Origin of the sequence: Halocynthiibacter sp. C4 (assembly GCF_028823805.1) — a bacterium.
Taxonomy (GTDB): domain Bacteria; phylum Pseudomonadota; class Alphaproteobacteria; order Rhodobacterales; family Rhodobacteraceae; genus Falsihalocynthiibacter; species Falsihalocynthiibacter halioticoli.
Genome location: NZ_JAPEIE010000001.1, coordinates 169,286 through 225,034 on the forward strand (window position 1 = coordinate 169,286; position 55,749 = coordinate 225,034).

At 53.9% G+C, this 55,749-nt stretch carries 59 protein-coding genes and 1 tRNA gene (2 of these 60 only partly in view); 30 read left to right on the forward strand and 30 right to left on the reverse strand.

Features of this window, described 5'->3' with window-relative positions:
* The 17 genes from secY to OU789_RS00935 form a co-directional block, all read left to right on the forward strand.
* On the forward strand, nucleotides 1–607 hold the end of the coding sequence (gene secY / locus OU789_RS00855) for a preprotein translocase subunit SecY (protein WP_274652458.1). 752 nt of this gene lie to the left of the window's left edge; only the last 607 of its 1,359 coding nucleotides appear in the window; its start codon lies beyond the left edge, outside the window; its stop codon occupies nucleotides 605–607.
* Nucleotides 604–1,263 (forward strand): adenylate kinase, encoded by a 660-nt coding sequence (locus OU789_RS00860; protein ID WP_274652460.1) that lies wholly within the window; start codon nucleotides 604–606, stop codon nucleotides 1,261–1,263. The genes secY and OU789_RS00860 overlap by 4 nt, the downstream gene beginning before the upstream one ends.
* A gap of 191 nt (nucleotides 1,264–1,454) precedes the next feature.
* A complete protein-coding gene (gene rpsM / locus OU789_RS00865; RefSeq protein WP_263954384.1) occupies nucleotides 1,455–1,823 on the forward strand; it encodes a 30S ribosomal protein S13 in 369 nt (122 codons plus the stop codon).
* 15 nt (nucleotides 1,824–1,838) lie between these two features.
* Nucleotides 1,839–2,228, forward strand: a complete 390-nt coding sequence (rpsK, locus tag OU789_RS00870) for a 30S ribosomal protein S11 (RefSeq protein ID WP_263954383.1) — start codon at nucleotides 1,839–1,841, stop codon at nucleotides 2,226–2,228.
* 111 nt (nucleotides 2,229–2,339) lie between these two features.
* Nucleotides 2,340–3,356, forward strand: a complete 1,017-nt coding sequence (locus OU789_RS00875) for a DNA-directed RNA polymerase subunit alpha (RefSeq protein WP_263954382.1) — start codon at nucleotides 2,340–2,342, stop codon at nucleotides 3,354–3,356.
* A 139-nt stretch (nucleotides 3,357–3,495) separates the two neighbouring features.
* Complete coding sequence (rplQ, locus tag OU789_RS00880) at nucleotides 3,496–3,915, forward strand: 50S ribosomal protein L17 (protein WP_263954381.1); 420 nt, start codon at nucleotides 3,496–3,498, stop codon at nucleotides 3,913–3,915.
* Between the two features lie 424 nt (nucleotides 3,916–4,339).
* Nucleotides 4,340–4,951 carry an autoinducer binding domain-containing protein gene (locus OU789_RS00885; protein WP_263954380.1) on the forward strand — a complete coding sequence of 204 codons (612 nt, stop codon included), beginning with the start codon at nucleotides 4,340–4,342 and terminating at the stop codon, nucleotides 4,949–4,951.
* A gap of 61 nt (nucleotides 4,952–5,012) precedes the next feature.
* Nucleotides 5,013–5,600: an acyl-homoserine-lactone synthase gene (locus OU789_RS00890; RefSeq protein ID WP_263954379.1), complete on the forward strand. Its 588-nt coding sequence runs from the start codon at nucleotides 5,013–5,015 to the stop codon at nucleotides 5,598–5,600.
* A gap of 106 nt (nucleotides 5,601–5,706) precedes the next feature.
* Complete coding sequence (locus OU789_RS00895) at nucleotides 5,707–7,023, forward strand: replication-associated recombination protein A (protein ID WP_274652466.1); 1,317 nt, start codon at nucleotides 5,707–5,709, stop codon at nucleotides 7,021–7,023.
* Between the two features lie 31 nt (nucleotides 7,024–7,054).
* Nucleotides 7,055–7,426, forward strand: coding sequence for a fluoride efflux transporter CrcB (gene crcB, locus OU789_RS00900; RefSeq protein ID WP_274652468.1), 372 nt, complete (start codon nucleotides 7,055–7,057; stop codon nucleotides 7,424–7,426).
* Nucleotides 7,423–8,457 carry an RluA family pseudouridine synthase gene (locus tag OU789_RS00905; protein WP_263954376.1) on the forward strand — a complete coding sequence of 345 codons (1,035 nt, stop codon included), beginning with the start codon at nucleotides 7,423–7,425 and terminating at the stop codon, nucleotides 8,455–8,457. Before crcB ends, OU789_RS00905 begins: the two co-directional genes overlap by 4 nt.
* Nucleotides 8,458–8,464: 7 nt before the next feature.
* On the forward strand, nucleotides 8,465–9,109 hold the full coding sequence (locus OU789_RS00910) for an HAD-IA family hydrolase (RefSeq protein WP_274652470.1): 645 nt from the start codon (nucleotides 8,465–8,467) through the stop codon (nucleotides 9,107–9,109).
* Nucleotides 9,110–9,147: 38 nt separating this feature from the next.
* Complete coding sequence (locus OU789_RS00915; protein ID WP_274652472.1) at nucleotides 9,148–9,870, forward strand: ATP12 family chaperone protein; 723 nt, start codon at nucleotides 9,148–9,150, stop codon at nucleotides 9,868–9,870.
* Nucleotides 9,871–10,076: 206 nt separating this feature from the next.
* Nucleotides 10,077–11,093, forward strand: a complete 1,017-nt coding sequence (locus OU789_RS00920) for an amino acid ABC transporter substrate-binding protein (RefSeq protein ID WP_263954373.1) — start codon at nucleotides 10,077–10,079, stop codon at nucleotides 11,091–11,093.
* Nucleotides 11,094–11,222: 129 nt separating this feature from the next.
* The gene (locus OU789_RS00925; RefSeq protein WP_274652475.1) at nucleotides 11,223–12,479 is read left to right on the forward strand and encodes an amino acid ABC transporter permease; all 1,257 of its coding nucleotides are present in this window, start codon (nucleotides 11,223–11,225) and stop codon (nucleotides 12,477–12,479) included.
* Nucleotide 12,480: 1 nt separating this feature from the next.
* Nucleotides 12,481–13,878, forward strand: coding sequence for an amino acid ABC transporter permease (locus OU789_RS00930; protein WP_274652477.1), 1,398 nt, complete (start codon nucleotides 12,481–12,483; stop codon nucleotides 13,876–13,878).
* A gap of 12 nt (nucleotides 13,879–13,890) precedes the next feature.
* Nucleotides 13,891–14,682 (forward strand): amino acid ABC transporter ATP-binding protein, encoded by a 792-nt coding sequence (locus OU789_RS00935; RefSeq protein WP_274652479.1) that lies wholly within the window; start codon nucleotides 13,891–13,893, stop codon nucleotides 14,680–14,682.
* Nucleotides 14,683–14,734: 52 nt separating this feature from the next.
* Here the strand turns inward: OU789_RS00935 and OU789_RS00940 are convergent, their stop codons facing one another.
* The 11 genes from OU789_RS00940 to rpmH all read right to left on the reverse strand — a co-directional run bounded on the left by OU789_RS00940 (nucleotide 14,735) and on the right by rpmH (nucleotide 23,691).
* Entirely contained in the window at nucleotides 14,735–15,226 is a 492-nt protein-coding gene (locus tag OU789_RS00940) for a SixA phosphatase family protein (protein ID WP_274652481.1), read from the reverse strand.
* Nucleotides 15,223–16,023: a sterol desaturase family protein gene (locus OU789_RS00945; protein ID WP_274652483.1), complete on the reverse strand. Its 801-nt coding sequence runs from the start codon at nucleotides 16,021–16,023 to the stop codon at nucleotides 15,223–15,225. Before OU789_RS00945 ends, OU789_RS00940 begins: the two co-directional genes overlap by 4 nt.
* A gap of 43 nt (nucleotides 16,024–16,066) precedes the next feature.
* Entirely contained in the window at nucleotides 16,067–16,933 is an 867-nt protein-coding gene (gene argB / locus OU789_RS00950) for an acetylglutamate kinase (protein WP_263954368.1), read from the reverse strand.
* Between the two features lie 68 nt (nucleotides 16,934–17,001).
* Nucleotides 17,002–17,652: a ribosome biogenesis GTP-binding protein YihA/YsxC gene (yihA, locus tag OU789_RS00955; protein ID WP_274654481.1), complete on the reverse strand. Its 651-nt coding sequence runs from the start codon at nucleotides 17,650–17,652 to the stop codon at nucleotides 17,002–17,004.
* Complete coding sequence (locus OU789_RS00960; RefSeq protein ID WP_274652485.1) at nucleotides 17,652–18,407, reverse strand: MOSC domain-containing protein; 756 nt, start codon at nucleotides 18,405–18,407, stop codon at nucleotides 17,652–17,654. Before OU789_RS00960 ends, yihA begins: the two co-directional genes overlap by 1 nt.
* Nucleotides 18,404–20,206 (reverse strand): membrane protein insertase YidC, encoded by a 1,803-nt coding sequence (gene yidC / locus OU789_RS00965; RefSeq protein WP_274652487.1) that lies wholly within the window; start codon nucleotides 20,204–20,206, stop codon nucleotides 18,404–18,406. The genes OU789_RS00960 and yidC overlap by 4 nt, the downstream gene beginning before the upstream one ends.
* A 100-nt stretch (nucleotides 20,207–20,306) precedes the next feature.
* Nucleotides 20,307–21,848: a putative bifunctional diguanylate cyclase/phosphodiesterase gene (locus OU789_RS00970; protein WP_274652489.1), complete on the reverse strand. Its 1,542-nt coding sequence runs from the start codon at nucleotides 21,846–21,848 to the stop codon at nucleotides 20,307–20,309.
* A 68-nt stretch (nucleotides 21,849–21,916) separates the two neighbouring features.
* Nucleotides 21,917–22,807, reverse strand: a complete 891-nt coding sequence (gene ttcA, locus OU789_RS00975) for a tRNA 2-thiocytidine(32) synthetase TtcA (RefSeq protein ID WP_274652491.1) — start codon at nucleotides 22,805–22,807, stop codon at nucleotides 21,917–21,919.
* A complete protein-coding gene (yidD, locus tag OU789_RS00980; protein WP_274652493.1) occupies nucleotides 22,801–23,046 on the reverse strand; it encodes a membrane protein insertion efficiency factor YidD in 246 nt (81 codons plus the stop codon). Before yidD ends, ttcA begins: the two co-directional genes overlap by 7 nt.
* Complete coding sequence (gene rnpA / locus OU789_RS00985; RefSeq protein ID WP_274652495.1) at nucleotides 23,046–23,417, reverse strand: ribonuclease P protein component; 372 nt, start codon at nucleotides 23,415–23,417, stop codon at nucleotides 23,046–23,048. The genes yidD and rnpA overlap by 1 nt, the downstream gene beginning before the upstream one ends.
* A gap of 139 nt (nucleotides 23,418–23,556) precedes the next feature.
* Nucleotides 23,557–23,691 (reverse strand): 50S ribosomal protein L34, encoded by a 135-nt coding sequence (rpmH, locus tag OU789_RS00990; protein ID WP_104020418.1) that lies wholly within the window; start codon nucleotides 23,689–23,691, stop codon nucleotides 23,557–23,559.
* 323 nt (nucleotides 23,692–24,014) lie between these two features.
* Here rpmH and OU789_RS00995 point away from each other — a divergent pair, with 323 nt between their 5' ends.
* The 4 genes from OU789_RS00995 (at nucleotide 24,015) to OU789_RS01010 (ending at nucleotide 27,752) form a co-directional block, all read left to right on the forward strand.
* The gene (locus OU789_RS00995) at nucleotides 24,015–24,740 is read left to right on the forward strand and encodes a TVP38/TMEM64 family protein (RefSeq protein WP_274652503.1); all 726 of its coding nucleotides are present in this window, start codon (nucleotides 24,015–24,017) and stop codon (nucleotides 24,738–24,740) included.
* Nucleotides 24,737–26,155, forward strand: coding sequence for a dihydrolipoyl dehydrogenase family protein (locus OU789_RS01000; protein ID WP_274652505.1), 1,419 nt, complete (start codon nucleotides 24,737–24,739; stop codon nucleotides 26,153–26,155). Before OU789_RS00995 ends, OU789_RS01000 begins: the two co-directional genes overlap by 4 nt.
* A 22-nt stretch (nucleotides 26,156–26,177) precedes the next feature.
* The gene (locus OU789_RS01005; RefSeq protein ID WP_263954357.1) at nucleotides 26,178–27,578 is read left to right on the forward strand and encodes a sensor histidine kinase; all 1,401 of its coding nucleotides are present in this window, start codon (nucleotides 26,178–26,180) and stop codon (nucleotides 27,576–27,578) included.
* A gap of 97 nt (nucleotides 27,579–27,675) precedes the next feature.
* A tRNA-Arg gene (locus OU789_RS01010) sits at nucleotides 27,676–27,752 on the forward strand.
* A gap of 134 nt (nucleotides 27,753–27,886) precedes the next feature.
* On the opposite strand, the gene OU789_RS01015 is transcribed toward OU789_RS01010, so the two are convergent.
* The gene (locus OU789_RS01015; protein WP_274652508.1) at nucleotides 27,887–28,870 is read right to left on the reverse strand and encodes a LacI family DNA-binding transcriptional regulator; all 984 of its coding nucleotides are present in this window, start codon (nucleotides 28,868–28,870) and stop codon (nucleotides 27,887–27,889) included.
* A 138-nt stretch (nucleotides 28,871–29,008) separates the two neighbouring features.
* Between OU789_RS01015 and OU789_RS01020 the strand changes: the two genes are divergently transcribed.
* The 7 genes from OU789_RS01020 (at nucleotide 29,009) to nhaA (ending at nucleotide 37,058) form a co-directional block, all read left to right on the forward strand.
* A complete protein-coding gene (locus tag OU789_RS01020; protein ID WP_274652510.1) occupies nucleotides 29,009–30,022 on the forward strand; it encodes a phosphotransferase family protein in 1,014 nt (337 codons plus the stop codon).
* Nucleotides 30,019–31,335, forward strand: coding sequence for a phosphopyruvate hydratase (eno, locus tag OU789_RS01025; RefSeq protein ID WP_274652512.1), 1,317 nt, complete (start codon nucleotides 30,019–30,021; stop codon nucleotides 31,333–31,335). The genes OU789_RS01020 and eno overlap by 4 nt, the downstream gene beginning before the upstream one ends.
* The gene (locus OU789_RS01030) at nucleotides 31,332–32,180 is read left to right on the forward strand and encodes a fumarylacetoacetate hydrolase family protein (protein WP_274652514.1); all 849 of its coding nucleotides are present in this window, start codon (nucleotides 31,332–31,334) and stop codon (nucleotides 32,178–32,180) included. Before eno ends, OU789_RS01030 begins: the two co-directional genes overlap by 4 nt.
* Nucleotides 32,181–32,204: 24 nt before the next feature.
* A complete protein-coding gene (locus OU789_RS01035) occupies nucleotides 32,205–32,957 on the forward strand; it encodes an SDR family oxidoreductase (RefSeq protein WP_274652516.1) in 753 nt (250 codons plus the stop codon).
* Nucleotides 32,958–32,991: 34 nt separating this feature from the next.
* A complete protein-coding gene (locus tag OU789_RS01040; RefSeq protein WP_274652518.1) occupies nucleotides 32,992–33,744 on the forward strand; it encodes an SDR family NAD(P)-dependent oxidoreductase in 753 nt (250 codons plus the stop codon).
* A gap of 176 nt (nucleotides 33,745–33,920) precedes the next feature.
* Nucleotides 33,921–35,570: an alpha/beta hydrolase gene (locus OU789_RS01045; RefSeq protein ID WP_274652520.1), complete on the forward strand. Its 1,650-nt coding sequence runs from the start codon at nucleotides 33,921–33,923 to the stop codon at nucleotides 35,568–35,570.
* 114 nt (nucleotides 35,571–35,684) lie between these two features.
* Entirely contained in the window at nucleotides 35,685–37,058 is a 1,374-nt protein-coding gene (gene nhaA, locus OU789_RS01050; RefSeq protein ID WP_274652522.1) for a Na+/H+ antiporter NhaA, read from the forward strand.
* A 45-nt stretch (nucleotides 37,059–37,103) separates the two neighbouring features.
* On the opposite strand, the gene OU789_RS01055 is transcribed toward nhaA, so the two are convergent.
* From OU789_RS01055 to OU789_RS01105, 11 genes are all read right to left on the reverse strand, one after another.
* Nucleotides 37,104–37,976 carry a dimethyl sulfoxide reductase anchor subunit family protein gene (locus OU789_RS01055; RefSeq protein WP_274652524.1) on the reverse strand — a complete coding sequence of 291 codons (873 nt, stop codon included), beginning with the start codon at nucleotides 37,974–37,976 and terminating at the stop codon, nucleotides 37,104–37,106.
* Nucleotides 37,976–38,719 carry a 4Fe-4S dicluster domain-containing protein gene (locus OU789_RS01060; protein WP_274652526.1) on the reverse strand — a complete coding sequence of 248 codons (744 nt, stop codon included), beginning with the start codon at nucleotides 38,717–38,719 and terminating at the stop codon, nucleotides 37,976–37,978. The genes OU789_RS01055 and OU789_RS01060 overlap by 1 nt, the downstream gene beginning before the upstream one ends.
* Nucleotides 38,716–41,526 (reverse strand): molybdopterin oxidoreductase family protein, encoded by a 2,811-nt coding sequence (locus OU789_RS01065; RefSeq protein ID WP_274652528.1) that lies wholly within the window; start codon nucleotides 41,524–41,526, stop codon nucleotides 38,716–38,718. Before OU789_RS01065 ends, OU789_RS01060 begins: the two co-directional genes overlap by 4 nt.
* Before the next feature lie 181 nt (nucleotides 41,527–41,707).
* Entirely contained in the window at nucleotides 41,708–42,853 is a 1,146-nt protein-coding gene (locus OU789_RS01070) for an iron-containing alcohol dehydrogenase (protein WP_274652530.1), read from the reverse strand.
* A gap of 4 nt (nucleotides 42,854–42,857) precedes the next feature.
* Nucleotides 42,858–44,240, reverse strand: a complete 1,383-nt coding sequence (locus OU789_RS01075) for an aldehyde dehydrogenase family protein (protein ID WP_274652532.1) — start codon at nucleotides 44,238–44,240, stop codon at nucleotides 42,858–42,860.
* 3 nt (nucleotides 44,241–44,243) lie between these two features.
* A complete protein-coding gene (locus OU789_RS01080; protein ID WP_274652534.1) occupies nucleotides 44,244–45,596 on the reverse strand; it encodes a glutamine synthetase family protein in 1,353 nt (450 codons plus the stop codon).
* Nucleotides 45,597–45,652: 56 nt separating this feature from the next.
* Complete coding sequence (locus tag OU789_RS01085; protein ID WP_274652536.1) at nucleotides 45,653–46,687, reverse strand: C4-dicarboxylate ABC transporter; 1,035 nt, start codon at nucleotides 46,685–46,687, stop codon at nucleotides 45,653–45,655.
* 40 nt (nucleotides 46,688–46,727) lie between these two features.
* Nucleotides 46,728–47,450, reverse strand: coding sequence for a DUF4336 domain-containing protein (locus OU789_RS01090; RefSeq protein ID WP_274652538.1), 723 nt, complete (start codon nucleotides 47,448–47,450; stop codon nucleotides 46,728–46,730).
* Nucleotides 47,440–48,762: a TRAP transporter large permease gene (locus tag OU789_RS01095; RefSeq protein WP_274652540.1), complete on the reverse strand. Its 1,323-nt coding sequence runs from the start codon at nucleotides 48,760–48,762 to the stop codon at nucleotides 47,440–47,442. The genes OU789_RS01090 and OU789_RS01095 overlap by 11 nt, the downstream gene beginning before the upstream one ends.
* On the reverse strand, nucleotides 48,762–49,268 hold the full coding sequence (locus OU789_RS01100; protein WP_274652542.1) for a TRAP transporter small permease subunit: 507 nt from the start codon (nucleotides 49,266–49,268) through the stop codon (nucleotides 48,762–48,764). The genes OU789_RS01095 and OU789_RS01100 overlap by 1 nt, the downstream gene beginning before the upstream one ends.
* Nucleotides 49,265–50,032 carry an N-formylglutamate amidohydrolase gene (locus OU789_RS01105; RefSeq protein ID WP_274652544.1) on the reverse strand — a complete coding sequence of 256 codons (768 nt, stop codon included), beginning with the start codon at nucleotides 50,030–50,032 and terminating at the stop codon, nucleotides 49,265–49,267. The genes OU789_RS01100 and OU789_RS01105 overlap by 4 nt, the downstream gene beginning before the upstream one ends.
* A gap of 128 nt (nucleotides 50,033–50,160) precedes the next feature.
* Here OU789_RS01105 and OU789_RS01110 point away from each other — a divergent pair, with 128 nt between their 5' ends.
* Entirely contained in the window at nucleotides 50,161–51,033 is an 873-nt protein-coding gene (locus OU789_RS01110; RefSeq protein WP_446719150.1) for a MurR/RpiR family transcriptional regulator, read from the forward strand.
* Between the two features lie 9 nt (nucleotides 51,034–51,042).
* Here OU789_RS01110 and OU789_RS01115 read toward each other — a convergent pair whose 3' ends face one another.
* Nucleotides 51,043–51,855 (reverse strand): division plane positioning ATPase MipZ, encoded by an 813-nt coding sequence (locus OU789_RS01115; RefSeq protein WP_263954332.1) that lies wholly within the window; start codon nucleotides 51,853–51,855, stop codon nucleotides 51,043–51,045.
* 172 nt (nucleotides 51,856–52,027) lie between these two features.
* On the opposite strand from OU789_RS01115, the gene OU789_RS01120 reads away from it, so the two are divergent.
* On the forward strand, nucleotides 52,028–52,288 hold the full coding sequence (locus OU789_RS01120; RefSeq protein WP_274652550.1) for a hypothetical protein: 261 nt from the start codon (nucleotides 52,028–52,030) through the stop codon (nucleotides 52,286–52,288).
* Between the two features lie 67 nt (nucleotides 52,289–52,355).
* Here the strand turns inward: OU789_RS01120 and rpmE are convergent, their stop codons facing one another.
* From rpmE to bluB, 6 genes are all read right to left on the reverse strand, one after another.
* Complete coding sequence (rpmE, locus tag OU789_RS01125) at nucleotides 52,356–52,577, reverse strand: 50S ribosomal protein L31 (protein WP_263954330.1); 222 nt, start codon at nucleotides 52,575–52,577, stop codon at nucleotides 52,356–52,358.
* Between the two features lie 11 nt (nucleotides 52,578–52,588).
* Nucleotides 52,589–52,966, reverse strand: a complete 378-nt coding sequence (gene rplS, locus OU789_RS01130) for a 50S ribosomal protein L19 (protein WP_263954456.1) — start codon at nucleotides 52,964–52,966, stop codon at nucleotides 52,589–52,591.
* A gap of 358 nt (nucleotides 52,967–53,324) precedes the next feature.
* A complete protein-coding gene (locus tag OU789_RS01135) occupies nucleotides 53,325–53,741 on the reverse strand; it encodes an MAPEG family protein (protein ID WP_274652552.1) in 417 nt (138 codons plus the stop codon).
* Nucleotides 53,742–53,827: 86 nt separating this feature from the next.
* Nucleotides 53,828–54,637 carry a tRNA (guanosine(37)-N1)-methyltransferase TrmD gene (trmD, locus tag OU789_RS01140; protein ID WP_274652554.1) on the reverse strand — a complete coding sequence of 270 codons (810 nt, stop codon included), beginning with the start codon at nucleotides 54,635–54,637 and terminating at the stop codon, nucleotides 53,828–53,830.
* A 12-nt stretch (nucleotides 54,638–54,649) separates the two neighbouring features.
* Nucleotides 54,650–55,180 carry a ribosome maturation factor RimM gene (rimM, locus tag OU789_RS01145; RefSeq protein WP_274652556.1) on the reverse strand — a complete coding sequence of 177 codons (531 nt, stop codon included), beginning with the start codon at nucleotides 55,178–55,180 and terminating at the stop codon, nucleotides 54,650–54,652.
* A gap of 8 nt (nucleotides 55,181–55,188) precedes the next feature.
* Nucleotides 55,189–55,749, reverse strand: the 3' portion of a protein-coding gene (gene bluB, locus OU789_RS01150) for a 5,6-dimethylbenzimidazole synthase (protein ID WP_274652558.1). Its footprint extends 69 nt past the window's final position; only the last 561 of its 630 coding nucleotides appear in the window; its start codon lies off the right edge, out of view — the gene reads right to left on this strand; its stop codon occupies nucleotides 55,189–55,191.

A 55,749-nucleotide genomic window follows, 5' to 3' on the forward strand; every position in this document is an offset into this window, starting at 1 on the left:
TCAGGTTGGTATGAAAATGTACGAAGGCAGCAATAGCCACCTTCCAATCAAAGTTAACCCAGCTGGTGTTATCCCTGCGATCTTTGCTTCGGCACTTCTTCTGTTGCCGACAACTCTCGCAACGTTCTCCGGCGGCACAACTGGTCCGGTCATGTCGACGATCCTCGCCTACTTCGGGCCGGGGCAGCCACTTTACTTGCTGTTCTTCGTTTCGATGATCGTCTTCTTTGCGTATTTCTATACACGCAACGTTGCCTTCAAGACCGAAGAAGTTGCTGAGAACCTGAAAAACCAAGGTGGTTACATTCCAGCGATTCGCCCGGGTAAGAAAACAGAAGAGTATCTCGACTATATCGTGACCCGTTTGCTGGTTATCGGTTCGGCCTACCTTGCGGCAGTTTGTCTCTTGCCTGAGATTTTGCGTTCACAATTGTCGATCCCGTTCTATTTTGGGGGCACCTCGGTTCTGATCGTTGTTTCTGTAACAATGGATACGATCCAGCAGGTTCAATCTCATATGCTGGCCCACCAGTATGAGGGCTTGATCGAGAAATCACGGTTGCGCGGCAAAAAGCGTGGCGGGAGAAAAGGGACGGCGAGACGATGAACATTATCCTGTTGGGACCACCCGGTGCCGGGAAAGGAACGCAAGCAAGAATTCTGGTTGAAGAGCGCGACATGGTTCAGCTCTCAACCGGCGATATGCTCCGCGCCGCCCGTACCTCTGGAACTGAAATGGGTAAGAAGGTTGCGGCTGTTATGGATGCAGGCAACCTCGTCACCGACGAGATCGTTATCGGCCTGATCGAAGAGCAACTTACCTCGACCGAAAGCAAGGGGGGGTTCATCTTTGATGGCTTCCCGCGCACATTGGCCCAAGCTGATGCGCTTAGCCAATTGCTCGAGCGCCTTGGTCAGACACTTGGTGCAGTTGTTGAGATGCGTGTAGATGACGACGCGCTCGTTGCTCGGATCACTGGGCGCTACACATGTGCAAACTGCGGCGAAGGGTTCCATGACGAACTGAAGAAGCCGAAGGTTGAAGGCGTCTGCGATAACTGTGGCGGAACCGAGATGAAGCGCCGTGCTGATGACAACGAGGAATCGCTGAAAACACGGCTTATGGCCTATTATCGCGATACCTCTCCGCTCATCGGCTATTACTATGCCAAAGGTGATTTGGCACCGGTAAATGGCCTCGGCGAGATCGACGAAGTAGCGGATGCAATCCGTGGCGTTCTCAAGCAGACAAAGGCCGCTTGACCTTATTGGGAAAAGAGCTTAAGTCGAGCCTTCCTAGACAAGAATCAGTTTTTGCCTTGGGGAACGCGACCCCGCAGCATTGAATTGTCTAATCAGAGATTCAGCGTAGCCCGCAGGCATCATGCCTTCGGGCTTATGTTGTGAAAAAAGGTTCTGGAGTTACGGAACCGCAACGAAAAGGAATATACAACGTGGCACGTATCGCCGGCGTAAACATCCCGACCCACAAGCGGGTCCCGATCGCCCTCACTTATATCACCGGAATCGGTAACACTTCCGCCAAAGAAATTTGCGAAGCAGTTGGCATCGACGCCTCCCGCCGCGTAAACGAGCTTTCGGACAGCGAAGTTCTGAACATCCGCGAGCACATCGACGCAAACTACAACGTCGAAGGTGACCTGCGTCGTGAGACTCAGATGAACATCAAGCGTCTGATGGACCTTGGCTGCTACCGCGGTCTGCGTCATCGCCGCAACCTTCCTGTGCGCGGTCAGCGTACACACACAAACGCTCGTACACGCAAAGGCCCTGCAAAGGCCATTGCCGGTAAGAAGAAATAAGGGAGGGTTGATCTAATGGCACGTGAAAAGGTTCGCGCGAAGAAAAAAGAGCGCAAGAACATTGCATCTGGTGTTGCCCATGTGAACAGCTCGTTCAACAACACCAAGATCCTCATCTCCGACGTACAAGGCAACGCCATTTCCTGGTCGTCCGCTGGTACTATGGGTTTCAAAGGGTCGCGTAAATCGACTCCTTACGCTGCTCAGATGGCTGCTGAGGACGCAGGTAAGAAAGCACAAGAACACGGCGTGAAAACGCTTGAGGTTGAAGTGCAAGGCCCAGGTGGCGGACGCGAAAGCGCCCTGCGCGCTCTGGCCGCGATTGGCTTTAACATCACGTCTATTCGTGACGTGACGCCGATGGCACACAACGGCTGCCGCCCACCAAAGCGCCGCCGCGTATAATTTCAAACTTGCTCGGGCTTGTCTGAACGGACAGGCCCGAGTTCGTCATTTTGATCCTCGGGTGTTTCCAGCTTAGGGACATGGGCTAGAAACAAGAATGGAGGCGACAGCATGATCCACAAGAACTGGCAGGAACTGATTAAACCAACGCAACTTGACGTTAAGCCGGGCAATGAGCCAGCACGTCAAGCCACTGTGATTGCCGAACCGCTTGAGCGCGGCTTTGGTCTCACATTGGGTAACGCTCTGCGCCGCGTTTTGATGAGCTCGCTTCAGGGCGCAGCTATCACAAGCGTGCAGATTGACAACGTCCTGCATGAATTCTCCTCGATCTCCGGCGTTCGCGAAGACGTCACCGATGTGGTTCTGAACCTCAAAGGTGTAGCGATCCGTATGGAAGTCGAAGGTCCGAAGCGCGTTTCGATCTCGGCTAAAGGCCCACAAATCGTAACAGCTGGCGATATTTCCGAGAGCGCAGGCATCGAGGTTCTGAACAAGGATCACGTTATTTGTCACCTCGACGATGGCGCAGACCTGTTCATGGAACTGACTGTTGAAACCGGCAAAGGCTATGTTTCCGCAGACAAGAACCGCCCAGAAGATGCTCCGATCGGCCTTATGCCTATCGACGCGATCTTCTCGCCAGTAAAGCGCGTTTCCTATGACGTGCAGCCTACACGCGAAGGTCAGGTTCTCGACTATGACAAGCTCACACTGAAGCTTGAAACAGACGGTTCGATCCCTCCAGAGGACGCTGTAGCATTCGCTGCGCGTATTCTTCAGGACCAGCTTGCAACCTTCGTCAACTTCGACGAGCCAGAATCTGCAAGCCGTCAGGAAGAAGACGATGGTCTCGAGTTCAACCCGCTTCTGCTCAAGAAAGTGGACGAGCTGGAACTGTCTGTACGTTCGGCAAACTGCCTCAAGAACGACAACATCGTTTATATCGGCGATCTGATCCAGAAAACCGAAGCAGAAATGCTCCGTACACCAAACTTCGGCCGGAAATCTTTGAACGAGATCAAAGAAGTTCTTTCCGGCATGGGTCTGCACCTAGGTATGGATGTCGAGGATTGGCCACCGGATAACATCGAAGATCTGGCCAAGAAATTCGAAGACCAGTTTTAAGAATATCGGGGGGTGGGCAAAAGCCTGCCCCTCGGTCCGAATGCCCGCCTATGCGGGGAACATCAGGGCATATGCCCCAAGGAGAGTGGCTGACACGCATCGGCTGCCAGACAAAGTAAAACGCTAAAGGAGATACACAATGCGTCACGCTAGAGGTTACCGCCGCCTGAACCGTACACACGAGCACCGTAAGGCGCTCTTTGCGAACATGGCTGGCTCGCTCATTGAACATGAGCAGATCAAAACAACACTTCCAAAAGCCAAAGAACTTAAGCGAATCATCGAGAAGCTGGTGACGCTAGGTAAACGTGGTGATTTGCACGCTCGCCGCCAGGCAGCAGCCCGTTTGAAGCAGGATGCATATGTTGCAAAATTGTTCGACGTGCTTGGTCCACGCTACAAAGATCGTCAGGGCGGATACGTTCGCGTTCTGAAAGCTGGCTTCCGTTATGGCGACATGGCACCGATGGCAATCATCGAGTTTGTTGACCGCGATGTTGAAGCAAAAGGCAAAGGCGACAAAGAGCGCGTTGCAGCAGAAGAAGCCGCAGCAGAGTAAGCTTTTCTAAAATTCAGAGCCGCGTGATCAACCTCACGCGGCTTTTGTTTTTCTTGCCTGTAGAGTCACGAAAGCCCCGTAAAAATACGGGGCTTTCGCTTTTCAACACACAATGTTGAACTAACTACTGTACCAACTATTACTCACGAACAAGCAAAACTTATTAATTTACAGGCTTGAGGCTTTCATTCCCTATTGGAAAGAATGACTCGTTTACTCCGCTCAATAACAAGCCAACATTTTCTAGACACGGTGCAATTGCACCCAAGAGGAATATTGGCCGTGATCAGCGCCTTCCGGCAGGGACATCAATCAAACAAGGGCATTGTTAACCTTTGAAATCATGATGTTGGCGCAAATCAAAATATTGATCGTAGGTACACTTTAAGGTTGACTGAGATTTCTGCAACTTGTCTAAAAAGACATGTCCAGTAAGATAGGCCTCGATTTAGAACTACATACCTTAGGGTTGCTCGCGCCAGCGGGTTACTTCGTAGGGCTGCATATTAGGTTCGCCTCTCCGCTTATGTCGTTCCAGACATACGATAAGCGGTGGACTGATTATTACACAGAGCAAGGCTATGCTCTGAGGGACCCCACAATCGCATGGGGCTTTAGTACGGAAGGCGCTAGTAGGTGGCGCGATTTCGGCTTTCCCGACCCGTTCGGAATCCTGGAGCAGGCAAAAGAATACGGCCTGAACTATGGGTTAACAGTTTCTTGCGGTCCGATCAGTTCTCGGACGATTGCGAGTTTTGCACACTCTGACCGCGAGTTCACAGATAGCGAGATCGAAGAGATCGAGCTAATCGTACGACGGCTTCACGCACTAACGGAGCCGCCGGAGAGCCTAACCAAGGCTCAAATCGAAGCCCTGCGATATATAGCAGATGGCGATCGGCATGCGGCGGCAGCTGCAAAATTGAATATCTCGGAGAGTGCCCTCAAGGCACGATTAACTGCGGCCCGGCAAAAATTGCTCGCCCGGACCACCGCAGAGGCAATTCAACGCGCAAAGGATTATAGGCTGCTATAGCAAAGACGGTCGTCGTTTGATCATGGGGCTTGGTACTAAATCAAGCTGGGGGATATTAACCATGCAGACGACTACACTATCTTTCGAAAACATGCACAATCACGGCGAACTATTCGCAAATCTGTTTAGAGCTCGCAAACAGTCGTTCATTGTGCAGAAGAATTGGGACCTCCCTGAGGCCCTTGGAATGGAGTACGACCAATATGACACTCCGGCGAGTCGCTGGATTGCCATTCACGAGTACGGCGAGGTTTACGCCGGTATTCGTCTGACACCAACTACCGCGCGCTGCGGTATCTATAGTTACATGATTCGGGACGCGCAGCGCGGCCTTCTCGGAACGATTCCGCAGGACTTGCTTTATGATGAAGCGCCTGTGGATGAAAATACGTGGGAAAGCACGCGAGTTTTCGTATCGCACAACACGCCACAACGGATTCGCCGTCGCGTTCATGCCTACATGGTTATGGCGATGCTGAAGTCTGCGCGTGAGTTGGGGGCAACCAACTTGATCGCACTCACCGCTGCAAACTGGCCGCGCTGGTTTGGGCGTTGCGGTTTGGATGCTGAAGCTGCTGGTCGTTCGATGTTTATCGGCGATGGCGACTTCCAGTGCGTCAAGATCGACCTGACACCAAAACTCCACTAGGCGTTGCCGGAGACAGGTTAGAAGACCCCAGAAAGAGGGAACCTTGCGCTTTGCAAGGCTCCCCTTTTTCGTTTCCAATTCTCAGGCGGGGGCATAGGTTTGGCTCATGTCTGATTTATTTGATTCTCCAGAAGCCGCAGACGCTTCGAAAAACGCACCGCGCCCTTTGGCGGATCGGTTGCGACCATCCACACTTAAAGATGTAATCGGACAGGAACAGGTTCTCGGAAGCGAGAGCCCGTTGGGCGTTATGCTTGCCTCAAACAGCTTGGGATCGATCATTTTTTGGGGCCCGCCAGGTGTTGGCAAGACGACGATTGCCCGTTTGTTGGCGGATGAAACCGAGTTGGAGTTCGTCCAGATCAGCGCGATCTTCACCGGCATGCCCGAACTCCGAAAAGTGTTTGAGTCCGCGAAGCTTCGCCGCAAGAATGGTCGGGGCACTTTGTTGTTTGTTGACGAGATTCATCGGTTCAACAAGGCACAGCAAGACGGCTTCCTGCCCCATATGGAAGACGGCACAATCCTTCTCGTTGGGGCCACCACAGAAAACCCCAGTTTTGAATTGAACGCCGCGGTGCTTAGCCGAGCGCAAGTTATGGTTCTGACGCGATTGTCCAAAGAGGATCTAGAGCGCTTGATGGAACGGGCCGAGCGGGAACTGGGATACGAATTACCTCTTGATGAGAGTGCGCGAGATGCCCTGCTTGAAATGGCGGATGGCGACGGTCGGGCGCTATTGAATTTGATCGAACAAGTCGCTGCATGGAAAACGGATGCACCGCTGGATAGCAAAGCACTTGCGCAGCGGCTTATGCGGCGCGCAGCGGTCTATGACAAAGGTGGCGACGAGCATTACAATCTAATTTCCGCGCTTCATAAGTCGGTGCGAGGCTCTGATCCTGATGCGGCGCTGTACTGGTTTGCACGGATGCTAAAGGGTGGGGAAGACCCGCGATACCTTGCCCGCCGTATAACGCGCATGGCTGTCGAAGACATCGGCTTGGCCGATCCAGCCGCACAGGCGCATTGCTTGCATGCATGGCAGGTTTATGAGCGGCTTGGCAGTCCCGAAGGGGAGTTGGCGCTGGCGCAGGCCGTGGCGTACCTCGCGCTGGCCCCAAAGAGTAATGCTGCTTACGCAGGGTACAAAAAGGCAATGGCGGCAGCGGCCAAGACCGGCTCTGAACCGCCGCCCAAGCATATTCTCAATGCTCCTACGAGTTTGATGGAAGAGCAGGGATATGGCGCCGGTTATGCCTATGACCATGACGCCGAAGATGGCTTTTCGGGTCAGAACTATTTCCCCGAAACGATGGATCGCCCATCACTCTATGAGCCTGTAGAGCGCGGATTCGAGCGAGAGCTTAAAAAGCGGCAGGAATACTTCGCGAAACTGCGAGCAAAACGGCAGAACGGTTGACAATGGCTGCGTTAAGCGCAAAACCCCACCGATGTTACTAACCCTGATATATGTTGCCGTTGGTGGAGCGATTGGCGCTGTTGCACGATTCCTTTTTGGGTACACGTCGGTGCGCGCATTTGGCGAGAGTTATCTTCTTGCTACATTGCCTATCAACGTCGTTGGGTCCTTCTTGATGGGCATTGCGTTTGTGGTGCTTGCTGGTCGTGAACCATGGGTGCCGCTCTTGATGATAGGTGTGCTCGGCGGGTTTACTACATTTTCGTCCTTCTCCCTTGAGGCGCTCAAGCTTTATTCAAGTGGGCAGGTCGGAACGGCGGCGTTGTATGTTGTATTGTCGGTAGTTCTATCATTGGCAGGCGTAGCGCTAGGGGTTTTCATTGCGAGAGGTTTGGCCGGATGAGCGGTGTTCAGCACATTACAATTACCGAGGAAGATAACGATCAACGGCTTGATCGGTGGTTCCGTCGGAACTTTCCGCAAGTTAGCCAAGGTCGCATCGAGAAGCTGTGCCGAAAGGGCGACATTCGCGTCAACAAAGGCCGTGTGAAGGCCTCAACACGCCTTGAAACAGGGCAGGTGGTTCGCGTGCCGCCACTTCCGACCGCGGGGCAGATTACGGCAATGCCAAAGCCGCCCGCACCGATGTCTGCTGAAGATGCAGAGATGATGCAGAAGTCGGTGATTTACAAAGATGACTATCTAATCGCGATCAACAAGCCGCCCGGTCTGCCAACACAAGGCGGAACCAACCAGACGCGTCATGTTGATGGATTGGCCGATGCGTTGCGCTTTGGTTTGGACGAAAAACCTCGCCTTGTTCACCGCCTCGATAAAGACACCTCTGGCATCTTGTTGCTTGCCCGCACACGTGCATCGGCAGCCGCGCTCACCAAAGCATTTCGCGATCGCGAAACCCGCAAGATTTACTGGGCCGCGGTTGCAGGGCAACCAAAGCCAAATATGGGAACAGTTCGCTTCGGACTGGTGAAGGCTGGCGGTGATTACGAGCGGATGTATTGCGTGCATCCTCGCGATATCGACACGACAGAGGGCGCAAAGCGCGCAACAACCGATTACGCGGTTCTCTCCGCTCTTGGCGGACGCGTGACGTGGGTTGCGCTTGTGCCGATCACCGGGCGAACCCACCAGCTGCGCGCTCATATGGCCGAACTTGGGCATCCGATCATCGGCGATGGCAAATATGGCGGGTCGGGTCAGGAAAACCTTGGCGACGGTTGGGGCGCACAATTGGGTGGTGATCTTTCGAAAAAGCTGCACCTTCATGCGCGGTCTCTTACGATGACACATCCATTTACAGGTGCAAAACTCGCATTTACTGCGCCGCTTCCCAAACATATGAGCCACACGTGGGATACTTTGGCATGGGCACCCGAAGATGTGCCTGCTGATCCATTCAACGAAGAGTTTTAAGGTCGGAATGTCTGCGCCCCTCAAACTGATCTTGTTTGATGTCGATGGTACGCTTGTCGATAGTCAGCATCATATCTTTGATGCGATGTGCGCGGCATGTGCGCGCGTTGAATTGACGCCACCATCACGAGAAGAGGTCCTCTCTATCGTTGGGCTTTCGCTCTCTGTCGCGGTCGAGAAGTTGATGCCGAACGCCGGCGCTGCGCAACGCGATCAGATGGTCGAAGCTTACAAAGACGCATTCGTGCAGCAGCGAGCGGATTTGGGTACGGCCGCAACGTCTCCGCTGTATCCGGGTGCCGAGGAGGCGATCCGCGCGTTACACGCGGTTGATGAAAATATTCTTGGCGTTGCGACGGGCAAAAGCCGGCGCGGACTTGACCACATTCTTGAAGGGCATGGGTTTTCTACGCTCTTTATCACCCAGCAAGTCGCGGATGATCATCCGAGTAAGCCACACCCGTCTATGGTTCAGCGCGCATTGTTTGAAACGGGTGTTGAACCTGAGAACGCGGTAATCATTGGCGACACCAGCTTTGATATGAAAATGGGTGCGGCAGGTGGAATTCGTCGCATCGGTGTGGACTGGGGGTATCATTCCCGCGATGAGTTGGTAGATGCCGGAGCCGAACTGGTGCTGGAAGGCTATTAGCAGCTCATTCCCGCACTTGACCGAATGTGGAGGACAGCATGAGCGAGTGGGCAGCAAAACGTTTCTGGCAGAACGCAGATATTGAAACCTGCGAAGGTGGATATCGAGTACTTTTAGATTCGCGAAAACTCCGCACGCCGTTCAAGGCCGAACTGGTCGTGCCGTCAAAACCGATGGCAGAGGCGATAGCGGCAGAGTGGCAAGCGCAGGAAGAAAAGGTCGACCCGTCGACAATGCCTGTCACACGCGCGGCGAACTCGGCAATTGATAAGGTGATCCCGCAGTTTGACGACGTGGCAGCGATGCTTGCGGAATACGGCGGGACAGACCTTCTCTGTTACCGTGCGCCATCGCCAAAAGAACTGGCGCAAAAGCAGGCGGAAGTGTGGGACCCGTATCTAGACTGGGCGAGGCAAGAATTCGATGCGCCGCTAAACACCGGCGCGGGCGTGATGCATGTTGCGCAATCTGAAAAAAGCACAGCGAATCTCTCGCGTGTTGTCTTTGAAATGTCGCCCTTCGAGCTCGTTGGCTTTCATGACTTGGTGACCATATCTGGCTCACTTGTGCTTGGACTCGCGGCCACTCAAAACCTGCGTCCAGTAAGCGAAATTTGGGCCGCAGCGCGAGTCGATGAAGACTGGCAAGAAGCTCAATGGGGCGTTGATGACGAAGCAGCGGCCAACGCAGCAGCCAAACGCGAAAGTTTCGAGGCAGCACATCGGTTCTTTCATTGGGCTCACAAAATAGAACCAAATTAGGCCAACTGTCCGAAAAGTGTGCGATTTGTTTCGTGTCAATGCCTGTTATTCAAGCGTTTTTCCTTTGCGCCCCTTGACCTTTTGGAAGGAAATTGCCCAAACTGATTGCGCTGAAACTGGGGAGACCTGTTTTCAATGTTTCGTACTTGGCGAGCAATCGCCACTCCAACCGTCCAAAAAGGGCGGAAATTCAGGAAGAGGTAAAAATGAAAAAATCCGTAATTCTAGGCGCTATCACTGTCGCCGGACTGGCTGCTGGTGCAGCAACTGCCGGTACAGTTGATGACGTCAAAGCACGTGGTAAGCTGAACTGTGGTGTGACAACCGGTGTTCCTGGCTTCGCTGCGCCAGATGCAAACGGCAACTGGGCTGGATTTGATGTTGCTGTATGTCGCGCCGTAGCGGCCGCCGTTCTGGGCGATGGCACAGCTGTAGAATTCATCCCGACAACTGGTAAAACACGCTTCACAGCGCTCGCTTCCGGCGAGATCGATCTGTTGGCTCGTAACACCACATGGACATTCAGCCGCGACGTCGACCTGAAGTTCGACTTTGTTGGCGTAAACTACTACGACGGCCAGGGCTTCATGGTTCCGGTTGAGCTTGGTGTTTCCTCCGCGAAAGAACTCGATGGCGCAACTGTTTGTATCCAAACCGGTACAACAACAGAGCTGAACTTGGCCGATTTCTTCCGTGCCAACAACATCTCCTATGAGCCAGTGCCAATCGAAACAAACGCTGAAGCTCAGCAGCAGTACCTTGCTGGCGCTTGCGACGTTTACACAACTGACGCTTCCGCGCTCGCTGCTACACGTGCAACTTTCGAAGCACCAGACGCACACATGGTTCTGCCAGAAATCATCTCCAAAGAGCCACTTGGCCCGCTTGTTCGCCACGGCGACAACGAATGGGGTGATATCGCACGCTGGACTCTCAACGCTCTGATCACTGCTGAAGAGCTTGGTGTTACATCTGCTAACATCGGTGAGATGGCAAACGGCACAAATAACCCTGAGATCAACCGTCTGCTTGGTACAGAGGGTAACCTTGGCGAGATGCTCGGCCTCGACGCCGACTGGGCAAAACGTGCGATCATGGTTGAAGGTAACTATGGCGAGATCTTTGAAAAGAACATCGGTCTCAGCACACCAATCGGCATTGCGCGTGGTCTTAACGCACAGTGGACAGATGGCGGCCTGATCTACTCGCCTCCATTCCGGTAGGATCCTAAAAGCAAAGGGCGCGGTTTTCCGCGCCCTTTCACCAATAAAAACAAGATCAAATAGAAAACACTCTGGCGATATGAGTGCAGGAAATGCACCGGCAAGCCATGAGCTGACGGGGATGTCTTCATGACAACACTAACCGACCCACCTAGGGAGTCGTTTCGGCTATCTATGCTGATTTACGATACCCGCTATCGGTCGTTGACCATCCAAGTGGTTGCGCTGATCGGATTTATGGCTTTGGCCGCATGGCTGGTGTCAAACACCGCCAACAATCTTGCAGACCTCGGAAAAGAGCCTTCTTTTGCCTTTCTGAATGAGCCTGCAAGCTATGATATTAACCAACGGCTAATCGAATACACGTCGCGCGATTCTCATTGGCGCGCCGCTGGTGTTGGCCTGCTAAACACGCTTCTCGTTGCGGTTCTTGGCTGTATCACAGCGACCATCCTCGGCGTGGTTATCGGCGTGCTAAGGCTCTCGAACAACTGGCTCGTGGCAAAGATCATGACCGTTTATGTCGAGATGTTCCGTAACGTACCGGTTCTGCTGTGGATCGTGTTTACAATGGCGATCCTGATCGAAACCTTGCCGGCACCACGTGCCTTTAGGGGAGATAACCCTGAAGCCTCTATGCTTCTCGGCGATTCGGTCGCGATTACGAACCGCGGTGTTTATATCCCTGAAATCCTCTTTAGTCGAAGCCTTGGCAATGTCGATTTCTTCGGATTTTTCAATGTGAGTCTTGATCTGATCGCAATTGGCGCTGTTCTGATTGCGGGGATTTTGATTTCCAAGCTTATCACCCGCCGCGCGAATGTTATTCAGGCCGCAACGGGCGATCGTCCTGTCACATGGTACAAACGGCTTGGTGTTATCTGTATTCCAACACTGCTTGTGCTTTGGATTTTGGGATATCACCTCGGCTACCCTGAACTTAAGGGCTTCAACTTCTCAGGTGGTACTCACCTGCGGAACTCGCTGATTGCTTTGTGGTTGGCACTGTCGGTCTATACTGCGGCGTTTATTGCAGAGATTGTGCGTGCCGGGATTATGTCGGTGTCCAAGGGACAATCCGAGGCGGCTTCCGCGCTCGGCCTAAGCTCTCGCCGGACAATGAACCTCGTGATTTTGCCACAGGCGCTTCGCGTGATTATTCCACCGATGATTTCAAACTACCTGAACCTGACCAAGAACTCCTCGCTGGCGATTGCCGTGGGTTACATGGACATTACCGGCACGCTCGGTGGTATCACCATGAACCAAACCGGCCGCGAGCTTGAGAGTATTCTCTTGCTTATGCTGATCTATCTCACGATCTCGTTGAGTATTTCGGCGGTCATGAACTGGTACAACAACTCAGTCAAATTGGTGGAGCGGTAATATGTCAAATATCGAATTTGTCCGCACAGAAATGCTCCCCGAGAAGGAGCCTCCCGCAAGCACGGTGGGCCCGATCGGCTGGATGCGTGAAAACCTGTTCAATGGCATCTGGAACTCGATCATTACGGTTCTGTTTGTCTTGGCGATCGTCTGGACCGTCCTTAGCCTTCTTGGCTGGGGCATCCAGCCGACATGGAATGCAAAGTCCTTGTCGGAATGCCGCGAGATCATCGCAGCGACCGGTTACACCGGCCATAGCGGTGCATGCTGGGGCGTAATTAACGACCGATGGTTGCAACTTCTTTATGGGTTCTATCCTCTTGATGCGAACCTGTTGTCGGCGGTTTCGGGCGCAAGCGCGGCGGAAATCCTCGCCGATCCACGTGCTCACGTCGCGACACCAATCGTTATGATTCTCGGATACTGGAGACTGAACCTCGCGATCATCCTGATGTTCGTTGGTTTGGCCCCCGTCCTGATTGAGCGTGCGCCGCGTAAACTGCTGATCGTGACCGTTCTTTTCCCATTCATCGACGTTTGGTTGATGTGGGGTGGTTCGATTTGGGGGCCTGCAATGGCTTTCGTGGGGTTTGTACTCGGGTACTTTGCGTTCAAAATCCTAGCGCCTATCGCCGGAACGTTGATTGCGGTCATCATGTCCGCCGTGGTTCCGATCATTTGGTGGTTGTTCCTTTCAGGAAGTGCGGCGTCAATTTTTGCCGGCAGCCCGATTGATCTGACGTTGGAGCCTGTTTCAAGCCGTCAGTTTGGCGGGTTCTTCCTGTCAATTTCCATCGGTGTTGTGGCGATCCTTGGTTCGCTACCGCTTGGGATTGTTCTCGCGCTTGGCCGTCAATCGGACCTGTTCATCGTAAAGGCGCTCTGTGTTGGCTTTATCGAGTTCATCCGAGGTGTGCCGCTGATTACGCTGCTGTTTGTTGCGAATAACCTGCTCAACATCTTCATGCCCCCTGGCACAAACTTTGACGTGATCCTCAGGGTTATGATCATGGTGACGCTCTTTGCAGCGGCCTATATGGCTGAAGTTGTTCGAGGTGGCCTCGCAGCTCTTCCCAAAGGGCAGTACGAAGCGGCAGATGCGCTTGGCCTTGATTACTGGAAGGCGCAACGTTTGATCATCATGCCACAGGCACTCAAGATCTCCATTCCGGGCATCGTGAGTACCTTTATCGGCGTGTTCAAAGATACAACGCTTGTGTCGATCATCAGCCTCATGGACCCCATCGGACTATCCAATGCGATCCGGGCAAACCAGGAATGGAACGGGATTGTGTGGGAGCTCTACGCTTTCATCGCGCTTCTCTTCTTCGTCGTTTGCTTCTCAATGTCACGTTATTCCATGTTCCTGGAGCGCAAGCTTCAGACTGGCCATAAATAAGGAGTTCACACTATGTCTGAACTTGCTACAGCCCGCGAAATCGATCGCTCCAAAATGAAGGTCTCTGATGAGGTCGCGATCCAGATCAACAACATGAACAAGTGGTACGGGACGTTCCACGTTCTGCGCGATATCAACCTGACAGTTAATCAGGGCGAGCGGATCGTTATTGCGGGGCCTTCGGGTTCCGGTAAGTCGACGCTAATCCGCTGTATCAACCGTCTTGAGGAGCACCAGCAGGGCGACATCATTGTTGACGGTACCGAGCTAACATCGGACCTTAAAAACATCGACAAGATCCGTCGCGAAGTGGGGATGTGTTTCCAGCACTTCAACTTGTTCCCGCATCTTACGATCCTTGAAAACTGTACTCTCGCGCCGATTTGGGTTCGTAAGACCCCTCGAAAAGAGGCCGAGGAAACAGCGATGCACTTCCTTGAGAAGGTCAAAATTCCGGAGCAGGCCAACAAGTACCCCGGCCAACTTTCCGGCGGTCAGCAGCAGCGTGTGGCGATTGCGCGTTCGCTCTGCATGAAGCCGCGGATCATGCTCTTTGACGAGCCGACATCCGCGCTTGACCCCGAGATGATCAAGGAAGTTCTCGACACAATGATCGAGCTCGCCGAAGAGGGCATGACAATGCTCTGCGTGACGCACGAGATGGGTTTTGCCCGTCAGGTGGCGAACCGCGTTATCTTTATGGATGCGGGTCAGATCGTTGAGCAGAACGAGCCTGAAGAGTTCTTTAACAATCCGAAGTCCGAGCGAACAAAGTTGTTCCTCAGCCAAATTCTCGGCCACTAAAGACCTCGATATACAACAAAGAAAGCCGGCGCCTTGCGTCGGCTTTTTCTGTTTAAAGCTCGCGTGGAATAATAAAATCCAAAACCTGACCAGTGCCTATTTCGAGCTCACGCCAGTCAGATATATCAAAATCAACGACAGTCGTTGCACAAGTTGGATAATCGAAAAAGCGCCCGTGTTCTGGCGGCTGACTCACCATTGCCTCTGCAAACGCTGCGATTCCCGGGTTGTGCCCGACAACGAGCACTGTTTGCGCTGTTGCTGATTTTAGAACCTCAAACATCATGGCTGCAGATGCGTGATAGAGCTTTGCTTCAAGCCTGACTGGAACTACATCGGGCCAAGCCTCGGCAACCAACGCATTTGTTTCGCGGGTGCGAGTTGAGTCTGAAATTATGGCCTGTTCCGGAATGTAGCCGAGCTCTTTGAGGTATGTCCCAATCTTTGGTGCGGCGCGTTTGCCGCGCTGGCTGAGCGGGCGCTCATGGTCGGAGCACATACCATCCCAATCGGATTTCGCATGGCGCATCAGAATGAGTCTCATGGCTTCGGTTCCCTAAATGGCATCGAAAGCGCCGCGCCAAGCGTTTTGGGCGTCTGCTGGTCATAGGAAAGCCCAATGGGCATGGTTTCATGTGGTTCGGCGGGCTGGGCAAGGTAGGTGCCGAAAACCTTGTCCCAGATCGACAATGCGAACCCGAAATTTCGGTGATGTTCTTTTGGATGAATTGAGTGGTGCACGCGGTGCATGTCCGGCGTTACCAGAACGAGGCGGACGATCCTGTCGACGCCAGCAGGTAGTTTGATATTTGCGTGATTGAAAAGCGCCGTGCCATTCAACAGAACTTCAAACGCAACAACAGCAATCGCCGATGGGCCGAGCAGATAAACCAATCCAATTTTGAGCAGCATAGACAGAGCGATTTCGATGGGATGGAACCGAATAGCGGTTGTAACGTCCATTTCTTCGTCAACGTGGTGAACTTGATGTAGGCGCCACAAGATTGGGACGCGATGCATGAGCAGGTGTTGGAACCAGATCGCCAGATCAAAAACAAGTATCGCCACGATAAACTCTATCGCCGCGGGCCATTCAGTGGAGTTAAGGAGCCCAACGCCACGCGCTTGTGCGTCAATCGCTGCTCCAACGGCTAAAAGCGGAACAATTACCGACATAAGCCGCAGCGTGACTGTGTCGAGTAGGACAATGGACCAGTTTACAAACCACCGCTGTTTGCGTTTTTGCCCACCCTTGCGCCGTGGCCAGAAGACCTCGATCGCAGCAAAGCAAGCGAAGAGCCCGAGAAAGACAGCGAGGCGAAGTGTTGTTTCGGAATTCATACCTCAGAGTGCCGAGGATTTAGCATAGATGCAATCCCGAGCGCTATCCTTGACGGATAATTGAGCCAGCGCCATGCTCGGTGAAAAGCTCAAGCAAACAAGCGTTTGGCGCGCGCCCATCCAGAATAACAGCCGCCCGAACACCTTGGTTTAGCGCGTTCAGAGCAGTTTCGGTTTTCGGAATCATACCGCCTGCGATTACGCCTGCTTCGGTGAGCTCGTGGACGTGGGATGCTGTGAGTTCGGTAACAACTTCTCCGTCTGCGTTCTTGACGCCAGCGACGTCGGTTAGAAGCAACAGGCGATCTGCCTTCAAAGCGCCAGCGATAGCGCCTGCCGCCGTGTCGCCATTTACGTTGAAGGTTTCGCCGTTCATTCCTGCGCCGAGCGGTGCGATGACTGGGATCATGTCTGCTTTGAACAAAGTTTCGAGAACGCCTGTGTGCATTTTGACAGGTGTTCCGACGAAACCAAGATCGGGATTGGTTTCTTCACAAACCATGAGGTTCGCGTCTTTGCCCGACAGGCCAACCGCACGGCCGCCTTGTTCGTTGATGGCCTGAACAATCCGCTTGTTTACGCGTCCGGACAGAACCATCTCGACAACTTCCATTGTCGCTGCGTCGGTAACACGCTTGCCGTTCACGAAATCGGATTTAATCTCGAGCTTGTCGAGCATTTCGTTAATCATTGGCCCGCCGCCGTGAACGATAACGGGATTCACGCCGACCTGCTGCATCAACACGATGTCTCGCGCAAATGTTTCCATCGCCTCGTCCGAGCCCATTGCGTGTCCGCCGAACTTGATTACGACTGTCGCGCCTTCGTAGCGCTGCAGATACGGCAGAGCCTGAGACAATGTTCGGGCGGTGGCAATCCAGTCACGGTTCATAGCGTCTTGTTTCTTCATTTTTGAATCCCTCGGGCTGTAGCCCTTGGTACTGGTTTTGCTAGATTATTCCAAGGCTTGCGTCTGGTTTAAGAGAGCGTTGCGATGAGTGTCCGCAAGGTTTCGATCCCGATGCCTTTGTCAGAGCTTGTCAGCACAATTTCCGGATAGGCCGCAGGATGCTTTGCAAGCGCACCACGTACTTGCTCCAGAGTTTTGTCCAGCTCGCCTTTTTTGGGCTTGTCTGTCTTTGTTAAAACGCACTGGAACGTCACAGCAGAGCTATCAAGCAGACTCATGATCTCCTCATCCACCGGCTTGATCCCGTGACGGGAATCTACGAGGACGAAGGCGCGTCGCAGGTTCGCACGGCCAGACAGATAAGCTTTGAGAAGCTTTTGCCATTTCGCCACAACCGCAACAGGCGCGTTGGCAAAGCCATACCCAGGAAGGTCAACGAGGTAGTGCGAATCGGCAGCCGTGAAGAAGTTTATTTCTTGGGTGCGTCCCGGCGTGTTTGAAGCGCGTGCCAGCGCCTTTCGACCAGTTACTGCATTGATAAGGGTTGATTTTCCGACATTTGATCGCCCCGCAAAACAAACTTCGCATCTATCGCCAGGAGGCATGCCGTCCATCGCGACGACACCTTTCAAGAATTCGGTCTCGCCGGCAAAAAGCATGCGGCCTTTCTCTTTGGCGAAAGCGTCCGGCTCTTCAGCAATTGGAAAACTCGGTGTCATCATTGGATTTCAACCTTATCGGAAACTGAAATTGTACCACCCTTGGTGACTTCGGCAAAAACACCAAAATCGGTGTGACCCCAGTTTTGCTTGAGAGCGCCCAATGTGTCTAGGTCACGGTCACCTGTATCTGGGTTCGCTTCGGTTGCACGGCATCTGCCGATGTGCTCGGTAACGTTAAGCTCAACGTCACCAATGCGGATGGACTTGCCAAGGAGGCCACGTTCGCCCCACGCAGGAATACCGTCGATCCAGAGGTTCCCACGGAACCGGCGCGGATCAAGAGGTTGCCCAAGCTTTTCAGAGAGATCGCGTAAGGATGCCAGATTTAGGATGGAAAGCCATGGCTTGGACTGGTCGGTTATGCCTTGGCCTGATGCGCGAATAATACCTGTGGGTCTGGGTCTACCTTCCGGCGTCAAGGAACTAACCCAATTCAAAAACTCAGCTGCCTGTTGGTCTGGCGAAAATGAAATTGGTGAAAGATCCGGATGTGTCAGCGTGATGACCTGTTTGGCGGCATCAAGCGTGGCGTCGATGGCCATTAACTTTGGAACACCCGCACCGCGAGAAAAGTTGCGGCAGGAAACCCAATTTGTCCCATCAGTTTTCGCGGCCTCATGAGGTACGGCCCAAACGCGATCCCACGGCAAGGTTTCCCCCGCCGTGAGATTTACTGTTTCAAGCGCCTCTGCACCGTGCGCCTTAATTGGGTGGCGCCAGATTTGGGCAAGTGACGGGCTTGCCGTTGTCATTTTGCGTTCCGGCGGAACTTCTTCATGCCAGACGTAATGTTTTCAAAAACATTCGGCTTGATGCCTTGGCTGCGCATAATCGCGTACTGCTGGATGAATGTGATCGTGTTGTTCGCAATCCAGTAGAGCACGAGACCCGACGCAAAGTTTCCAAGCATGAACATGAAGACCCATGGCATCCAAGCCATAACCATCGCCTGTGTCGGTTCGGTGGGGGCGGGATTAAGCTTCTGTTGGAGCCACATGGAGATACCGAGAATGATCGGCAGTACACCCAGCGAGATAATCGCCAGAAGACTAGAAGGGTCGGGCGCATCAAAGGGTAGCAAACCAAACAGGTTCAGAATCGAGCTTGGATCTGGAGCCGAAAGGTCGCGAATCCAGCCGATCCAAGGTGCGTGACGCAATTCGATGGTTACGAAAATCACCTTGTAGAGCGAGAAGAAGATCGGGATCTGAAGAAGAATTGGCAAACAGCCGGAGGCCGGATTTGCTTTCTCGCGCTTGTAGAGCGCCATCATCTCTGTTTGGAGTTTCTGACGGTCGTCCCCCGCGCGCTCTTTGATTTTCTCCATCTCTGGCTGCAGCTTTTTCATCTTAGCCATAGAGACGTAGGACTTGTACGCCAGCGGCAAGAGAAGTGCCTTGATGATGATCGTGAGCGCAATGATCGACCAGCCCATATTGCCGATGAAGCCGTTCAAAGTGTGAAGCAGCCAGAACATTGGTTTTGTGAGGAAGAAGAACATGCCCCAGTCGATCGAGTCGAGGAAACCAGATACGCCGCCCTCGTTCTGGTAATCGCGGATCAGGTTCCATTCTTTTGCCCCGGCAAACAACTGGGTCGAGACCGCAATCGTACCGCCGGCAGTGACGTCCATCACAGGAAGGCGGGACTCTGTTGTGTAGACCTTGTGACTATCCACATATTTTGCGACCGAGGTGAAGGGTTGCTCGCGTCCTGGGATGAGCGTTGTCATCCAGTACTTGCCTGTAAAGCCAACCCATCCGTTTTCGGTTACGTCGATCGGCTCGACACGCGCATTTTCGCGCTCCGAATAATCCATATCGGGAATATTCTTGTATTTGATTTCTTCAAGCTTCTCGTCAGACATCCGTACGACGCCCTCGTGAAGAATGAAGAATCCGATTGTTTCCGGCTCGCCATGCTGTGTGATCATCCCGTAGGGGTACAAGCGTTTGGCTGAGTCTGTTGTGTTTGTCACGGATTGCTCGATCGAGAACATATAGTCCGCGTCAATCGAGATCTTGCGTTTAAAAATGAGGCCTGCGCCATTGTCCCAAACAAGGGTGACTGGCGTGTCTACGGAAAGCTTTTCGCCTTCTTCAACGGACCAAATTGTTGCACGTCCCGGAACGAGAGATGGGTCAAGACCACCAGCGGGCCCCCAGCCATACAGAGCGTAATAAGGCGCGTCGGAGTCTTCCGGTGAGAGAAGGGTTACGAGTGCTGAGTCTGGCTCGATTGTTTCGCGGTAGTCCTTGAGACTCAAGTTGTCGATACGGCCGCCGAGCGTAGAAAGCGAACCGATGACCCGATCTGTTTCAATCGGAATCTCGATAGCTTTGGACGCTGGTTCAACCTCTGTCACCGTCGCCGGTGCGCTTGATCCATCAGCGTCTGCAACAGGAGGCGTCAGGCCGCCATCGTTTTCCGCAACCGCATTTGCGTTAGGGTCAACAATTGGCTCAGGCTGTGGAACGAAGAAAGACCAGCCGAGCAGCACGAGAAGACTCAAGGCAATTGCTAGAATTAGGTTTTTATTCTGATCGTCCATTGAACCCGCCATATTCCAGAGAAAACACAGAGAGGTTCAACCTGTCAGCGCCTAAAAGGTCAAGCTGTTTCCAATAGAAAATGCAGGGAATTGACCGATTCTATCCAAGTTTTCGGCTAATCTCCGCTGTTTTGCGCAACTTGGCGTGGTGACGCTCCAGCCAGCCTAGAGTTTCGTCGAGTGGCATCGGCTTGGATATGGAAAACCCTTGGACATGATCACACCCGAGTTGGGCCAACGCCGTGTGCTCGCCCTTTGTTTCGACACCCTCGGCAAGCGTCTTCATTCCAAGGCGTTCCGCCATCGTGAGAATCGCAGAAACCATCTGATGTTGCTCAGGATCCTTGTCCAATTTTGTAATGAAGGACCGATCGATTTTAATGCGGTTTACAGAGAAACGACGGATATTTGATATCGAAGCGTGACCGGTTCCAAAGTCATCAAGATCGACTTTGCATCCGAGGTTGGAAAGCCCATTAATGTTTCGCGTAATCATGTCGTCCGACGAGTCCGCAACGACGTTCTCGAGAACTTCGATAGAAAGGCGGCTGGCGGGGAGATCAAACCGGTCTAGTTCCCAAACTATTTTTTCAAGCAGGTGTGGATTGCGCAGCTCCGCCATAGAGAAGTTGACCCCGATGGTTTCAACATGAAATCCCGCCGCGTCCCAATCTCTTAGCGCAGAAAGCGATTGAAAGAGCATGAGTTCGCTAAGTCGCTCTGAAAACCCAGCCTGCTCTACTATAGGTAAGAATTCGTTAGGTGCTACAACGCCACGCTCTGGGTGCACCCATCTTGCTAAAGCTTCGAAGCCGACGACATTTCCGGTGTCGGTGGAGAGTTGCGGCTGGAACCATGCTCTAATCTGGCCCGTCTCCAGCGCTCCTTCAATTTCATTGAGAAACAGTGATCTCGCGATCTGGTTTGTTTTTGATGAGGGAGAATATGCGCGCAAGCCAGCTGGCGATTGTCTATTTGCTTCTAGAAGGGCGTCTTCTGCTGCTTTGAGCAGGGTCGTGCCGCATGGCGCAGTTACGCTGTGCTCCAAACAGAACCCGATTGAGGCCGTTAGATAGACGCTCGTAGAATCAATGTGATAGGCCTGAGCGAGAGCGGACTGAATCCTCCCGCTGATTTGGATCATTGTCTCTAGGCCCGCTCGGTGAACCGGAGCGAAGGCAATAGCAAAGCTCCCACCATCCAGTCGCGCAAGGATATCGTCGTGCCGAAGAATGCTTTGCAATCTCTTGCTGGCTTGAAGGACTAAATCGTCAGCAAACCTGTGCCCATAGCGATCTAAAATCGTGTGGAAATCATCGAGCTCAATCCGCATGCTTACGGTGGATTTCCCTTGTGCCTTTCCGGCCGCCGTAAACTCATCTAGCGCATTCTCAATATCTTCACGTAGATGAAGCCCCGTGAGGCCGTCGCGCGGGTAGGGCGCGCGCGATGTGCTTTTTGTTATCCCTAGAGTTAGCAAGACCAAAATCGGAGTGAGAATTGCAGTTACAAGAAGAGCGGCTTCGCCGCCAATCCAGTAAGAAACGGCAGAAACCGTGGGTGTAAGTGCCAGAAAAACAGCGAGCGTAGATGGATTCTTGAGCATCGTGCGCCATTGTGGCGCCGCGTTTGGCAGTTGCATTTTGTGGCCCCACAAATTTGGCTAATCTCGTTCAAGACAAAGCCTAGTTGGTGGTTCCTAGCGTATCCTTAACGGAGTTTTGGGATCTCGGGTAAACTGCCTAAACTTGTAGCTATACCTTCATCGCTCTCTGTCTGATTGCGTGATAGTGCGTTGAAATCAAAAAGCTTTGGGTCGAGGAGGTGGCTTGGACGCGCATTCATTAGCGAGCGGAACATGACTTGACGACGGCCGGGAGAGTTCTTTTCCCAGCCATCCAAAATCTGTTTGACCTGTTGGCGCTGTAGGCCATCCTGACTTCCGCATAAATCGCAGGGAATGATCGGGTAATTCATATCTCGAGCGAATTTTTCGCAATCTGCTTCTGCGACATGAGCAAGGGGGCGATAGACGAACAGGTCGCCTTCTTCGTTCAGCAGTTTTGGCGGCATGGTTGCAAGCCGCCCCCCGTGAAAGAGATTCATGAAAAATGTTTCAAGGATGTCGTCCCGATGGTGCCCGAGCACAACTGCCGAGCACCCTTCTTCACGGGCAATCCGGTACAGGTTGCCGCGACGAAGGCGGGAACAGAGAGCGCAAAACGTCCGGCCCTCTGGAACTTTATCGACAACGACAGAGTAGGTGTCTTGATACTCGATCCGATGCTCGACACCCATTTTCTCAAGGAACTCGGGCAAGACCGTAGCAGGAAAGCCGGGTTGGCCTTGATCAAGGTTGCATGCGAGTAGTTCAACGGGGAGCAGCCCGCGCCACTTAAGCTCGTGTAGAACCGCGAGGAGCGTGTAACTGTCTTTGCCACCTGACAAGCAAACGAGCCAGCGCGCGTTGCGCTCAATCATACCGTATTGTTCAATAGCCTCACGGGTATAGCGCACAATCCGCTTCCGCAGCTTCTTGAATTCGGCGGTCTTTGGAGCGCCGTAGAACAGCGGATGAATATCGTCGTTGTCGTCTAGCATGGCGGTTGCTTCTTGTCGTTGTCGGGCACGGGGTCATATCCCGATTTTCCGAAGGGATGGCAACGCCAAATTCGACGTGCCGCCAGATAGCTGCCCTTGAAAGCGCCGTGTTTCTCGAGCGCTTCCATGGCATAGGCCGAACAGGTGGGTTGATACCGACAATTAAAGCCGACCCATGGCGAAAATACAGTTCGGTAGGCTCTAATCGGTAAGGATATGACGAACGCAATGGGCCCCATTAGCTGCCACCGTGCAGTTTGCGCAGAGCGTAGGCAAGGTCACCTTCAAGTTTGCTGAAGTCCCGTGTACCCGTCACCGTGTTGCGCCCGATCAGGACATAGTCCCAACCGGCAAGGCCATATTGCTGCAAACCAGCTCTGGCAATTTCACGAAGCCGACGTTTGGCGCGATTGCGCATGACAGCGTTGCCAACCTTTTTTGAACACGTATAGCCGACGCGGATCTGCTCCTGATTGTCAGAGAGTTCGTCGGCAGCGCGCTCGCGAGCTTGAAGAATGAAACCAGTCACAGCTTTTCGCTTCGCTTTAGAAGCGAGAATGAAGTCGGAACGCTTTTTAAGCGTTGTCAAAGTGGCTGCGTCTTTGGTCATTGCAGATATTTAAGCGTCGAAGCGCATGTTTGGAAGAGCGCAAATGGAAAATGCGCAAACGAAAACCGCCGGGAGCCCGAAGCTCCGGCGGTTCAAACTTTTTGCAGCCCGACGAATCGAGCCATTCCAAACGCTGCGCTTATGCGCTCAGCGACTTGCGGCCGCGTGCGCGACGTGCGTTCAGAATTTTGCGGCCAGCTTTGGTGGCCATACGTGCGCGAAAACCGTGGCGGTGTTTGCGAACGAGGTTCGAAGGTTGAAATGTGCGTTTCATCGCCCGTCTCCATTGTTTAGCACGCGAATCTCAAAGCCGTTATGTGGCGGATTCGGGCGCTCTGTAATCTCGAAGCTCGGTCTTTAGGGGGTCATCGCCGATAAGTCAATTCGCTAGCGCATGTTTTTGCAACATCTCGGCGCGATTAAGCGAGTTTGTTTCAGGAAGTGTTACAGACATCAAGGAAACACTACGAAATCGCTCTCTTTCCGTCACCCATGTTCACCGCCGCGTGAGGGCACTTTCGCCGCGGCGCATTTCAGATCATTGTACGTAAACCCTTACAGGATAAAGACTTCGGAGATACCGGTTACAGGATGGATATGACAGATCGAGACAATTCAAGCCAAGCCCTGCGCTATGTTCCGCTTCTCGTGGTGCTGGCGGGGGCAATTGCCGGTTTCTTTTTGCTGAAAGACAGTTTGAGTTTTGAGGCACTCCAAAGAAACAGCGAAGCGTTGCTGGCTTATCGCGAGGCGCACTATGGGCTCGCTGTCTTGGGATTCGTTGCGATTTATACTTTGATCGTAACATTCTCTTTGCCCGGTGCCGCCATTGCGTCGATCACTGGCGGATATCTGTTCTCTATGTTTCCAGGAACGCTCCTGAATATGGCCGCAGCAACACTTGGTGCGAGTTTTGTGTTTCTTGCTGCGCGTTGGGGTCTTGGCGATACGCTTACCAGCAGGATGGAAGCGAGCGATGGTGCGCTAAAGCGGATTAAAGCGGGTATCGACGAAAACCAGTGGTCCTTCCTGTTTGTAGTGCGGTTGATTCCGATATTTCCTTTCTTTGTCTTGAACCTTGGATTGGCATCGGTAGGCGTTCCGCTTCACCGCTTCGTTATTTCAACCTTCTTTGGAATTATTCCCGGCGCGGTCGTTTATACGTCTGTGGGGGCTGGGCTTGGTGAAGTTCTTGCCCAAGGCGAAACGCCGAATCTCGGGATAATTTTCGAACCCCACATTCTATTGCCGATTCTGGGCCTTGCTGCATTGGCTGCGCTGCCGATGGTCGTCAAGTTTTTCAAGAAGAGGACCAACGTGTGAGCGTCACAGAAACGGACTTATGTGTGATCGGTGGCGGCTCCGGCGGCCTTTCTGTTGCGGCGGGTGCGGTGCAGATGGGCGCGCGCGTTGTGTTAATAGAAGGGCACAAGATGGGAGGCGACTGTCTGAACTATGGCTGCGTTCCATCAAAAGCCTTGATCGCCGCCGCAAATGCAGCCCACGCGCCGCAACAACCGAACGCATTTGGTGTTACGCCAACAACGCCAGACGTTAGCTATCAAGGTGCGATGGAGCACGTTGGCCGCGTTATCGAAACCATTGCCCCGCATGACTCGGTTGAGCGGTTCGAAGGGCTGGGTGTGGATGTTCGGCAAGGGTATGCGAAGTTTGTTTCGCCTGAAGAAGTCAAAGTTAACGGCCATCGTATCCGTGCACGGAGGTTCGTCATCGCGACGGGGTCTTCGCCGTTTGTCCCGCCGATACCCGGGCTTGAGAGCGTGCCTTTTTTGACCAATGAGAGCCTGTTTGACCTAAGAAAACGCCCTCAGCATTTGATTGTGATCGGTGGTGGGCCGATCGGCATTGAAATGGCACAAGCCCACAGGCGCCTCGGAAGTGATGTTACTGTGCTTGAAGGTGCCACCGCTCTTTCTGCTGATGATCCAGACATCGCAAAGGTCGCTTTAGACGCAATTCGCAAGGAAGGTGTTGTTATTGAGGAGAGGGCGCTGGTTTCGGAAGTCTCTGGCAAAAGCGGCGCCGTAACGGTCAAAACAAAAGATGGCCGAGAATTTGAAGGTTCTGATCTGCTCGTTGCTGTGGGGCGGAAACCCAATATCGATAAGCTCAGCCTCGACGCTGCAAACGTGACTCATTCCGAAAAGGGCATTGTTGTAGACAGCGCATTAAAAACGTCCAATCGGCGCGTGTATGCGATTGGCGATGTTACGGGCGGGATGCAGTTCACCCATGCCGCTGGTTATCAGGCGGGTATTGTGGTGCGTTCTGCAGTACTTGGATTGCCGAGCAAAGCTCGCACCGATCACATCCCTTGGGCAACCTATACAAGCCCGGAAATTGCGCAGGTCGGCCTGACCGAAGCGCAAGCGCGAGAGAAATACAAAGATAAACTGAAAGTCGCGCGGGCCGAATTTTCCAGCCAAGACCGCGCCATTGCACAAGATGACACGAGCGGGTTCATCAAGGTTATGGTCGTTGGGGGGCGCCCAGTCGGCGCGTCGATTGTTGGGCCACATGCAAGCGATTTGATCGGGATTTGGGCGCTCGCCATCGCCAATAAACTCAAGATGAGTGCCGTTACATCCACAGTTCTTCCCTATCCAACATTGGGCGAGATTAACAAACGGGTGGCAGGCAACTATTTTAGCCCTATGATATTTGAAAGCGCATTATTGAAGCGTGTTGTCAAATGGGTGCAACGATTTTTGCCGTAACCGCCTTTAAGGGACCGAAATATTGCTGAATTCCCTCTCCGGTCGATTTCTTATCCTGACGGCTTTGTTTGTCATGCTGGCCGAAGTGTTGATTTTTGTGCCGTCGGTTGCTCGTTTCCGCGAAGACCTGCTTTTGCTCAAACTAGAGAAAGCACAGATTGCGTCTCTTGCGCTTCTTGCCGACGATATGATCGACCGCGAGCTTGAGGCTGAACTACTCGAAAACGCCGGCGTGTTTAACGTTGTTCTACGCCGGAACGAGGTGCGCCAGCTTATGCTCTCCTCGCCGATCCCCGGTCCGATCTATGAAACCTATGACCTTCGCTATGCCTCGCCGTTTGTATTGGTACGGGATGCGATGGTGCGGCTCTGGGATTCGGAGAATCGCGTTATCCGCGTAATGGGTGAGCCGGTGCGCGATGCCGGAATTCTTATTGAAGTCACCATGGAGACCAAACCCATACGGGACGAAATGCTCGCCTATGGGTTTAACATTCTGGTTCTCTCCGCTGCGATCTCTGTATTTACGGCATTTCTCTTGTTTCTTGCGGTCCGCGGATTTCTTGTGGCGCCGATCAAACGTGTTGTCAGGCATATGATTTCCTACGCTACAGCCCCAGAGGATGCGCGCCAGATTATCGTGCCGAGCGCTGGAGTGACCGAACTTCGCGAAGCCGAGGAAGCGCTGAAAACGATGCAAACACAGCTGACACAAGCCCTGAAACAGAAAGACAGACTCGCACAACTTGGCAGCGCGGTTGCAAAAATCAGTCACGACCTGCGCAATATCCTCACAACTGCGCAGCTCTTTGCTGACAGTATGGAGATGTCGGATGACCCGCGTGTAAAACGTGCCGCGCCAAAGCTGGAGAACTCAATCCGTCGCGCCGTTAATCTCTGCGAAACAACACTGGCCTACGGCAAAGCAGAGGAGGCTCCGCCTACGATTCAAGAGATTTCGCTCCATAGCCTCGCCGAGGATGTGGTCGAGAACGAGAGATTGGCTGCCGGAGAAGCAAAAGTTGAGTTCAAGGTTGATATTCCCGAAGCGATGGTGATCCGCGCCGATCCCGAGCAGCTTTATCGTGTTCTCTCTAACCTTGCCCGTAACGCACGTCAGGCGATCGCAGGAACGGGCAATGAAGGCGAAATTACCATACGAGCGGTGCAAGATACCGAAAACTGGGTGATATCGGTGATTGATACTGGGCCGGGCCTACCGCCGAAAGCGCGTGAACTTTTGTTTACAGCTTTCCAAGGAGGGATTCGCAAAGGCGGGACGGGACTTGGCCTCGCCATCGCTGCGGAGCTTGTTCGCGGCCATGGCGGGCGACTCGATTTGGCGCGCAGCGATGAATCCGGTACAGAATTCGCAATTTATTTGCCGCGGATCGGCGGCGCGGCAGAGACGATTGATCTTTAAAACGCTGTAAAACCCAACGAAATTTATTTTTCCTTGGAATTCGCACGTTTTGCCCTTGCAAAGGTCAGCTACGGGCTCTAAATCGACGACACACCGCGCGCTGGTAGCTCAGCTGGATAGAGTACTTGACTACGAATCAAGGGGTCGGGGGTTCGAATCCTCCCCAGCGCGCCATTTCCTCCCACACTGAATACAAGCAGTTGATCAATCTCTGTCGTGCGCAGTTTGGCTGTCTTTGTGCTGGTTTGGGTCTATTGCAGTCTGTGATGGCATCGGCCGCCAATCGTTCGCGGCGAAAGCCAATATTGCTATTTGCGGACGACCAGTTGCGCTTCAAACGTCAGAGGATTGCTCGGGCCGTTTGTTTGACTGGCGACCAAGATATCAACAGCCTTACGCGCAAGGCGGTCTACAGGAACCCGAATGGTGGAGATTCCGCCATTGATCCAAGAATAAAAAGACGGATCGCCATAGCCAACAAATGACATTTGAGGCGCGCTTTGTTCCGACGCGTCCATAAAGGCATTTAATGCGCCGTTGGATATCTCAAAGCCGCCGCAGACAAGCGCAGTTGCCTGTTTTTGTTGAAGTATTTCGGCAGTGTACTCTCGTCCCATCTCAAAGGAGGGTACGCCCGTTTGGATGAGGTTAGTCTCTTCAGGCAGCTTGGCTTGCGCAAGTCCCTGTCGAAAAGAGGCTAGACGACTACGCCCAGACGAAAGTGCAGAATCCGCCCCGATATAGGCAATGCGTCGATGGCCCTTGTCAGCCAGATGCTGCACAGCCTCACGGATCGCGGGAGCGTCATCAACAAGGATCGCAGAGGCCGGGTCCTTCTCTTTTCGTTGGCGGATAAGCTGAATGACTCGCATTCCATCAAGATGCGTGCTCGTTGATTCTGTACCGCCCGGAGCGGGCACCATTACAACTGCTTCGGCCTGAATCTCTCGCAATCCCTCCAGAGCGAGTGATTCTGCCTTCAGATCATCATTCGTCAGGTGAATGAGCAATTGATAGGAGTGTTCTTCGCATGCCAGCGCCATTGTGTTGGCAAAGCGTGCATAGAACTCATTCACGATGTTTGGCAGCAATAGCCCGACAATTTTTGTTCCGCCGCCGCGCATAGCCATCGCCGCCGCGCTTTTGACGTATCCAAGCTCTTGCGCACGCTTCTGAACGGCCTCGCGCGTTTCTTTGAGAACGTTCGGATGATTCGAAAGCGCGCGGGAAACCGTCATGTGCGAGATCCCGAGATCTTTTGCGATAGACTTGATTGTTACACGGCCTGCCACTTGAACCTCATTGAAATTTAGGCGTTTCTAGCATTCATGCTACCTGTTGTCTTGAAATAATTCCAAAGGCGTCTTGCAATTGTTCACGTGAACATGATACGCCCATTCCAGATCAAAGAACAGTGTTTTGAGGGCCAGATGGCAAATGAACTGTCAGAGCGATGCGTTGCGCTTGTCGAGGAGTTAGGGCTCGGGCAGGCGTCGGATGTTGCCAATGTAACGCCGCTCACGGGTGGAGTTGCCTCAGATATCGCGTCGCTTTCTGTGAAGGGGCGCAAGATGTGTATCAAGTTCGCCCTGCCAAAGCTCAAGGTGGCTGCGGATTGGAGCGCGCCTGTTCATAGGAATGCTGCCGAATACGCGTGGCTTAAAGTAGCAGCAGAGGTTTGCCCGAACTCGGCGGTACAGCTTTACGGACGTTCCGAAGCCGCGCATGGCTTTGCGATGGAGTTTGTGACTGGAGCAGATGTCTATCTCTGGAAAGAGGCAATGCTTTCGGAGCAGCCTCTCCGAGGTGAAGCGCGTCAGGTCGCAGAAATGGTCGGACAGATACATGCGGCATCGGCAAAACCGGAATTTGACCGCTCTGCTTTCAATAACCGCGATGACTTTCGGGCTATTCGGATTGAACCCTACCTTCTGTTCACTGCGCAGCAACATCCTGATCTAGCAGAGCCCCTCAATGCTCTGGCCGAAATGCTTTATAACAGCGACCAAGTTTTGGTGCATGGTGACGTTAGCCCAAAGAATATCCTGATACGCAAAGGCGGCCCAGTTCTTCTGGATGCGGAATGTGCCACCATGGGTGACGCCAGCTTTGACCCGTCTTTCTGTCTCAATCATCTTGTCCTCAAGGCCGTTCATCTTCCGAGTTTGCGTTCGGAATTGTTGCAGGAAATCGGTGTGTTTTGGCGCACCTACGCGGCACATATCGATTGGGAGCCAGCCGTCGATCTTGAGGCGCGCGTTTGCCAACTGTTGCCCGCGCTGATGCTTGGACGCGTCGATGGGAAATCACCCGTAGAATACTTTAGCGAAGACGAGCGCACATTGGTGCGCGCAATTGCAAAAGAGCTTGTAAGCCAGCCCGCCACGACATTGGCGGAGTTTGTTGAGCGGCTCGAAATCCTCATAAAGGACACGAATTCATGACAATCATTGCCGGTGTCAAAGGGCGCAGAGTTTGGGACTCGCGCGGTAATCCAACTGTGGAAGTTGATATTACGCTGGAAAGCGGTGCGGTCGGACGTGCGATTGCGCCTGCTGGAGCGTCGCGCGGAACGCGTGAGGCGATTGATTTGCGAGACGGCGGAAAAGCTTTGCGCGGTAAGGGCGTTGATAACGCTCTTGCGAGCGTGAACGGGCCGATTGCCGCGGCGCTTAAGGGGATGGACGTGCGGGATCAGGTGGCTGTTGATCAGGCTATCCTTGCACTAGATGCGTCGCCGCTGAAGGAAAGCCTTGGTGGAAATGCCACAGTCGCAACATCACTGGCGGTTCTTCATGCCGCAGTTGCGGATGCAGGGCTGCCGCTATGGAAACACGTGGCAAGCACATATGATTGCACGCCATCGCTGCCGCTCCCAGAAATTCAAATCTTTGGCGGAGGTGCGCACGCAGGGCGCCGAGTGGACATTCAGGATTTCATGATCATGGTTCCTGGTGCGCGCAGCTTTGATGAGGTGATGGAAGTTACCAATGAGGTCTACTTCGCCGCGGGTGACATCATGGAACAGCGCGGCAAACTCGCCGGTGTGGCAGATGAGGGCGGCTGGTGGCCGATGTTCGACAGCAACGAGGAAGCGCTTGAAACGCTGGTGAAGGCTATTGAGCTTGCTGGAGAAAAACCAGGGGATCGCGTGATTATCTCGCTTGATATCGCCGCGTCAGAGTTTGGCAAGGATGGGCGCTATCGCTTGGCGCTTGAAGACCGCGAGCTTGATCAGGGCGAAATGATCGACATGCTTGGCCGCTGGCTTGATGCCTATCCGATCGCCTCGATCGAAGACCCGCTTGGCGAGGATGATGTCGAGGGGATGCGTGAGTTTACCCGCCGCTTCGGTGATCAAGTTCAGATTATCGGAGACGATTACCTCGTCACGAACGCCAAATTGGTCGAAGAGGCCGTGGCCGAGAAGGCCTGTAACGCCGTTTTGGTGAAGGTCAATCAGGCCGGAACCGTTAGTGAATCCATCGACACATTCCGAGCAGCGCGCAAAGCGGGCTGGGGCGCGATTGTTTCGGCACGTTCCGGTGAAACCGAAGATGTATCAATCAGCCATCTCTCAACGGGGCTTGGCGGCGGTCAGCTAAAGGTCGGGTCGTTTACGCGATCTGAACGGATGGTGAAATGGAACGAATGCCTTCGCATTCAGGATGAACTCGGCGCAGACGCATTTGTGCGTGGCGCGCCACTTGCCGACACTTGGTGGGGCAAACAGAACAAGAAGGACACAGCAGCATGAAACTTTCCCGTTACGGAGACCGCTACGGTTCCAAAACCCCGTGCATCATCGATGCCGACGGAACTCCTCGCGATGCCTCCTCTATCGTTGCGGATTTTGGCCCGCGCACACTGTCTCCTGAACTGCTTGATAAGCTACGTGCGACAGACCCCAAGAGCCTTCCTGTCGCCGATATCGAAGGTAAGCGCCTCGCACCGCCATTGGCCCAACCATTCAATATCTGGTGCGTTGGCCTGAACTACTCTGATCACGCCGAGGAAGCGGGAATGGAGATTCCTGCAGAGCCGATCCTCTTTAACAAATCGACGGTTACCTATTGTGGGCCCAACGATAACATTCTCTATTCCCCGAAAATGACCAAACTCGATTGGGAAGTAGAGTTGGGCATCGTTATCGGCAAACCAACGCTCAATATCTCCAAGGAAGAAGCACTGGATCATGTAGCGGGATTTGTTCTGGTGAACGACGTTTCCGAACGTGCTTGGCAACTTGAGCGTTCGGGGCAATGGGTAAAGGGCAAATCCTTCCCCAACTTCTGCCCGACCGGCCCATATTTGACCACGGTTGATGAAATCGGCGACGTTCAAAACCTTAACATGTGGCTCGACGTGAACGGCAAGCGGATGCAAACCGGTAACACCGACAAAATGATCTTCGATGTAGCGACAATCGTGAGCTACATGTCGGAATTTACGCAGCTTGAGCCTGGTGATCTGATTTGCACCGGTACTCCTCCGGGAGTCGGCGCAGGGATGAATCCTCCTGTGTGGCTGAACATTGGTGACAAGGTTTCGCTCGGGATCGATGGCCTGGGCGAGCAATCACAGACAGTTGTGGCGCTTTAGGCGATTTATCTATTGGAGCATGACATGGCAGAGCCAAAATCAAAGCGCCTAAAGGGCAAAATTGCGGTTGTAACAGCGGCGGGGCTTGGAATTGGCCGCGCAGTTGCCGAACGCATGCGCGACGAAGGGGCGCAAGTTTTTGCAAGCGACCTGAATCCTGAACCGCTAAAAACTCTCTCAGGCGTAGAGACAGCGCAGCTTGATGCAACCGATATCGAGGCTGTCGAGGCGTATTTCTCGCAGTTTGATCGCATCGACACGCTCGTTCATTGCGTGGGCTACGTGCATCAAGGAACCATTGAAGAATGCAGCCCCGCAGATTGGCAGCGTTCGACATCAATTACACTGGACAGTGCCTATAACGTGCTGAAAGCTGCTGTACCTTCAATGAAGGAACACGGCGGTAGCCTCACAACTATTGCCTCGGTGGCAAGTTCGCTCAAGGGTTTCCCGCGACGCGCGGCCTATGGTGCCGCAAAGGGTGGTGTGATCGGGCTGACCAAAGCGATGGCGGCGGATTACCTGCCCAATAAGCTGCGGTGCAACGCCGTCTGCCCCGGGACAGTCGACAGCCCGAGCCTACGTGATCGGGTCCAAGAACTGGCCGAAAGCATGGGCAGCGAAGAAGAGGCGTGGAAGTTCTTCCTTGATCGTCAGCCCTCTGGCCGGCTTGGCACGCCAGAAGAAATTGCGGGCATTTGCGCCTTTCTCGCGACCGATGACGCGTCATTCATCACGGGCCAATGCCTGCAGGTCGACGGCGGCATAACCATCTAACAATTCTGCTCAGCAGCCAACAATCGGAGACACCATGAACACACTCGACCTGAAAAACCGCCGCGCCGTTATCACTGGCGGTGCACGTGGGATGGGGTTTGCCATCGCAAAAAGGTTCCTTGAAAGCGGTGCTTCGGTATCGCTTTGGGACTTGAACGAAGAGGCTCTAAAGCAGGCAAAATCCGCGCTGGATGAATTGGGAGCCGTCACGTATCAGTGTGTGGATGTATCTGATTTTGCAAGCGTCGAAACCGCGACCGCCGCCGCAGCGGCCGAACTTGGCGGTATCGATCTTCTGGTCAACGCGGCTGGCATAGCGGGTGTGAACACGCCGCTTGCCGACTATCCGGTTGAGACATGGAACGCTGTAATTAACGTTAACCTCAACGGTATCTTCCACACCTGCAAGGCGGTGGTGCCAGTTATGCAAAAGGGTGACTATGGCCGCATCGTCAATATTGCGTCTATGGCAGGCAAAGACGGCAATCCAAACGCCTCTGCTTATTCGGTGTCCAAAGCGGGGGTGATCGGGCTGACCAAGAGCCTTGGCAAAGAACTCGCGACAAGCAATATCCGCGTCAATGTCGTGTGCCCTGCGGTGATCAAGACAGAGATGCTCGCTGACGTAACTGAGGAGCAGATCGGATACATGCTTGCCAAAATCCCAATGGGGCGCATGGGAACCGTAGATGAAATCTCAAGCATGGTTGGTTGGATGTGTAGCGAGGAATGCTCCTATTCCACAGGCGCTGTGTTTGACCTTTCCGGCGGTCGCGCCACCTACTGACAAAGAACATTTGGGTTAACGCTCCAATGGGCCTGGAGCGGGCGCGGAGTCTGTTTGCGGGCTTCGCGTCAAGTTTTTCTGGAGCTTCGACAGCAGATTTGGCTGGCACACTCAAGCTGGGTTGGTAATGTGCGCAGCAGCCGCACTTCCAATTGAGCCTTAAACCGAGGGCAAGAATGCTGTTTCGGATTGCCAGATCTTTCCCGACAACCGGCCTTATTGTGGGGCTGTTATTTTTTTGCGCATCTCTCACACCGTCGCTCTTGCCGCGTGACCATATGGTTCAAGGCGTATTGGGCGGGATCGCCTTCGCAGTTGGGTATGTTGGCGGTATTGCGTTGACTATGCTCTGGCGCTTTCTTGAGATCAAAGAGATCACGGGAAAAGCCGCAACTATGTTGTCTCGGGTCGCGCTAGCAGTTCTTGTTGGCGTGACTGCGTGGACCTTGCGCCAAATGGCTGTCTGGCAAAATTCGGTTCGAGAGTTGATGGAGATGGAGCCTGTGGATTCAGGCTATCCATTTACAGTTACCGCGATTGCTATTGTAACCGCCCTGATTGTCATTGGGCTAACGCGTCTTGTCATTACACTTTGTGCGCTTGCGGCGCGTTGGATCAATAGGGCGTTCCCGCAGCGGTTGTCGGTTTTTGTGGGATCGCTGGTTGTGCTGTTCATTCTTTATACATCGATCAACGGCCTGCTCCTGCGGACAGGCATCAGGATGATGGACGAGGTCTTTGCGGCAATAAATGAAACTCAGGATTCCGGCCTTCAAGAGCCGCTCATCAAGGGCATAGACGGTACAACTGCATCCCTTATCGAGTGGGATGACATTGGCCGGAACGGAAAGCTGTTTCTGACGTCCGGACCGGACCGAGCGGAGATTGAGGCATTTACGGGCCTTCCTGCTAAGCAGCCTATCCGCGTTTATGCAGGCTACAATACCGGAGAAACCCTAGAGGAACGGGCGCAGATTGCTCTTGATGAGTTGATCCGCACAGGTGGGTTTAATCGCAAGACACTTATCGTCGCAACCCCGACTGGGACTGGCTGGCTTGACCCTTCCGCAATGTCGACTATGCCCTATATTTTGCATGGGGACGTGGCGGTTGTGTCGATGCAGTATTCCTACACACCGAGTTGGATGACGCTGCTGGTTGAGCCAGACCTAGCACGTGAATCTGCTGTTGCTCTTTTCGAGAAGGTCTATACGCATTGGACCAAAATGCCAAAAGACAACAGACCGGAGCTGTTTCTGTTTGGCCTATCGCTCGGTGCCCTCGGGTCTGAAGATGCGGTCGATCTGATTTCAATGCTTGCGGACCCTATTGATGGTGCGCTTTGGGCGGGGCCACCATTTGCGAGCCACACTTGGCCGCAGGTCACGCGCACAAGAGAGCCGGGATCACCAGCATGGCAGCCGATCTTCCGGGATTCGTCCTACATCCGGTTCATGACCCACAAGGGGTTTTCTGTAGGAGATGATACGCCTTGGGGCCCGCTCCGCATCGTATATATCCAGCATCCGAGCGACCCAATGAGCTTTTTTGCTCCAAGTTTGGCCTTCGCCAGACCAGAGTGGCTCCTTGGCGAGCGCGGTTATGATGTTTCGTCGTATTTGCGATGGGTGCCGATTGTGACCTTTATCCAGATCGCTTTCGACATCCCAATGGCCACAACTGTCCCTGCGGGCTTCGGCCATACCTTTGGCCCGGATGATTATATCCGAGGCTGGATTTCCGTCCTTAATCCAGATAATTGGACCGCGGAGGACACGGAGGCGCTCATGGCAAAATTCAAAGATTTCGACGCGACGCCTATTTAGATGTTAAACATTGAAAATGGCCAATTACTTTCTAGATAATTGGGAATACCTGACATCATGAGAACGAGTTGAACGGGCTCGAAACTCAATCACCAGAACAACAGAAGGCGGGATATGGCAAATCATAAACAGAAACTTGAAGGCGAAGGCGTGAATGTTGCCCCGTGGGAGCGGAGTTTGGCAAAGGTCTACTCTCCTTTTGAAGAGTTTCTTCATCGACAAACCTCATCCGGCTTGTTGCTCATGGTTATGGCCGTTGTTGCGCTTATCATCGCAAACGGACCGTTCGCCGAGGCGTATGACGACTTTCTGCACACGTATTTGAAAGTCGGATTTGGCGAATGGGAACTTAAACTGTCCCTTGCTCATTTCATCAACGACGCGCTGATGGCGATCTTCTTTTTCGTTGTCGGGCTAGAGCTTAAACGCGAATTCCTTGTTGGCGAACTTGCCGAACCCCGCAACGCCATCCTACCGATTGTTGCAGCTATTGGTGGTATGGTTGTTCCTGCGCTGTTTTACTTCGCCTTGAACCCAACTGGCCCTGCAGCAGCAGGCTGGGGTATCCCGATGGCGACCGATATCGCATTCGCCGTTGGTGTTATGGCGCTCCTCGGGTCACGTGTTCCCAAGGCGCTGGTGACATTCCTTGTGGCGCTTGCCATTGTGGATGACCTTGGTGCGGTAACGGTTATTGCGCTGTTCTATACCAGCGAAATTGCTATGGGGCCGCTTGCTATGGTTGGCGTGTTCTTTGCGATGCTGATTGCATTGAACCGCTTTGGCGTGCGCAACCCGATCCCTTATTTCCTTGTTGCTGTCCTTATGTGGTACGCAATGTTGCTTTCTGGCGTGCACGCTACGATTGCGGGTGTTCTTGGCGCGATGTCCGTTCCGGCCATCCCGAAATATGACCCTGATCGTTTCAGCTCTCATGTTAAGGGTATCATGCAGCGATTTGACGAGAGCCATGAGCCGGGCCAAAGCATCATGACCAACGTTGCGCTACGCACCGAAGTTCAGGCGCTTGAGAACAGTGTTCTTGCGGTCGAAACCCCGCTGCAGCGGCTTGAGCATATTTGGCATCTGCCATCGGCCTTCCTCGTTATTCCGATCTTCGCGCTGGCAAACGCTGGTGTTCCGATAGAGCTGTCCACCTTCGGCGATATGCTGGCGCATCCGGTGATGATGGGTGTATCGCTCGGCCTGATCGTCGGGAAATTCGTCGGCATCACCGGGGCAAGCTGGTTGGTGATCAAACTTGGCATTGCTGAACTGCCGAAAGATACACGGTTTACCCAACTTGCTGGCGCTTCGCTGCTTGCTGGTATCGGCTTTACGATGTCGATCTTTGTGGCGCAGTTGGCCTTTGCCGAGTCACCGGAGCTCTTGCTGATGGCCAAAACAGGCATTCTGTTCGCATCGTTGATCGCAGGGCTTTGCGGCTTCTTCTGGCTTTACATAACGGGCAAACCGAAGCCCGAGTAACCGGACAGAAAACTTAAAACGCCGCCAGAGATGGCGGCGTTTTTGTTAGCGCTTGTCGTAGTAAAGACCGACAACATGTTCGGCCTCTGCAAAGAACAACCAGCGCGACGCGACGACACCAACGATATGCGAAAGAACTGCCAACGCGGCCCAAATATGATTGTGTGGCAAGAGCAATAGCGCGAATGGTACGGGCGACATCAACGTGATGGCAATCACCCGAAGTCGCATCGAATGCTTTCGCCCAATGACATAAACCATTTCGTTAAGCAGGTAGTTCCCGCCGGTATGAGGCGGCTCAAATTGGCGCGTCTTACCTATCATACCAAGGCCAGTTGCGGTTTCGATTGTGCTACCCCGCTGTGCAAAGCGACTATCACCAAGATACCACGTCAGGGCCTGAACCGCGCCCGTTGCAATGAGCATCGGCAGTGCAAAGCTAACCTGACCCGCCAGAAGCGCGCCACCCGTCACTGACAGAACGAGAAACAGCAAAGGCGTTGTGACGTGGTTCCAGCGCGGCACTGTTTTGAGTTGCGCATAGATCATCGAAGTGGAGAACACAGTCGCAATACAGAGTGCAGCCCCCATGATACCGACAATCGTGAAATGCACCCCCGCGAATATTGCGCCAATTGCAAGCACTGCCATCATGAGGAGCGCTGCAACCGATAAAACAGCCTCGCGCGAGAGCCAGCTTGTCCGCCACTGCGAGAACGCCTTAAGCGCGTTTTTCGGATTGCCAAGGTGGAACGTCGAGGCCAGCAAACCTCCGACAGCAAAGCCGAACCCGATGGTGTACATTGCGAATGCCAATAGCCCTGTAACCGCCGGAAACCCAAGCCCAAGGAACGCCAGAAGCCCGAACCCCATGCCGGAGAAAACGGTAAAGAAGATGACAGAAGGTGCTGGATGCATCAGTCCCCTCCAAGTGCTTTATCGAGCCATCTCAAGAAGCCTTTCGGCTCCTCGGCAACGGGTGTGAGGAAGGGGGCCAAGATATCAATTTCTTCGGTTTGTTTGGGGCGAGGGGGCAAGTATTTGTTAACCGGATTTGTGCCTAGTTCCGGCATCAAGTCCATCCCGCCGCGCTCTCTACTAAGCTGCGATACATTGCTTTCCGGATCGGCGAAATCACCGAAATGACGCGCCCCCGCAGGGCAAGTGCGTACGCAGGCTGGGACGCGGTCCTCTTCAGGAAGATTTTCGTTGTAGATACGGTCAACGCAAAGGGTGCATTTCTTCATGACGCCTGCGGCTTGATCCAACTCTCGCGCGCCATAAGGGCAGGCCCAAGCGCATAGCCCGCAACCGATGCAGTCGTTCTCGTTCACCAATACGATGCCATCCTCGCTGCGCTTATAGCTTGCGCCTGTTGGGCAAACGGTAACACAGGGAGCGTCGTCGCAATGCAAGCAGGATTTCGGGAAATGTACCGTTTGCGCCGCGCCTTCGGGCGGCTGCACCTCATAGGTATGCACGCGATTGAGGAATGTGCCTTGCGGAGCTGCACCGTAAGCATCCTGATCCGACAGCGGAGCGCCATAGTTCTCGGTGTTCCAGCCTTTGCACGACACAACGCATGCATGGCAGCCAACACAGGTATCAAGGTCAATAACAAGCCCGAGCTTGCGGTCTGTAGATGTTGGAAGCTCCGTCATGATCCGACTTTCCAAGCTAGGTTTTTTGGGCCCTTCCCGACAGGCGAGCGGAGCGATGAGAACGCGGGTTGCGGCTCATCGGGTGCGGCGCATTTTTCAATTTTAACACGTAGGTCAAACCACGCGGCTTGTCCGGTTACCGGATCGGAATTTGAATATCGTAGGCCATCACCTTTTGGGGGGAGTAGCTCATCTATCAGATGATTAAGTAGGAATCCTTTTGTCGCTTCTGGCGCATTTTGGTCGAGTGCCCATGCCCCCTTGCGCTTGCCGATCGCATTCCACGTCCAAACGGTATTGGAATTAAGCGCGGCCTGATGGGCGACAGGCACTACAATTTCGCCGCTGCGGGACGTGACACGCGCCCAGTCTCCGTCCTGAAACCCGTGTGCTTCCCAAACTTTGGTCGGGACATAAAGCGGGTTGCGTCCGTGAATTTGGCGCAGCCACGCGTTCTGACTGCCCCAACTGTGATACATGGCCATTGGCCGCTGTGTTAGCGCGTGAAGCGGATATTCACCCCCCTCATCGTCGGTTGCTTCTTCCCAAACAGGGAGTGGGCGCATGGCGTCATGAACCTGCTTTCTCAGGTGATCTGGGGGTTGGCGCTCTCCATGGCCTTCGGCGGCGAGTTGGAATTTCCGCATTGGTTCGGAATAGATCGAGAATAGGTAAGGCTGCGGCGTGTCAAACAGCCCCATGCCAACGGCCCACTCCTGATACTCCATATTCCACGGCTTGTAGTAACGCGCGCTATCCGGAATATGCGTAACGGCAAATCCCCCGTTTTCGATATAGCGGTCTAGTTGTTCGGAATTCACACTACCCCGCCCTGTTTCAGTGCCATCGCCGCGAAACGCGGAGAGTGGGCCAATCCCGGGCTTGCGCTCGTGATTAACAATGTAGTCCGCATAATCCTTGTACTTCGCGCTGCCGTCAGGGTTGGTGAAATTCGGCAAACCAAGCCGAGCGCCAAGGTCACAAAGAACAGATTGAAACCCTCGTACATCTCGATCCGGCTCGATGACCGGCCAACGGATTGCATCCGCAGCGGCATCGGCCTCGCAGATAGGGCGGTCGAGCAGCGAGATGCAATCGTGGCGCTCAAGATACGTGGAGTCAGGAAGGATTAGATCGGCATAGGCCACCATCTCCGACGAATAGGCGTCGGAGTATATGATGTTCGGGATGACATATTCGCCGTTGTCATCGCGGTCGGTGAGCATATCGATCACTGACTTGGTGTTCATCGACGAGTTCCACGCCATGTTTGCCATATAGAGGAACAACGTATCGATCTTGTAGGGATCGCCTGCGTGCGCGTTCGAGATGACCATATGCATCAAGCCGTGACTCGACATTGGGTTTTCCCAAGTGAACGCTTTGTCGATCCGAGCGGCCGAGCCGTCTGGCTTCAGAGCAAGGTGCTCTGGCCCGCGCACAAACCCAAGGTGAGGACCATCAAGCGGAGCCATCGGATTGGATTGGCAATGCGGGGTCGGGTGGGCCTCAACCGGTTTAGGGTAGGGCGGCTTGAAACGAAACCCGCCCGGAACCTCAACAGAGCCAAGTAGGATTTGAAGGATATGAAGCGCGCGGCAGGTTTGAAACCCGTTTGCATGAGCCGAAATCCCGCGCATTGCATGGAAAGAAACAGGGCGGCCGATCATCTCGCTGTGGGTTTCGCCTCTGAAGTCGGTCCACTCTATGGGCAATGAAATTGCCTCGTCAAAGGCGACACGTGCCAGTTCGGCGGCAATCCGTCGGATGGTTTGCGGCTCAATTCCACAGCGTTCGGCAACGGCTTCGGGTGCAAACTCGGGAGCGAGATAGGTCTCGGCAATCGAATGGAAAGCTGCTTTATGCGTCACCCCTGCACGACGAAGTGTGCCCCTCAAGTCCGGCTGGACGCCCTTTTTGTCAAAGGCGGTCGGTTTCCCCGAGTTGCGGTCGATAACAAGCATTTTGCCATCGTCGTCTCGTAAGAAGAGGCCAAACTCGGCATCATTCGGATCTGAATTGAGCAGAGCTGGTGCATTGGTGTAGCGCGCGAGGTAGTCTAGATCGATTTTCCCCGCGCGGAGCAATTCGTGGATCAATGATGTGATGAACAGGCCATCAGCCCCAGGCGTAATGCCCACCCATTCATCGGCAATGGCATTATAACCCGACCGCACCGGATTAACGCCAATGACCTTCGCCCCGCGTTGCTTCAGCTTCCCAAGGCCCATTTTGATCGGATTGGAGTCGTGGTCTTCTGCAACGCCAAATAGCATCAAGAGCTTGGTGTGCTCCCAATCCGGCTGCCCAAATTCCCAGAACGCGCCGCCCATCGTGTATATGCCCGCAGCAGCCATATTAACCGAACAGAACCCGCCATGGGCGGCGTAATTCGGAGTGCCAAAACTTTGCGCCCAAAGTGATGTAAAGCTCTGCGACTGGTCGCGGCCCGTGAAAAAGGCGAGCTTTTCAGGCGCCTCCTTGCGGATTTTGGCGAGCCTGCTCGTTGCAAGAGATAGCGCTTCGTCCCAGCTTATCTCCTCAAACTCGCCGGAACCGCGTGGCCCGACCCGCTTCATTGGTGATCTTAAGCGCGAGGGTGCATTGACTTGCATAATACCCGCAGAGCCCTTGGCGCAAAGCACACCTTTGTTGATCGGGTGATCGCGGTTGCCTTCGATATAGGCAACTTTTCCGCCCTTCATATGGACATTAATTCCGCAGCGACAGGCACACATATAACATGTCGTTTTACGGATTTCGTCTGAAACGGGAGGAGAGGTGTCGATGTTGGGCTGCTTGCTCATTCAGGACTCGCGCTTTGGGAGTCCAATTAAGGCAAAATGCCGCAGATTGTGAAGATCAAATTCCGATTCAGGGTATGAATTCGGGAAGAATTACCTAGTTTTTGGACTGGATAAGCACAAAGTTACGTAGCGTCTTTGCTGAAATGCCGCCGCCCAACAAACAAGGGCGGCGGCGAAATGCCTAGAAGCAAGCCTCAAACAGGGCGCGAGTATTGGATTCGGTCATTTCAATTGGATTGCCACCTGTCGATGGATCAATCAACGCGCCCTTAACTAGAGTATCAAGATCGGGGTCGGAAATGCCCAGCTCGGTCAGGTTTTTGGGAATGCCGAGCGTATCATTTAATTCGCCGACAAAGCCATAGAACCCGTCAAAGCCGCCCTCGATGCCAAGATACCGTGCTGCTGCCTCGATACGATCTTCGATAGCGGGGCGGTTCATCTGCAAAACCGGCTGCATGACAACGGCGTTTGTTGTGCCGTGGTGGGTGTTGTACATCGCGCCAATCGGGTGGCTCAGGGCGTGTATCGCGCCGAGGCCCTTTTGAAACGCCGTAGCCCCCATCATTGCCGCCGACATCATATGCGCGCGCGCCTCGATGTTGGTGCCGTCTTTGAAGGCAACGGGAAGGTTCTCCTTAACCAACCGCAACCCTTCAAGCGCTATACCTTGGCTCATCGGGTGGTAGTGCGGCGAGGAATAGGCTTCCAAGCAATGGGCAAAGGCATCCATCCCCGTTCCGGCCGTGATGAAGCCGGGCATTCCAACGGTCAGTTCTGGATCGCAGATCACGACCGCTGGAAGAATTTTCGGATGGAAGATGATCTTTTTCTCGTGGGTTTCGGAATTGGTAATGACGCTTGCGCGGCCCACTTCGGAACCTGTACCTGCAGTTGTCGGAACCGCGATAATAGGGGCGATACCGTCAGGATCGGCGCGGGTCCACCAATCACCGATATCTTCAAAATCCCAAATCGGACGGCTTTGGCCGGACATGAATGCAATGACTTTGCCCAGATCAAGACCAGAGCCGCCGCCGAATGCGATCACACCGTCATAGCCGCCTTCGCGATAAACTTTGAGGCCGGCTTCGGCGTTCTTTTCTGTAGGGTTCGGGTCTACTTCAGAGAAAAGCCCGCGGCCAAGTCCCGCGCCTTCGAGCAGGTCAAGCGCAGCCGTGGTGATCGGAAGGCTTGCGAGGCCTTTATCTGTCACCAACAGAGGCTTGGTGATCCCCGTTGCCAAACATGCCTCTGCCAATTCGGAGATGCGGCCTGCGCCGAATTTGATTGTGGTCGGATAAGACCAGTTGCCGATGAGTTCCATGGGCTTATGCCTTCTTCAGGTGGTAAGATTTCGGGCGGGTGAGGTTGTGATATCCAATCACGGAAAGGCCGCCGCCACGGCCCGTGTCTTTGCACCCTGTCCAACAGAGGCCGGGATCAAGGTAATCGGCGCGGTTCATGAAAACGGTGCCGGTTTCGAGCTGATCGCCGATGGTTTGTGCGGCGTCGATGTCTTGGGTCCAGATGCTTGCGGTGAGGCCGAAATCGCTGTCGTTCATGAGCGCAATGGCTTCGGCGTCGTCTTTCACGGGCATAATGCCAACAACGGGACCGAAACTCTCGTCGCGCATCACGTGCATGTCGTGGGTCACGTTAGTGAGGATTTGCGGCATGAGGTAAGCGCCGCCGTCATCTTCGGGGAAAAGCGCCGGATCAATTAGCGGAGTTGCGCCAGCGGCGATAGCTTCCTCAGTTTGCGCGCGGACCTCGGCAGCGAAACGGGCATGGGCCATAGGGCCAAGCGTGGTTGCTTCATCAAGTGGGTTGCCGAGCTTGTAGTCAGAAACAATCGCCACAGCCTTTTCGACAAAGGCGTCAAACAGGCTTTCGTGCACGTAAATCCGCTCGATCCCGCAGCAGCATTGACCAGAGTTGAACATTGCGCCGTCAATAAGCGTATCTACCGCGGCATCGAGGTTCGCGTCTGCGCGCACATAACCAGGGTCTTTGCCGCCAAGCTCAAGGCCGATGCCGGTGAATGTTCCTGCTGCAGCGTGCTCCATTGCTTTGCCGCCGCCGACGGACCCAGTGAAATTCACAAAGCCAAAGCTCTTGGCCGCGATCAGGTCGCTTGTGGTGTCGTGATCAAGGAACACATTCTGGAATACGTCCTCGGGCACGCCAACACTGTGGAATGCCTTGGCCATGCGCTCGCCCACCAAAAGGGTCTGGCTCGCGTGTTTCAGAAGTACAGTATTGCCAGCGATAAGAGCGGGAGCGACGGTGTTGATTGCCGTCATATAAGGGTAGTTCCAAGGCGCAACGACAAGCACAACGCCGTGAGGAACACGCTTGATGTAGCGCTTGAATTGTTCGTCTTCGCCAACTTCGATATCGGCCAGACCCTCTTCGGCAATGGCGGCCATATGGCTCGCGCGCTCATTGAAGCCGCCAAATTCGCCACCATAGCGTACTGGGCGGCCCATTTGGTGCGCGATTTCCGGAACGATTTCTTCGTTCATGTCGCCAACAGCTTTAACGCCAGCCATTACCAACTCAACGCGCTCTTTAAGCGGGCGCTTGGCCCATTCCGCCTGTGCGGTACGGGCGCGGGCAACGGCGGCTTTAGCCTCTTCCGGCGAAAGTACCGGACGCTCGGCATAAAGCGACCCGTCGATGGGCGAGATACATTTAACAGTTTTGCTCATGTCTTAGGCTTTCTCAAATCCACGTGCGATTTCGTAATCGGTCACGATGCGGTCAAACTCTTCGATTTCCCATGTCGCGGCGCGGGTGTAGTGGTCAATAACGTCGTCGCCAAGGGCTTCGCGCAGCATTTCGGAGCCGCTTAGGGTTTTCGCTGCGTCACGCAGGGTCTGCGGAATTTCGGCAGCACCCTGATCGTCGTAAACATCACCTTGAGTTGCAGGCGCGAGGCTAAGCCCCTCTTCGATCCCTTTGATCCCTGCCGCAAGTTGTGTTGCCAGAGCGAGGTAAGGGTTCAGGTCGCTGCCGCCAATCCGGCACTCTACGCGCACACCTTTGGTTCCTGCGCCGCAGAGGCGGAAACCGGCGGTGCGGTTGTCTATGCTCCAGACCGATTTTGTCGGTGCGAAAGTCCCCTTTTGGAACCGCTTATAGCTGTTGATATACGGCGCAAGGAAATAGGTTACATCGGGCGCGTACTTGATGAGGCCAGCCATGTAGGATTTCATGACATCCGACATGCCCAACTCGTCGCTCGGATCAAAAAACACGTTCGAGCCGTCTTTCCAAAGCGATTGGTGTACGTGGCTTGATGAACCAACCCGATCAGCGGACCATTTCGGCAGGAAGCTTGCGGCGTGGCCTTGCTGCCATGCGATTTCCTTCACGGCATGTTTGGCGATTGTGTGATACTCGGCGCAATCAAGAGCAGCGGAATATTTGATGTTTAGCTCTTCTTGGCCCGCTTCCGCTTCGCCCTTGGTGTTTTCAATCGGTAGGCCCGCAGCATAGAGATGGTTGCGGATTGGCCGCATCACATGCTCTTCCTTGGTGGTCTGAAGAATGTGGTAATCTTCGTTGTAACCAGAAATCGGTGTTAGGTCGCGGAATCCGGATTTGGCAATTTCCTCGAAGCTCTTCTCAAACAGGAAGAACTCGAGCTCTGTTGCCATCATCGCCGAGTAGCCCATCTCTTCTAGCCGCGCGACCTGTTTCTTAAGTATGGCGCGGGGGGAGTGGGCGATAGGGTGTTCGTGGTGATCAAGAACGTCACACATCACCATTACAGTTCCCTCAAGCCAAGGCATGGGGCGGATGGTGGAAAGGTCGGGCTTCATCATGTAATCGCCGTAACCGGACTGCCAACTTGTGGCGGCATAGCCATCGGGCGTTGCCATCTCGAGATCGGTTGCCAAGAGATAGTTACAGCAGTGGGTCTCCTCAAATGCGGACTGCACGAAATGCTGCGCAAGGAAGCGTTTCCCCATCAAACGGCCTTGCATATCAACAAGACAGGCGAGAACTGTATCGACCGAACCATCGGCAACGGCGTTTTTCAGATCGTCAAAACTTAGCATGGGGTCTTCCTTTGATTTGTGCGGCGCGCCCCGCGATCAGGGCGCGCCAGTCGTATTTAGCCGTAGCGGTACGGACGGCCTGCTTTAACCATATCAGCATTATACTGCTTGATGATGTTCACAACCTTGGCCTTTGTTTCGCTTTCTGCGGCGATCTCGTCCCAGAACTTAACGGCGGCGTCTTCGACGGTTTTCCACTCTTCGTCTGGAATGGATGTCAGCTCCATTTTCGGACCGTTGACACGCAGGCTTGCTTCGCCGCCCCAATACCACCACTGACGATAGTAATGCGACTGGTCCATACAAACTTTGAGCAATTCTTTGAGGTGCTCGGGAAGTTCGTTGTAACGGTCCATATTGGCAAAGAAGCTGCCAGCCCAAGCGCCAGAGATGTTGTTGGTGAGGAAGTAGTTCGTCACGTCGGCCCAGCCAACAGTGTAATCCTCGGTGATGCCGGACCATGCGATGCCGTCAAGCTCGCCGGTTTGCATCGCAACTTCGATGTCTTCCCATGGCAGTGTTACAGGAATAACGCCGAACTGGCTTAGGAAACGTCCCGCTGTTGGGAACGTAAAGACGCGTTTACCCTTGAGATCTTCAAGCGAGGTGATCGGGTCTTTGGTGGCGAAGTGGCACGGATCCCATGCGCCAGCCGAAATGTGCTTTACGCCGACTTTGGAATATTCTTCGTCCCAGATTTCGTTCAGGCCGTATTGGTTGAACAGCACGGGAACGTCGAGCGAATAGCGGCTCGCAAACGGGAAGTAGCCGCCGAACACTGTGACTTCAGTTGGCGAAGCCATGGAGTCGTCGTCAGACTGTACCGCGTCGATTGTGCCTTTTTGCATAGCGCGGAAAAGCTCGCCTGTTGGAACAAGCTGATCGGCGAAGAACAGTTCGATCTCCATCTCGTCGCCCGCGATCTTGTTAAAGCTGTTGATCGCTGGAGTGATCACATGCTCGGCCAGTGCAGCACCCGCATATGTCTGCATGCGCCATTTGATTTTGCTTTGCGCAATTGCTGGAGCGGCAAGCGAAGCGCCAACGGCGCCGACGCCTGCGGTGGTCAAAAACTTACGTCTTGTTGTCATTTTATCGTCCTCTCTGTTGTGGTTGGTTTCAATGATCGTTTCAGTGTTGAGGGGTTAGCCCCCTGAAGCCTTCGCGGAGCCTTTGCGGCACGTTCTCTTGAAGGATGTCGCCATGCGCGAGCACGACGGTTTTCGGGTTCCAGTCAAGCATCTGTTGCAGCGCGGCAGCGAGTTGCTTGCGGCCTTTGGAAAAGCTGAGCCACATATCGAGGGGCATCTTGCCATTTGGCGCCAGAATCCCGGCCATGCGCGCGAACGGTCGGAGCCAAAGCGGCATTTTTTCGCGGTGCATATTTTCGATGAGATCGGTCAGGATCAAGACGCGTGACGCCTTGTGAAAGAACACAACCTCTTGGTGGATTTTACTTCCGCGCGCGATGATTTGATCGATCTCTGCCTGCCACTCGGGTGCAGGAGTATCGGCAAGGTCGCGATCAAATACGACGTGGATTTTCTGTTGCGCGGCCCGTTTGCGCACATTCGGCGAGGCCCACGCAATAGTGTCGTTACATGCATCAGCCCACTGTTGGATATAGGCGTAGTGAATCCAGTTTGGCGAAACCAGATGTTTGATTTTTCCAAGCGTTTGCAACTCTACGGCCAGTTCCTCGCTGTATTCGATCGGCGAGTGAAGGAATAGATCACCATTCGCCAGCCGAATTACCGTCATTCGCGTCGGGAACGGTATCGCATAGAGCTTGATAACCGGCCCGTCCACGAGCCAGATATCAGGTCCGAGCTGTTGCAGGCGGCTATCGGGCATAGACATACTCCGGCAGCCAAAGTGCGATCTGCGGGAAGATCATGATGAGCGCAAGTGCAAGGATCATCACCAATACAAACGGCAGGATAGAGCCGTAGATATCTTTGAGCGTAATTTCCTTTGGCGCCATCGCCCGCATCAGGAAGAGGTTATAGCCGAAAGGTGGCGTCATATAGGCGATCTGCGTGGTGATTGTGTAAAGCACGCCATACCAGATCAGATCAAAGCCGAGCATCTTGACCAGCGGCACATACAGTGGCGCAACAATCACAAGCATCGCTGTGTCATCAAGGAACGTGCCCATGATGAGGAACGAAAGCTGCATGAGGATAAGGATCATCCAGGGATCAAGGCCAAGCTGCTCGGTGAACAGGTTGTCGATTGCACGCACAGCGCCCAGACCGTCAAACACCGCGCCAAAGCCGAGTGCCGCGAGGATAATCCACATGAACATGCAGGAAATCAGCAACGTGTTGCGCACCGAATTCTCAAACACTTCGCGTGTCATGCGCCGTTTTACCACCGCCGCAAGGAATGCCGTTAGCGCACCAATTGCGGAGCTTTCAACAAGGCTTGTCCAGCCGTTCACAAAAGGGATCATCATCGCAAAGAAGATCACAATCGGCAGCAATCCGGCACGCAGGAGCGCGAGCTTCTCGCTCATGGAATGATTGCGCTCCTCAACAGGGAGAGCAGGGCCGAGCGCAGGATTCAGTTTACAGCGGATAACGATGTAAATGATGAACATCGCTGCCATCATCAATCCCGGCACCACACCCGCCAGCCAAAGCTGCCCTACGGGCTGCCGCGCGATCATCGCATAAAGAACCAAAACAACCGATGGCGGCACCAGAATGCCAAGCGACGATCCCGCCTGTATGACCCCCGTCACCATCTTCTTGTCATAGCCACGGCGTAGCAATTCGGGCAGCGCAATCGTCGCGCCGATTGCCATACCGGCAACTGAAAGACCGTTCATCGCCGAGACAAGCACCATTAAGCCGATTGTCCCGATTGCGAGCCCGCCATTAAGCGGGCCCATCCAAACGTGGAACATCTTATAGAGGTCGTCGGCGATTTTACTTTCCGAAAGCACGTAGCCCATGAAAATAAACATCGGGAGCGTCAGTAGCGGATACCATTTCATCAGCTTCATCGCGCTGGAGAACGGAATATCGCTGCCGCCAGTTCCCCAAAGCGTAAGCGCCGCAACTGCGGCAACGCCACCAATTGCGCCAAACACACGCTGGCCCGTCATCAACATCAGCATCATGCTTGCAAACATGAAAATTGCGATCATTTCATAGGACATCAGAGCGTCTTTCCTTTGAGTGTCGCAATGTCTTTGAACAGCTCAGAGATTGCTTGCAGGAGCATCAGGAATATTCCGACGCACATGGTGATTTTGATTGGCCAGATATAGGGGCGCCACGCGGTCGGGGAGCGCTCGCCATACTCCAGTGAATAGGCTGTGGATTCGATCGCGCCATAGAGCAGCACACCGAGATAGAAGATAAGAAACAGAACGGTAAACGCATCAAACCAAGCTTTGCGCCGCGTTGACCATTCGCCATAGAACAGGTCCATCCGCACGTTCGCGCCTTCTTGGATCGCATAGGGCCCACCGAGCATGTAATAGGCGACCATCGCAAACTGCGCGACTTCAAGCGTCCAGAGCGAGGGCATAAAGGCAACCTTTGAGATCGACGACCACATCAGAATGCCCATCATCACAAAGATTCCGTACATCGTAATCCGCCCGAGCTTTCGGTTGATCGGATCAACAATTCGGACAAAGGCGCGCATAAACCCAATCATGAAAGAGTTGCCCCCTCTATTCCGGCGGTGTCGAGGGCGGCCAAGGTAAGTTCGGCCAGACTGTCGGCTATCTTCATTTGATCGGCCTCGGTTTTCAGTAGGTCATTGCGAATCTCTATCATGACATTCGCGATTCCGTTTTCGACACCATGGAGCTTGAGCGTATGCGTCACGCCATCATCGGGCCCATACGGTGCGTTGCGTTGGGTGTTAAGCGTGGTGTGGTCTGGTGCATGCGCGAGCATAGCGTCTGCAATTCGGGTATCCACATCATGCAAAATCCCCAATTCCACCTCGCGCAACGCACCGTGGTAGACGGGAGTAAAGCTGTGGATTGTGATAATTGCTTTTGTGCCTTTTCTGACTTCGTCAGCCAGCGTTTTGCGAAAAGGCTCGTAAAAGGCATCGGTGCGTTTGGCGCGGTCGGCTTGGCTTAGCCCGACATTGCCCGGAACTTCGATCAGTTCGCTCTTTGCTGGCATAGCGCTTGGCGCTTCGGGCGGGCGGTTGCAATCATAAACAAGCCGCGAAATTCCAGATGCAACTAGCCGAGCATTGAGGCGCTCTGCCATTCGGGAAGCTACATTCAGCGCGCCAGGATCCCATGCCGCGTGGCTTTCCCGCGCGGCCTTTGCAAGGCCAAGCCCGTCAAACTCGCCCGGAATGAAACAGGATGCATGCTCGCAAACGATAAGCGCAGGAGAAGTTCCCCCTGCGTTTAGAACGGTCACCGGATCACCGTCGATGTTCTTGTCTCGGAGCACTTGCCACCACCCTGTTTGCGCGTTCTGAAAATATTGTTTCAGATTGTGTGCAGCTGTCAACTCTTTTACTAAAACTATTTATGGTTCATACTGAAACTTGTGGTATGCGCTTAAAAAAGGGGCGGATCGTGACTTCATCAACGGATAGTATTGCCGAAATTCTTAGAGATAGTTTTGAGAAGTTCACGCGGGCTGAACGCCAACTTGCCGACTCGCTACTTGCCAACTACCCGATGTCTGGCCTCGGGTCGATTACGGCTGTTGCCCAAGAGGCGGATGTCTCTACCCCCACCGTCGTGCGCATGGTGCAAAAGCTTGGTTTCAAAGGGTTTCCGGAGTTTCAGCGCGCGTTGAGGGGGGAGCTTCAAGCGCGTATTTCCGATCCGATTGCCAAACGCGAAACTTGGGCTGAAGGCGCCCCTGATGCGCATATTCTCAATCGGTTTACCGAGTCTGTAATCGGTAACATCAGCCAGACTTTGGCGCATATCGAGACCGCAAGTTTTGATGCAACTTGCGATCTTCTCGCGGACATGGAGCGATCAGTTTACGTTGTTGGTGGTCGGATTACCCGCGCTTTGGCGGATTATTTTTTCTTGCACATGCAAGTGCTGCGGCCGGATGTGACGCATATCCAGTCAATCTCCAATGCTTGGCCACATTATCTGTTGGAGGTGAAAAAGGGCGATGTCGTCGTGATTTTCGATGTCCGGCGGTATGAAAACTCAACGCTCAAGTTGGCGGAAATGGCGGCGGAGAAGGGTGCGGAGATCGTTTTGTTCACCGATCAATGGCAATCGCCAATCGCCAAACTCGCAACACACACGTTCAGTTGCCGCATCGTTGTCCCCTCTGCGTGGGACAGCTCGATTGCACCGATGTTGTTGCTTGAAACCGTAGTTGCTGCCGTTCAAGAGCGGACGTGGGAAACCACGCGCCCAAGAATGGAGGCGCTCGAAGATATGTTCGACCGCACCCGTTTCTTCCGCAAGTTCACGTAGTTAGGTAGCTTAGAAATCGACCTCAACGCCGGGAAGGTTAAGCGATTTGACCAACTCGCGCAGCTCCTGACGGGCGGCGACGTTAGAGATATTCATCTGGCCCTTAACGCCGATATCGCGCAAATCAAGCAGCGTAAGGCCACGCGGGAAGAGCTCGCGGAAAATCACACGCTCACCAAAGCCGGGGGCAACGCGGAAGCCGATCCGCTTTGAGAGAGACTCAAGCGCTTCGCCCATTTTCTGTTTGTTGTGCATGTTCTGTGCGGCAAGCCGGTTGCGAACAACAACCCAATCGATTGGCGGTAGGCCCGCTTGAGCGCGCAACTGCCGCGCATTCCACACCATTTCGGAATAGACGGAAGGGCCAAGGATTTTGTTGGTTTCCGGATCAACCCGCGCCAGAAGGTCAAAATCGACGAAACTGTCGTTCAGCGGTGTGACCAGCGTATCGGCGAGCGAATGCGCAACCTGTGACAGGCGCGTGTGGCTGCCAGGGCAGTCGATCAGGATGAAATCACTGTCTGGCTCAAGCGTCGCAACCGCAGCGGATAGGCGGTGATCATAAACGTTTTCACCCGGTTGCAGGCTCTTGCTGTCGATCTCGGGAAGGTCGTGATAGTCGGGACACGCAAGGTCGACCCCGTGTTTCTCAACATAAGATTTGCGGTTCTCGACATAGCGGCCAAAGCTCTTTTGCCGCAAATCAAGATCAAGCGCGCCAACCGAATGCCCCATACGCACCAATGCGGTTGCGATATGCATCGAGGTTGTTGATTTGCCTGAACCGCCTTTTTCGTTCCCCACGACAATAATGTGCGCCACAGCTCTGTCCCTTCAATTCATACGGCACATGGCCGCTGTTTTTCCGCCACTATATGTTGGGTCGCAAACGATGGGAAGCGCCACGCAACGCGAAGTTGATACATGTTGCCCGAAAAATCTTCACTGTGGTTCCGAGGTGTCTTAGGCTGCGCAAAACAGGAGGACACAGGATATGTCAAAAGTCATTGAAGACGCCAAACAAGCGCTCGCGCATTTGAAAGCGGGCGGGTATTCCCTTGGGGCTGAATGGGAGCATGCGCATGCGCTTTGCCAAGACCACGAGGGCGAACAGATTCATGATCGTATTCACGCGTTATGCCACAGGATCGAAGGCGATCTCGGCAATGCCGCGTATTGGGATCGGCGCGGGAACCAGCGATCCCCTGAAATTCCCTTTGAAGAAGAGGCCGCGTTGCTAGAAGCGCAGCTCTAGGCGTTAGCCAAAAGAAAACCCGGCTGCATGGCAACCGGGTTTCCAGAAAATCGGAAAGAGTGTTGGCTTAGAAGCCAAGACCTTCGTATTTCTTTTTGAACTTGGATACACGGCCACCAGTGTCCATGAGACGGGAGTTGCCGCCAGTCCATGCTGGGTGCGCGGAAGGGTCGATTTCCAGAGCAAGCTGGTCGCCTTCTTTGCCGTATGTCGAACGCATGGTTACAACGGAACCGTCTGTCATCTTGACGTTGATGAAGTGGTAATCGGGGTGAATATCTTTTTTCATGTCCCGGCTCCTTACGCGTCTTTTTTGGGTTTGTAGTTGGTAACTTCGGCGATACGTGCGGACTTACCGCGACGGTCACGAAGATAGTACAGTTTGGCGCGACGTACTTTACCGCGGCGAACCACAGTGATGCTGTCGATGTTGGTGGAGTGCAGAGGGAATACGCGCTCTACACCTTCGCCAAAGGAAATTTTGCGAACGGTGAACGAACCGGCGATGCCGTTACCGTTTTGACGTGCGATGCAAACACCTTCGTAGTTCTGAACACGGGAGCGGCTGCCCTCGGTTACTTTGTAGCCTACGCGGATGGTGTCGCCCGCTTTAAAATCCGGAATGTCATGACCAAGTGCGGCGACTTGTTCTGCTTCCAATTCTGCAATCAGGTTCATCTGATCTACTCCATAATGCTCGCGGTTATTCCGCGTAGTTTGCGCGCCATGAGAGCTCTTGGTCTTGCACCGGGTCCCGAAAATCAGCCCGCCAGAGATCACGTCATCGTTGCTTTCAGGCTGCTCCTCTGTGGTTGGTGCATATAACACCCGATCAGAAGAATGATCGGTTTGATACGCCCACATGTTTGCAGACCCTTTAACCCAAAACAAAAACGGCCACAGAGAATCACTCCCTATGGCTATCAATGCCTGAGTGGGCGCGGTATAGGCCCAATCAAGGGTCAGCGCAAGGGCGATTGCGTTTGGTTTTGGGCGGGAATTCGGCGCCCATCGAGCCAGTGATTGTGGCTATTTCCTAAAGTACGGCCCAGCCCGCCATCACGCACATAACAACCAGGACACCCCAGCCAAAAACATACACAAAGGTCCGCACGCCTTGCGTAGGGTTGCCGATGCTTCTTGCGTAGACCAACACATACAAAATGCGGTCAATCAGAAAGAGCAACATGAGCAAGTTGACCCACCACGCCGATACGCCAACCAGAATGCATGTAAACAGCGCGATCGCCGCGGCGGCCATGTTCTCGACGCCGTTTTGGTGGGAACGATTAAGTCGATAGAGGCCGTTTTCGTAGTCTTCGGAAGGCATACTTCCGGGAGTTAACCCTTGTTTGGCTTTCCCAGCGCCAACAAGCGCAGCTTGAAAAAGCACGATTAGGACGAAAACCAAAAGTGAGATTATGGCCGTTGAATAGTCTGAAACTGCAGTCATTCTTCTACCTCCAACCCAAAAAAAACTTGGTAGAACTACCAGACAAGCAAAGTCCGGCACCTGTCAAGTTTCTGGAAGTAGGCAGATTATTTGGATTTTTGCTGTTTCTCGTGGGCCTCCCAGAGATCTGGGCGGCGCTCTTTGGTCAGCTCTTCCGACATCTCTTGCCGCCATTCCGCAATTTTGCCGTGATGGCCCGACGTTAGAACTTCTGGGATTTCGCGGCCTTCCCATACTGCGGGGCGGGTGTACTGCGGGTGCTCCAGAAGCCCGTTGGAAAAGCTCTCCTCTTCGGTCGAAGCTTCGTTCCCAAGAACTTCGGGGCGAAGGCGCACGGTTGCATCAATCAGCGCCTGTGCCGCGATCTCTCCACCGGTCAGAACGAAGTCACCAAGGCTGACTTCCTCAACCTCGAAATGCTCCAGTACCCGTTCGTCTACGCCTTCAAATCGGCCGCAAAGGATTGTCATCCCGTCTGCGTCAGCAAAGCGACGTGCCATATCCTGAGTCATCGGTTTGCCGCGCGGCGACATATAGATGACAGGCCAACGCGCGCGATCCTTTGGCGCGTCGTGACTGGCAAATGCGAGAGCATTGCCCACGACATCCGCGCGCAACACCATTCCGGCGCCACCACCGGACGGCGTATCGTCAACGTTCTTGTGCTTGCCTTCGCCGAACATCCTAAGATCAACAGTTTCAAGCGCCCAAAGCCCGTCTTTCAGGGCTTTCCCGATAAGGCTATGGCCGAGAACACCGGGAAAAGCATCGGGAAACAGGGTTACGATTTTCGCCGTCCATGTCTTGGCGAGACGTGGCGTGTCGGTCATCAACTCGCGTGGGCGCAGTGTTGCACCGATAGAGAGGCGTCCGTGGGATTTGTTTGGCTTTGTCATGTTGCTTCCCGCCTAGGCTTCGGTGTCACTCGGTTCAGAGAATATTCCCTCTGGCGGGTCAACGATGATGCGGCCTGCGGCCAGATCAACTGTCGGAACGGCCGCAACAGTAAACGGGTAAAGCACCGAGGCCTTGAGCGAAGGGCCTGCGATCTCCAATAGGTCACTTGCGCCGTGGTTCTGAACGCTTTGGACCGTGCCGATCTCTGTTCCGCCGGTATCAAGTACGGTGAGACCGATCAGGTCGCTGTGATAATACTCGTCATCGGGCAAGCTGGGCAGGACATCGCGGCTCACGAAAAGCTGCGTGTTGTTGAGTGCGTCGGCCTGTTCTTTGGTCTGGATGCCCTCTACACGCGCTGCAAATCCATTCTTGATTGCGCGGGTGATGCCTACGATGAAGCTCTTCTCGCCATCTTCGGTATAGAGCAAGCCATAGGTCTCGATTGCGGCCGGATCAGCACAGTAACTCTTGAGGCGGACTTCTCCGCGCACTCCGTAAGAGCCTGCGAATGCGCCAACACAAATGCGGGGTTCAGTCATGGGGTCTCCTAACGGATTTCAACCAATGGGGCTTGGTCTCTGCGCTCCCATCCGGCTTGTTCAAGTTCGGGTGTTTCGGCGGTTTCTTCGGGCCAGCCGAGACAGAGATAAGCAACGAGTGTCCAACTTTCGGGCACATCAAGATCGCGCGCAAGTTTGGGAGCGTCAAGGATCGATACCCAGCCTAAGCCCAGCCCGTATGCACGGGCAAGGAGCCACATCTGGGTGATTGCGGCCACAACAGAGTAGCGGCGGGTTTCGGGCATCGTCGCAGCGCCAAGGTTTGCGCCTTTGGAGGTTTCTTCATCACAGAAGATTGCAAGCTGCACAGGAGCTTCGCGCATACCGCTGAGCTTGAGGCCAGCATAAAGTTCTGCACGGGCGCCGGAATGGCCGGAAAGGGCTTTGGTATTTTCGGTTTCAAAGTTGGAGAGCGCCGCCGCGCGGGCTTTATCGCTTTCGACCGAAATAATGCGCCAGGGTTCGGACAGGCCGACCGATGGGGCGAGGGAAAAACTGTCCAGACATTTCTGGAGAAGATCGGCCGGAACCGGATCGGTGCGGAAGCG

What these genes read in the sequence shown, in the direction of transcription:
- OU789_RS00925 (WP_274652475.1), top strand. Translation starts at nt 11,223, where the DNA reads ATGACAACACTAACCGACCCACCTAGGGAGTCGTTTCGGCTATCTATG.
- OU789_RS01090 (WP_274652538.1), bottom strand. Translation starts at nt 47,450, where the DNA reads ATGCCCGATAGCCGCCTGCAACAGCTCGGACCTGATATCTGGCTCGTG.
- OU789_RS00915 (WP_274652472.1), top strand. Translation starts at nt 9,148, where the DNA reads ATGAGCGAGTGGGCAGCAAAACGTTTCTGGCAGAACGCAGATATTGAA.
- OU789_RS00970 (WP_274652489.1), bottom strand. Translation starts at nt 21,848, where the DNA reads ATGCAACTGCCAAACGCGGCGCCACAATGGCGCACGATGCTCAAGAAT.
- yihA (WP_274654481.1), bottom strand. Translation starts at nt 17,652, where the DNA reads ATGACACCGAGTTTTCCAATTGCTGAAGAGCCGGACGCTTTCGCCAAA.
- OU789_RS00905 (WP_263954376.1), top strand. Translation starts at nt 7,423, where the DNA reads ATGAGCGGTGTTCAGCACATTACAATTACCGAGGAAGATAACGATCAA.
- rimM (WP_274652556.1), bottom strand. Translation starts at nt 55,180, where the DNA reads ATGACTGAACCCCGCATTTGTGTTGGCGCATTCGCAGGCTCTTACGGA.
- OU789_RS01085 (WP_274652536.1), bottom strand. Translation starts at nt 46,687, where the DNA reads ATGACAACAAGACGTAAGTTTTTGACCACCGCAGGCGTCGGCGCCGTT.
- OU789_RS00860 (WP_274652460.1), top strand. Translation starts at nt 604, where the DNA reads ATGAACATTATCCTGTTGGGACCACCCGGTGCCGGGAAAGGAACGCAA.
- OU789_RS01120 (WP_274652550.1), top strand. Translation starts at nt 52,028, where the DNA reads ATGTCAAAAGTCATTGAAGACGCCAAACAAGCGCTCGCGCATTTGAAA.
- OU789_RS00910 (WP_274652470.1), top strand. Translation starts at nt 8,465, where the DNA reads ATGTCTGCGCCCCTCAAACTGATCTTGTTTGATGTCGATGGTACGCTT.
- OU789_RS01075 (WP_274652532.1), bottom strand. Translation starts at nt 44,240, where the DNA reads ATGAGCAAAACTGTTAAATGTATCTCGCCCATCGACGGGTCGCTTTAT.
- OU789_RS01045 (WP_274652520.1), top strand. Translation starts at nt 33,921, where the DNA reads ATGCTGTTTCGGATTGCCAGATCTTTCCCGACAACCGGCCTTATTGTG.
- OU789_RS00995 (WP_274652503.1), top strand. Translation starts at nt 24,015, where the DNA reads ATGACAGATCGAGACAATTCAAGCCAAGCCCTGCGCTATGTTCCGCTT.
- rpmE (WP_263954330.1), bottom strand. Translation starts at nt 52,577, where the DNA reads ATGAAAAAAGATATTCACCCCGATTACCACTTCATCAACGTCAAGATG.
- rplQ (WP_263954381.1), top strand. Translation starts at nt 3,496, where the DNA reads ATGCGTCACGCTAGAGGTTACCGCCGCCTGAACCGTACACACGAGCAC.
- rpmH (WP_104020418.1), bottom strand. Translation starts at nt 23,691, where the DNA reads ATGAAACGCACATTTCAACCTTCGAACCTCGTTCGCAAACACCGCCAC.
- OU789_RS01080 (WP_274652534.1), bottom strand. Translation starts at nt 45,596, where the DNA reads ATGCTAAGTTTTGACGATCTGAAAAACGCCGTTGCCGATGGTTCGGTC.
- OU789_RS00945 (WP_274652483.1), bottom strand. Translation starts at nt 16,023, where the DNA reads ATGAATTCCGAAACAACACTTCGCCTCGCTGTCTTTCTCGGGCTCTTC.
- nhaA (WP_274652522.1), top strand. Translation starts at nt 35,685, where the DNA reads ATGGCAAATCATAAACAGAAACTTGAAGGCGAAGGCGTGAATGTTGCC.
- rpsK (WP_263954383.1), top strand. Translation starts at nt 1,839, where the DNA reads ATGGCACGTGAAAAGGTTCGCGCGAAGAAAAAAGAGCGCAAGAACATT.
- OU789_RS01065 (WP_274652528.1), bottom strand. Translation starts at nt 41,526, where the DNA reads ATGAGCAAGCAGCCCAACATCGACACCTCTCCTCCCGTTTCAGACGAA.
- OU789_RS00930 (WP_274652477.1), top strand. Translation starts at nt 12,481, where the DNA reads ATGTCAAATATCGAATTTGTCCGCACAGAAATGCTCCCCGAGAAGGAG.
- OU789_RS01020 (WP_274652510.1), top strand. Translation starts at nt 29,009, where the DNA reads ATGGCAAATGAACTGTCAGAGCGATGCGTTGCGCTTGTCGAGGAGTTA.
- OU789_RS01030 (WP_274652514.1), top strand. Translation starts at nt 31,332, where the DNA reads ATGAAACTTTCCCGTTACGGAGACCGCTACGGTTCCAAAACCCCGTGC.
- OU789_RS00890 (WP_263954379.1), top strand. Translation starts at nt 5,013, where the DNA reads ATGCAGACGACTACACTATCTTTCGAAAACATGCACAATCACGGCGAA.
- rnpA (WP_274652495.1), bottom strand. Translation starts at nt 23,417, where the DNA reads ATGACCAAAGACGCAGCCACTTTGACAACGCTTAAAAAGCGTTCCGAC.
- argB (WP_263954368.1), bottom strand. Translation starts at nt 16,933, where the DNA reads ATGAAGAAACAAGACGCTATGAACCGTGACTGGATTGCCACCGCCCGA.
- yidC (WP_274652487.1), bottom strand. Translation starts at nt 20,206, where the DNA reads ATGGACGATCAGAATAAAAACCTAATTCTAGCAATTGCCTTGAGTCTT.
- OU789_RS00935 (WP_274652479.1), top strand. Translation starts at nt 13,891, where the DNA reads ATGTCTGAACTTGCTACAGCCCGCGAAATCGATCGCTCCAAAATGAAG.
- OU789_RS01055 (WP_274652524.1), bottom strand. Translation starts at nt 37,976, where the DNA reads ATGCATCCAGCACCTTCTGTCATCTTCTTTACCGTTTTCTCCGGCATG.
- OU789_RS01095 (WP_274652540.1), bottom strand. Translation starts at nt 48,762, where the DNA reads ATGTCCTATGAAATGATCGCAATTTTCATGTTTGCAAGCATGATGCTG.
- OU789_RS01040 (WP_274652518.1), top strand. Translation starts at nt 32,992, where the DNA reads ATGAACACACTCGACCTGAAAAACCGCCGCGCCGTTATCACTGGCGGT.
- crcB (WP_274652468.1), top strand. Translation starts at nt 7,055, where the DNA reads ATGTTACTAACCCTGATATATGTTGCCGTTGGTGGAGCGATTGGCGCT.
- eno (WP_274652512.1), top strand. Translation starts at nt 30,019, where the DNA reads ATGACAATCATTGCCGGTGTCAAAGGGCGCAGAGTTTGGGACTCGCGC.
- OU789_RS01070 (WP_274652530.1), bottom strand. Translation starts at nt 42,853, where the DNA reads ATGGAACTCATCGGCAACTGGTCTTATCCGACCACAATCAAATTCGGC.
- yidD (WP_274652493.1), bottom strand. Translation starts at nt 23,046, where the DNA reads ATGGGGCCCATTGCGTTCGTCATATCCTTACCGATTAGAGCCTACCGA.
- OU789_RS01035 (WP_274652516.1), top strand. Translation starts at nt 32,205, where the DNA reads ATGGCAGAGCCAAAATCAAAGCGCCTAAAGGGCAAAATTGCGGTTGTA.
- OU789_RS00920 (WP_263954373.1), top strand. Translation starts at nt 10,077, where the DNA reads ATGAAAAAATCCGTAATTCTAGGCGCTATCACTGTCGCCGGACTGGCT.
- OU789_RS01135 (WP_274652552.1), bottom strand. Translation starts at nt 53,741, where the DNA reads ATGACTGCAGTTTCAGACTATTCAACGGCCATAATCTCACTTTTGGTT.
- OU789_RS01100 (WP_274652542.1), bottom strand. Translation starts at nt 49,268, where the DNA reads ATGATTGGGTTTATGCGCGCCTTTGTCCGAATTGTTGATCCGATCAAC.
- OU789_RS00940 (WP_274652481.1), bottom strand. Translation starts at nt 15,226, where the DNA reads ATGAGACTCATTCTGATGCGCCATGCGAAATCCGATTGGGATGGTATG.
- trmD (WP_274652554.1), bottom strand. Translation starts at nt 54,637, where the DNA reads ATGACAAAGCCAAACAAATCCCACGGACGCCTCTCTATCGGTGCAACA.
- OU789_RS01060 (WP_274652526.1), bottom strand. Translation starts at nt 38,719, where the DNA reads ATGACGGAGCTTCCAACATCTACAGACCGCAAGCTCGGGCTTGTTATT.
- rplS (WP_263954456.1), bottom strand. Translation starts at nt 52,966, where the DNA reads ATGAACCTGATTGCAGAATTGGAAGCAGAACAAGTCGCCGCACTTGGT.
- OU789_RS00960 (WP_274652485.1), bottom strand. Translation starts at nt 18,407, where the DNA reads ATGACAACGGCAAGCCCGTCACTTGCCCAAATCTGGCGCCACCCAATT.
- OU789_RS00875 (WP_263954382.1), top strand. Translation starts at nt 2,340, where the DNA reads ATGATCCACAAGAACTGGCAGGAACTGATTAAACCAACGCAACTTGAC.
- OU789_RS00885 (WP_263954380.1), top strand. Translation starts at nt 4,340, where the DNA reads ATGTCCAGTAAGATAGGCCTCGATTTAGAACTACATACCTTAGGGTTG.
- ttcA (WP_274652491.1), bottom strand. Translation starts at nt 22,807, where the DNA reads ATGCTAGACGACAACGACGATATTCATCCGCTGTTCTACGGCGCTCCA.
- OU789_RS00895 (WP_274652466.1), top strand. Translation starts at nt 5,707, where the DNA reads ATGTCTGATTTATTTGATTCTCCAGAAGCCGCAGACGCTTCGAAAAAC.